General features: G+C 31.8%; 51 protein-coding genes and 1 tRNA gene (1 of these 52 running past the window's edge). 26 read left to right on the top strand and 26 right to left on the bottom strand.

The window, feature by feature from the left end; translation table 11 throughout:
• Nucleotides 1–95: 95 nt before the first annotated feature.
• From ABEB18_RS15075 to ABEB18_RS15105, 7 genes are all read right to left on the bottom strand, one after another.
• Nucleotides 96–2,369, bottom strand: a complete 2,274-nt coding sequence (locus ABEB18_RS15075; RefSeq protein ID WP_348800150.1) for a helix-turn-helix domain-containing protein — start codon at nt 2,367–2,369, stop codon at nt 96–98.
• Between the two features lie 97 nt (nt 2,370–2,466).
• Entirely contained in the window at nt 2,467–3,027 is a 561-nt protein-coding gene (locus tag ABEB18_RS15080) for an OmpH/Skp family outer membrane protein (protein ID WP_348800151.1), read from the bottom strand.
• A gap of 135 nt (nt 3,028–3,162) precedes the next feature.
• A complete protein-coding gene (locus tag ABEB18_RS15085) occupies nt 3,163–4,011 on the bottom strand; it encodes a class I SAM-dependent methyltransferase (protein WP_348800152.1) in 849 nt (282 codons plus the stop codon).
• Nucleotides 4,012–4,117: 106 nt separating this feature from the next.
• Nucleotides 4,118–4,585: a hypothetical protein gene (locus ABEB18_RS15090; RefSeq protein WP_348800153.1), complete on the bottom strand. Its 468-nt coding sequence runs from the start codon at nt 4,583–4,585 to the stop codon at nt 4,118–4,120.
• A gap of 95 nt (nt 4,586–4,680) precedes the next feature.
• Complete coding sequence (mnmG, locus tag ABEB18_RS15095) at nt 4,681–6,552, bottom strand: tRNA uridine-5-carboxymethylaminomethyl(34) synthesis enzyme MnmG (protein WP_348800155.1); 1,872 nt, start codon at nt 6,550–6,552, stop codon at nt 4,681–4,683.
• 171 nt (nt 6,553–6,723) lie between these two features.
• Nucleotides 6,724–7,143: an rRNA maturation RNase YbeY gene (gene ybeY / locus ABEB18_RS15100; RefSeq protein WP_348800156.1), complete on the bottom strand. Its 420-nt coding sequence runs from the start codon at nt 7,141–7,143 to the stop codon at nt 6,724–6,726.
• On the bottom strand, nt 7,140–10,439 hold the full coding sequence (locus tag ABEB18_RS15105; protein ID WP_348800157.1) for a coiled-coil domain-containing protein: 3,300 nt from the start codon (nt 10,437–10,439) through the stop codon (nt 7,140–7,142). The genes ybeY and ABEB18_RS15105 overlap by 4 nt, the downstream gene beginning before the upstream one ends.
• A 142-nt stretch (nt 10,440–10,581) precedes the next feature.
• Here ABEB18_RS15105 and gltX point away from each other — a divergent pair, with 142 nt between their 5' ends.
• Nucleotides 10,582–12,093, top strand: coding sequence for a glutamate--tRNA ligase (gene gltX / locus ABEB18_RS15110; RefSeq protein ID WP_348800158.1), 1,512 nt, complete (start codon nt 10,582–10,584; stop codon nt 12,091–12,093).
• A gap of 47 nt (nt 12,094–12,140) precedes the next feature.
• Here gltX and ABEB18_RS15115 read toward each other — a convergent pair whose 3' ends face one another.
• From ABEB18_RS15115 to ABEB18_RS15130, 4 genes are all read right to left on the bottom strand, one after another.
• On the bottom strand, nt 12,141–12,386 hold the full coding sequence (locus tag ABEB18_RS15115; RefSeq protein ID WP_348800159.1) for a DUF6327 family protein: 246 nt from the start codon (nt 12,384–12,386) through the stop codon (nt 12,141–12,143).
• 2 nt (nt 12,387–12,388) lie between these two features.
• The gene (locus ABEB18_RS15120; RefSeq protein ID WP_348800160.1) at nt 12,389–12,739 is read right to left on the bottom strand and encodes a competence protein; all 351 of its coding nucleotides are present in this window, start codon (nt 12,737–12,739) and stop codon (nt 12,389–12,391) included.
• A gap of 12 nt (nt 12,740–12,751) precedes the next feature.
• Nucleotides 12,752–13,081, bottom strand: a complete 330-nt coding sequence (locus tag ABEB18_RS15125; RefSeq protein ID WP_348800161.1) for a YtxH domain-containing protein — start codon at nt 13,079–13,081, stop codon at nt 12,752–12,754.
• Between the two features lie 529 nt (nt 13,082–13,610).
• Complete coding sequence (locus ABEB18_RS15130; protein ID WP_348800162.1) at nt 13,611–15,734, bottom strand: glutamine--tRNA ligase/YqeY domain fusion protein; 2,124 nt, start codon at nt 15,732–15,734, stop codon at nt 13,611–13,613.
• 106 nt (nt 15,735–15,840) lie between these two features.
• Here ABEB18_RS15130 and folB point away from each other — a divergent pair, with 106 nt between their 5' ends.
• Nucleotides 15,841–16,197, top strand: coding sequence for a dihydroneopterin aldolase (gene folB / locus ABEB18_RS15135; protein WP_348800163.1), 357 nt, complete (start codon nt 15,841–15,843; stop codon nt 16,195–16,197).
• A gap of 98 nt (nt 16,198–16,295) precedes the next feature.
• Nucleotides 16,296–16,366 (top strand) — tRNA-Cys (locus ABEB18_RS15140).
• A gap of 123 nt (nt 16,367–16,489) precedes the next feature.
• Here ABEB18_RS15140 and ABEB18_RS15145 read toward each other — a convergent pair.
• The 3 genes from ABEB18_RS15145 to rnr are packed head-to-tail and all read right to left on the bottom strand — an operon-like array spanning nt 16,490 to nt 20,086.
• Nucleotides 16,490–17,167 carry a LysE family translocator gene (locus ABEB18_RS15145; protein WP_348800165.1) on the bottom strand — a complete coding sequence of 226 codons (678 nt, stop codon included), beginning with the start codon at nt 17,165–17,167 and terminating at the stop codon, nt 16,490–16,492.
• A 31-nt stretch (nt 17,168–17,198) separates the two neighbouring features.
• On the bottom strand, nt 17,199–17,867 hold the full coding sequence (locus ABEB18_RS15150; RefSeq protein ID WP_348800166.1) for a head GIN domain-containing protein: 669 nt from the start codon (nt 17,865–17,867) through the stop codon (nt 17,199–17,201).
• Between the two features lie 38 nt (nt 17,868–17,905).
• Nucleotides 17,906–20,086: a ribonuclease R gene (gene rnr, locus ABEB18_RS15155; protein ID WP_348800167.1), complete on the bottom strand. Its 2,181-nt coding sequence runs from the start codon at nt 20,084–20,086 to the stop codon at nt 17,906–17,908.
• Nucleotides 20,087–20,190: 104 nt separating this feature from the next.
• Between rnr and ABEB18_RS15160 the strand changes: the two genes are divergently transcribed.
• The 3 genes from ABEB18_RS15160 (at nt 20,191) to ABEB18_RS15170 (ending at nt 22,503) form a co-directional block, all read left to right on the top strand.
• Nucleotides 20,191–20,424: a DUF2007 domain-containing protein gene (locus ABEB18_RS15160; RefSeq protein WP_348800168.1), complete on the top strand. Its 234-nt coding sequence runs from the start codon at nt 20,191–20,193 to the stop codon at nt 20,422–20,424.
• 729 nt (nt 20,425–21,153) lie between these two features.
• Nucleotides 21,154–21,585 (top strand): ribose 5-phosphate isomerase B, encoded by a 432-nt coding sequence (gene rpiB, locus ABEB18_RS15165; protein WP_348800169.1) that lies wholly within the window; start codon nt 21,154–21,156, stop codon nt 21,583–21,585.
• Nucleotides 21,586–22,503 carry a cation diffusion facilitator family transporter gene (locus tag ABEB18_RS15170; RefSeq protein WP_348800245.1) on the top strand — a complete coding sequence of 306 codons (918 nt, stop codon included), beginning with the start codon at nt 21,586–21,588 and terminating at the stop codon, nt 22,501–22,503.
• Between the two features lie 124 nt (nt 22,504–22,627).
• Here ABEB18_RS15170 and ABEB18_RS15175 read toward each other — a convergent pair whose 3' ends face one another.
• Nucleotides 22,628–22,891: a DUF1294 domain-containing protein gene (locus ABEB18_RS15175; protein WP_348800170.1), complete on the bottom strand. Its 264-nt coding sequence runs from the start codon at nt 22,889–22,891 to the stop codon at nt 22,628–22,630.
• A gap of 55 nt (nt 22,892–22,946) precedes the next feature.
• On the opposite strand from ABEB18_RS15175, the gene ABEB18_RS15180 reads away from it, so the two are divergent.
• Genes ABEB18_RS15180 through ABEB18_RS15190 form a run of 3 tightly spaced genes read left to right on the top strand, consistent with a single transcriptional unit; the run spans nt 22,947 to nt 27,066 of the window.
• Complete coding sequence (locus ABEB18_RS15180) at nt 22,947–25,070, top strand: Tex family protein (protein WP_348800171.1); 2,124 nt, start codon at nt 22,947–22,949, stop codon at nt 25,068–25,070.
• Between the two features lie 41 nt (nt 25,071–25,111).
• A complete protein-coding gene (locus ABEB18_RS15185; protein WP_348800172.1) occupies nt 25,112–26,383 on the top strand; it encodes an AAA family ATPase in 1,272 nt (423 codons plus the stop codon).
• Nucleotides 26,380–27,066, top strand: coding sequence for a retron system putative HNH endonuclease (locus ABEB18_RS15190; protein WP_348800173.1), 687 nt, complete (start codon nt 26,380–26,382; stop codon nt 27,064–27,066). The genes ABEB18_RS15185 and ABEB18_RS15190 overlap by 4 nt, the downstream gene beginning before the upstream one ends.
• Before the next feature lie 44 nt (nt 27,067–27,110).
• On the opposite strand, the gene ABEB18_RS15195 is transcribed toward ABEB18_RS15190, so the two are convergent.
• The 7 genes from ABEB18_RS15195 to ABEB18_RS15225 form a co-directional block, all read right to left on the bottom strand.
• Nucleotides 27,111–28,124: a hypothetical protein gene (locus ABEB18_RS15195; RefSeq protein ID WP_348800174.1), complete on the bottom strand. Its 1,014-nt coding sequence runs from the start codon at nt 28,122–28,124 to the stop codon at nt 27,111–27,113.
• The gene (locus ABEB18_RS15200; protein ID WP_348800175.1) at nt 28,102–29,730 is read right to left on the bottom strand and encodes an NAD(P)/FAD-dependent oxidoreductase; all 1,629 of its coding nucleotides are present in this window, start codon (nt 29,728–29,730) and stop codon (nt 28,102–28,104) included. The genes ABEB18_RS15195 and ABEB18_RS15200 overlap by 23 nt, the downstream gene beginning before the upstream one ends.
• Nucleotides 29,705–31,225 carry a polyamine aminopropyltransferase gene (locus tag ABEB18_RS15205; protein WP_348800177.1) on the bottom strand — a complete coding sequence of 507 codons (1,521 nt, stop codon included), beginning with the start codon at nt 31,223–31,225 and terminating at the stop codon, nt 29,705–29,707. The genes ABEB18_RS15200 and ABEB18_RS15205 overlap by 26 nt, the downstream gene beginning before the upstream one ends.
• A complete protein-coding gene (locus tag ABEB18_RS15210) occupies nt 31,218–31,433 on the bottom strand; it encodes a DUF350 domain-containing protein (protein WP_348800178.1) in 216 nt (71 codons plus the stop codon). The genes ABEB18_RS15205 and ABEB18_RS15210 overlap by 8 nt, the downstream gene beginning before the upstream one ends.
• Before the next feature lie 207 nt (nt 31,434–31,640).
• Nucleotides 31,641–32,843, bottom strand: coding sequence for a DUF4178 domain-containing protein (locus ABEB18_RS15215; protein WP_348800179.1), 1,203 nt, complete (start codon nt 32,841–32,843; stop codon nt 31,641–31,643).
• Nucleotides 32,844–32,846: 3 nt separating this feature from the next.
• Nucleotides 32,847–33,209: an S-adenosylmethionine decarboxylase family protein gene (locus tag ABEB18_RS15220; RefSeq protein WP_348800180.1), complete on the bottom strand. Its 363-nt coding sequence runs from the start codon at nt 33,207–33,209 to the stop codon at nt 32,847–32,849.
• A 120-nt stretch (nt 33,210–33,329) separates the two neighbouring features.
• A complete protein-coding gene (locus ABEB18_RS15225; protein ID WP_348800181.1) occupies nt 33,330–34,727 on the bottom strand; it encodes a glycosyl hydrolase family 8 in 1,398 nt (465 codons plus the stop codon).
• Nucleotides 34,728–35,216: 489 nt separating this feature from the next.
• Here ABEB18_RS15225 and ABEB18_RS15230 point away from each other — a divergent pair, with 489 nt between their 5' ends.
• The 5 genes from ABEB18_RS15230 (at nt 35,217) to ABEB18_RS15250 (ending at nt 40,984) form a co-directional block, all read left to right on the top strand.
• On the top strand, nt 35,217–35,921 hold the full coding sequence (locus ABEB18_RS15230) for a Crp/Fnr family transcriptional regulator (RefSeq protein WP_348800182.1): 705 nt from the start codon (nt 35,217–35,219) through the stop codon (nt 35,919–35,921).
• 305 nt (nt 35,922–36,226) lie between these two features.
• Nucleotides 36,227–37,672, top strand: a complete 1,446-nt coding sequence (locus ABEB18_RS15235; protein WP_348800183.1) for an alginate export family protein — start codon at nt 36,227–36,229, stop codon at nt 37,670–37,672.
• 27 nt (nt 37,673–37,699) lie between these two features.
• Nucleotides 37,700–38,938 carry a CmpA/NrtA family ABC transporter substrate-binding protein gene (locus tag ABEB18_RS15240; protein WP_348800184.1) on the top strand — a complete coding sequence of 413 codons (1,239 nt, stop codon included), beginning with the start codon at nt 37,700–37,702 and terminating at the stop codon, nt 38,936–38,938.
• Between the two features lie 169 nt (nt 38,939–39,107).
• The gene (gene ntrB, locus ABEB18_RS15245; protein WP_348800185.1) at nt 39,108–39,995 is read left to right on the top strand and encodes a nitrate ABC transporter permease; all 888 of its coding nucleotides are present in this window, start codon (nt 39,108–39,110) and stop codon (nt 39,993–39,995) included.
• Nucleotides 39,996–40,177: 182 nt separating this feature from the next.
• Nucleotides 40,178–40,984 (top strand): ABC transporter ATP-binding protein, encoded by an 807-nt coding sequence (locus tag ABEB18_RS15250; RefSeq protein WP_348800186.1) that lies wholly within the window; start codon nt 40,178–40,180, stop codon nt 40,982–40,984.
• A gap of 128 nt (nt 40,985–41,112) precedes the next feature.
• Here ABEB18_RS15250 and ABEB18_RS15255 read toward each other — a convergent pair whose 3' ends face one another.
• Nucleotides 41,113–41,286: a Sec-independent protein translocase subunit TatA/TatB gene (locus tag ABEB18_RS15255; RefSeq protein ID WP_348800187.1), complete on the bottom strand. Its 174-nt coding sequence runs from the start codon at nt 41,284–41,286 to the stop codon at nt 41,113–41,115.
• A 214-nt stretch (nt 41,287–41,500) separates the two neighbouring features.
• Here ABEB18_RS15255 and ABEB18_RS15260 point away from each other — a divergent pair, with 214 nt between their 5' ends.
• The 8 genes from ABEB18_RS15260 to ABEB18_RS15295 all read left to right on the top strand — a co-directional run bounded on the left by ABEB18_RS15260 (nt 41,501) and on the right by ABEB18_RS15295 (nt 50,638).
• Nucleotides 41,501–42,013, top strand: coding sequence for a peptidase (locus tag ABEB18_RS15260; protein WP_348800188.1), 513 nt, complete (start codon nt 41,501–41,503; stop codon nt 42,011–42,013).
• Nucleotides 42,014–42,102: 89 nt separating this feature from the next.
• Complete coding sequence (locus tag ABEB18_RS15265) at nt 42,103–43,599, top strand: GH3 family acyl-acid amido synthetase (protein ID WP_348800189.1); 1,497 nt, start codon at nt 42,103–42,105, stop codon at nt 43,597–43,599.
• Nucleotides 43,600–43,635: 36 nt separating this feature from the next.
• Nucleotides 43,636–44,046, top strand: a complete 411-nt coding sequence (locus ABEB18_RS15270; RefSeq protein ID WP_348800190.1) for a peptidase associated/transthyretin-like domain-containing protein — start codon at nt 43,636–43,638, stop codon at nt 44,044–44,046.
• A gap of 172 nt (nt 44,047–44,218) precedes the next feature.
• Nucleotides 44,219–45,898 carry a DUF6909 family protein gene (locus ABEB18_RS15275; RefSeq protein WP_348800191.1) on the top strand — a complete coding sequence of 560 codons (1,680 nt, stop codon included), beginning with the start codon at nt 44,219–44,221 and terminating at the stop codon, nt 45,896–45,898.
• 10 nt (nt 45,899–45,908) lie between these two features.
• On the top strand, nt 45,909–46,898 hold the full coding sequence (locus ABEB18_RS15280; protein ID WP_348800193.1) for a hypothetical protein: 990 nt from the start codon (nt 45,909–45,911) through the stop codon (nt 46,896–46,898).
• A gap of 54 nt (nt 46,899–46,952) precedes the next feature.
• Nucleotides 46,953–48,263, top strand: a complete 1,311-nt coding sequence (locus ABEB18_RS15285) for an MATE family efflux transporter (RefSeq protein ID WP_348800194.1) — start codon at nt 46,953–46,955, stop codon at nt 48,261–48,263.
• Nucleotides 48,264–48,297: 34 nt separating this feature from the next.
• Nucleotides 48,298–49,362, top strand: coding sequence for a hypothetical protein (locus tag ABEB18_RS15290; RefSeq protein ID WP_348800195.1), 1,065 nt, complete (start codon nt 48,298–48,300; stop codon nt 49,360–49,362).
• Complete coding sequence (locus ABEB18_RS15295) at nt 49,334–50,638, top strand: O-antigen ligase family protein (RefSeq protein WP_348800196.1); 1,305 nt, start codon at nt 49,334–49,336, stop codon at nt 50,636–50,638. Before ABEB18_RS15290 ends, ABEB18_RS15295 begins: the two co-directional genes overlap by 29 nt.
• On the opposite strand, the gene ABEB18_RS15300 is transcribed toward ABEB18_RS15295, so the two are convergent.
• Nucleotides 50,607–51,683, bottom strand: a complete 1,077-nt coding sequence (locus ABEB18_RS15300) for a glycosyltransferase (protein WP_348800197.1) — start codon at nt 51,681–51,683, stop codon at nt 50,607–50,609. The genes ABEB18_RS15295 and ABEB18_RS15300 overlap by 32 nt on opposite strands.
• A gap of 235 nt (nt 51,684–51,918) precedes the next feature.
• On the opposite strand from ABEB18_RS15300, the gene ABEB18_RS15305 reads away from it, so the two are divergent.
• The 3 genes from ABEB18_RS15305 to ABEB18_RS15315 are packed head-to-tail and all read left to right on the top strand — an operon-like array spanning nt 51,919 to nt 55,011.
• On the top strand, nt 51,919–52,902 hold the full coding sequence (locus tag ABEB18_RS15305; protein ID WP_348800198.1) for a UDP-glucuronic acid decarboxylase family protein: 984 nt from the start codon (nt 51,919–51,921) through the stop codon (nt 52,900–52,902).
• Nucleotides 52,902–54,254: an exopolysaccharide biosynthesis polyprenyl glycosylphosphotransferase gene (locus tag ABEB18_RS15310; protein ID WP_348800199.1), complete on the top strand. Its 1,353-nt coding sequence runs from the start codon at nt 52,902–52,904 to the stop codon at nt 54,252–54,254. Before ABEB18_RS15305 ends, ABEB18_RS15310 begins: the two co-directional genes overlap by 1 nt.
• Nucleotide 54,255: 1 nt before the next feature.
• Nucleotides 54,256–55,011: a glycosyltransferase family 2 protein gene (locus tag ABEB18_RS15315; RefSeq protein WP_348800200.1), complete on the top strand. Its 756-nt coding sequence runs from the start codon at nt 54,256–54,258 to the stop codon at nt 55,009–55,011.
• A 26-nt stretch (nt 55,012–55,037) separates the two neighbouring features.
• On the opposite strand, the gene ABEB18_RS15320 is transcribed toward ABEB18_RS15315, so the two are convergent.
• Nucleotides 55,038–55,562, bottom strand: a complete 525-nt coding sequence (locus tag ABEB18_RS15320; RefSeq protein WP_348800201.1) for an ORF6N domain-containing protein — start codon at nt 55,560–55,562, stop codon at nt 55,038–55,040.
• Between the two features lie 76 nt (nt 55,563–55,638).
• Nucleotides 55,639–56,949 (bottom strand): phenylacetate--CoA ligase family protein, encoded by a 1,311-nt coding sequence (locus ABEB18_RS15325; RefSeq protein WP_348800202.1) that lies wholly within the window; start codon nt 56,947–56,949, stop codon nt 55,639–55,641.
• 134 nt (nt 56,950–57,083) lie between these two features.
• On the opposite strand from ABEB18_RS15325, the gene purD reads away from it, so the two are divergent.
• Nucleotides 57,084–57,671 carry the 5' portion of a phosphoribosylamine--glycine ligase gene (purD, locus tag ABEB18_RS15330; RefSeq protein ID WP_348800203.1) on the top strand. Its footprint extends 687 nt past the window's final position, so only the first 588 of its 1,275 coding nucleotides appear in the window; its start codon is at nt 57,084–57,086; the stop codon falls past the right edge of the window.

Consider the following 57,671-nt stretch of genomic DNA (forward strand, 5'->3'; position numbering starts at 1 on the left):
CAGACGGTATTTTGGAGACAAACTCTTTGACAGACTAGTAATTGCGAATATAACAGGTGCATAAACGGATAATCAGAAAAAATAAACTATTTTTTTTAACGAAGATTAATGCTCGCTTTAAACATTCTAAGCTCTTCCCAGCTAAAAGTTTCTCCGTATTGATCTTTTAAACCAGAAACAGATTCTTCTTGATAACCAGCAAACGCATCAGACAGAGCAGCAATTTTATCTTCTGGCAAAACTTCTTCTATTTTGATAGCTCCTGATTGAATCAGTTTGGTAAGATGAGACATAATCGTTTCTTGATTGTATTTTCTCATCAAGGCAATTTCTTGAATAGAATGTTTGGCTAACCACAATTCATGAGTAATTTCGATAGTCGTTTTTTTAACTTCTTTACTAGCAGTTTTTTTATTAACGTAACGTTGCGAATCGCTATCATCTTCAATAAGTTTACTATTGGCTTTCTTAAAATCTTCGTAAACCCGTTCGATCTTATTGAATTTGTATTGCTTAATTTCGGTAGATGTTAATCCTTCTTTTGTAATAGGTTCATCATTTACCAAAGTGGCCATCATTAATTTGGCTTTCATCAATTGTAAAATAGCTTTGGTTTGCAAATCGTCAAGTTCTTGTAATTCGTCATGAAAAGCTTTGGTTTTTTTGAGTCGTTTTACTTCTTCTAATTTCCAAAGAATCTCATAAAGCAATTTATCCATTGGTTCAAAAAAATAAAAAAAAGCGGCATTGATACGATCAGAAATATGTTCTAATGGAAGTGTCTCATTTTGAAATAACTTGTCGAGTTGATGTAAAAACTTAGAAGAAGGTTCGACTAACTGCCAGATAATGGCGGCTTGACTTTTGGCCCAAATCGCATGTTTCGATTTAGTAGAATTTTCGGCTTCCTCATTGTAGCTAAACTCGTGATTCCGCCAATGTTGTGCCAATTCATTCCAATTAAAACAGTTTTTGAGATAGTTAAGTATAAATTTTTTTGTTTCCCTTTTCAAAGCATTCGATAACATTTCATCGGAAGCTTTGTTTTCGGCATAGTCCATTACATCCTGATCGTTCGAAATACCATTCATACGCAACGGAGAAAGCAAAATAAGGCCGTTTAACGAACGCAAACGAGATAAAGCTACATAGGCTTGCCCAGGCAGAAAAACTTGCGATACATCAAGCACAGCTTTGTCAAAAGTTAAGCCTTGACTTTTATGGACAGTAATTGCCCAGGCCAATTTTAATGGATAATGAACAAAAGAGCCTAAAATTTCCTCATCTATTTCCTTCGTCAGCTCGTTTACAGTATATCTGATATTCTGCCATTCGTATTTATCTACTTCTATCGTTTTATTTTCATCTGGGAAATGTACCCAAATTTCTTTGGAAGTCATTGTCTTAATGATTCCCATTTTTCCGTTAAAATAATTTTTATCTGCAGATAAATCATTTTTTACAAACATAACCTGAGCTCCAATCTTTAATTGCAAGCTTGGATCGATGGGATAAATTTTTTCAGGAAAATCACCCGTTATATCAGGCAAAAAAGTAGTTGATTTTCCCTCTAAATCTTCAAGAGATTGTGCATTTATAATATCAGCCTTAGCATTATGGGTAGTAAGGGTTATATAACCTTTGTTGACTTTTAGGTCAAAATTAGGTTGGACAAAATCGTTTAAAACTTGAATATCAGTTTGTGTGATCTCATTATTGCGTAAATTATTCAAAACCGAAATAAAACGATCATCGGTCTGACGATAAATTTTAGATAACTCAATATACAATGGCGGATATAATTGCATAACATGCGAATGGAAAAAAAATTTACCACGATAATACGATCGTAGTGTTTTCCATTCTTCATCACGAATAATGGGAGGTAATTGTAATAAATCTCCTATAAATAATACTTGTACTCCTCCAAAGGGTAAAGACTTTTTTCGAACTGTTTGCATCATAAAATCCATCGCATCGAGCAAATCGGCACGTAACATACTGACTTCATCAATAATAAGCAATTCCATATTTTGAATTACGGCGCGTTTTTGACCGCTCATCTTAAAATGTCTTCTCAATGTTGCTTTGGTTTCAAACTTTGTTGTATCTGAAAATTGTGGTGCAGAATTATCAGGGATGAAACCTCCAAATGGCAATTGAAACATAGAATGAATTGTGACACCTCCAGCATTTAGAGCTGCAATGCCTGTTGGAGCAACAACTACTGTTTTTTTATGAGTTGTTGCAATAATTTCTTTTAAAAGCGTAGTTTTTCCAGTACCAGCTTTACCAGTTAAAAAAACAGATTGTTGCGTTTGATTGATAAAACGAAGTGCATACGAAGCGGCTTCAGAAATAGATTGCATGACCAATGGAGTTTACAACGAAATTAGAAAAAGATAAGAAATAAAAAAACCTCCATTCTTTTTCAAGATGAAGGTTTTACATTATTTTTTTTAAAGACTATTTTTTTTCTTCCTCTGTTTTAGCAGCAGATTTGTATTTTTCATTCAACAGCTTAATTACTTCTTTAGTAATGTCATAACTATCTTTTGCGTACAAAACAGAAGCAGCATCACCAGTACCATAGATATAATCATATCCTTTTTCTTTACCGTAATCTTTAATGAATTTTTTTACTCCTTTTACAAGTGAATCCATTTCTTTACCGCTTTCTTGTTGCAATTGCATTTGCAAACTTTGTTGAGCTTGAGCTAATTGTTGTTCTCTACGTTGCAATTCAGCCCCTTTTTTCTGAGCCCATTCTTGACCGTTTGCTTGAGCATTAGTCTGAAAATTAGCAGCTTCTTGTTTAAATCTGTTTATTTCGGCTTCTAATTGTCTTCCTTTTTCAGCAGCTTGTCCTTTGTATTTAGCTTCTAAATCTTTCGTTTCTGTATATTCTTTCATTAATTCAGCTGTATCGATATAAGCTGTTTTAAATTGATTGGTTTTCACTTCGGCTTTTTTATCACAAGAAACAAGTGATACTGAAATTGCGATAAATAATAATACTCTCTTCATGATTAATTTTAATTCAATTTTAATGTACGGATGACAAAAATATAAAAAAATAGATAGGATTGACAAAAAGATTAAAAATTGGCAGATTTAATTATTATCAATAAAAACTATTATTTTTATATTAATTAATAATTTTTATTTATTTTTAAGAATATAGATATGTGATGAATATTCCTTTGAACTTTTGGCTTTCCAATTAGATTGCAAGCCAACAAAAAAAGCCTTTATGTAATTCATTTTACCATTTTTATACTTTTCTGAAAGCAAACTGACATAAAAAGAATCAAATTTCATCGGTAAAACCTTCACTAATACCATATTTTCATTACTGAAAAGCATTTGAATAGCTTGTTTAGAAAAATGCCAAAAATGAATTGGAACATCAAAAGCAGCCCAAAATTTTCCATAATAATTGGCATCAAAAGATTTAAAATTAGGAACAGCCACAATTAAAGTACCTGTAGGCTTCAATAAACGCTTTAATTCTTTGATTTGAACCTCTAAATTTGGTACGTGTTCTAAAACATGCCACATTGAAATTACATCAAATGAATGTGATTCCAATTCCGAAGTATGCTCTACAAAGGCAACACCTTTACCTTTGGCAATAGTTTTGGCTTTATCACTTGGCTCTACACCTACTGTTTTCCATCCGTCATTTTGTGCAACTGATAAAAAATCACCAGTTCCTGCACCAATGTCCAAAATTGAACCTTTCGAAGTTTGGTAAGAATTAATTAAATCTAATTTGTTTTTTAATGCAATGTTTTTTACAAAATGGTACGCTTTTTCAAACAATGAACGTTTAGAATCAGTATGCGATATATAATCTGCACTTTCGTAGTATTTTCCTAAAACATCCAAACTGGGTTGTGGATGTGTGATTAACATGTCTAAATTTTCATCTAAATAAAGATCAAAAATCTCTTGGGAAACAGAATGATCTTTGACTTGTAAAAAAAGCTTATGCTGTGAAATATCCATTATTTAATTTAGTGCTAGTTTCAGTCCTCTTTCAAACTGAATATAAATTCATTTAATTAATAGTAATTTTATTTTAATTATTGTGATCAAATTAATTGTGATCAAATTAATTGTGCTCAAATCTAATTTTTACCGCTGATATTTTATCGTTTTCTAATCGAATGTCCTCTATTACTTGAAAACCATTTTTAATATAAAATGCTAAAGGAGACCTATACGGTTCTCCATTTAATTTCACATTTTTATCATGGTCTATAACCCATCCATTCAAAGCTGAATTATTCTTTTTTAATTGATTCAACAAAATTCGGCCAAACCCTTTTCCTTTGATTTCAGAGCGTATTAGAATTACAAACCAATTATCTAAATCTCGGGTAAAAGTAAAAGTCCATCCTAAAACTTGTTTTTGATCATCTAGTAACAAATAATGAAATTTATTTGGAAGTTCATTTAAATAATTTTCGAATTCTGAAATATGACTGTATGTAACTTTTACAGGATACTCAAAATTCCAAAGTTCAAATAAAACTTGTTTTTGTTCAAGAGATAAAATTGCAGTTTGAATTATTTTCATTTTATTACTTTCTATTCAATCCAACATTTATACTCCAAAAAAGTTTCACGTGGAACAATTCAAAATTTAACCACTTTAAAATTCCAATCTAACCGTTATCTGCCCATATAGATCAAAAGTACCGAAATGTCACTTGGTGAAACACCACTAATTCTAGAGGCCTGTGAAATGGTAACAGGACGTATTTTACTTAATTTTTGTTTTGCTTCAATAGACATAGACTTGATTTTGTTGTAATCAAAATTTTCAGGAATTTTTACTTCTTCTAGCCTACTCAACTTATCAGCATTATTACGTTCTTTTTCTATATAACCTGAATATTTAACTTGAATTTCGGCTTGCTCCAAAATCTCTTGATCTAAATCATTTTGATTGATATATTCTTTTACCTTTTCAAATTTTAAAATGTCCTCAAGATCAATTTGAGGTCTCGAAAAAATTTTAAACATTTTATCACCTTGATTAATCAAAGCAGAATCTTTAGCTTCAAGAATAGGATTAGTTTCAGCAACTGTTACGCTTGTTTCTTTAAAAAAAGTAACCATTTTTTCAGATTCATTAAATTTATGCTCCATTCTTCGTAAACGAGATTCTGAAGCCAAACCAATTTCATACGAAAGTGGAGTTAATCTAAAATCTGCATTATCTTGACGCAATAAAGTTCTATACTCAGCACGAGAAGTAAACATACGATAAGGTTCTTCGGTTCCTTTTGTAATAAGATCATCAATCAAAACTCCGATATAAGCTTCATCTCTTTTTAAAATTAGTGGTGATTTTTCATGAACTTTTAAATGTGCATTGATACCAGCCATTAAACCTTGAGAAGCAGCTTCTTCATAACCCGTAGTTCCGTTAATTTGACCAGCAAAATATAAACCTTCGACTAATTTGGTTTCTAAAGTATGTTTTAATTGTGTTGGTGGAAAATAATCATATTCAATTGCATAACCTGGACGAAAAAATTTAACCTTTTCAAAACCTGCAACAGTACGTAAAGCTTTAAACTGAATATCTTCAGGTAAAGAAGTAGAAAACCCATTTACATAAACTTCACAAGTATTCCATCCTTCAGGTTCAACAAATAATTGATGACGCTCTTTATCAGCAAATCGATTAATTTTATCTTCAATAGAAGGGCAATAACGCGGTCCTAAACTTTTTATTCTTCCATTAAACATTGGTGAACGATCAAAACCTTCTCTCAAAATATTATGAACATCATTAGAAGTATAAGTCATATAACACGACTTTTGAAACTCTAAAGGTTTCGTTAAATCAGAATAAGAAAATTTATCTGGATGTGCATCCCCCTTTTCTTCATTCATTTTTGAATAATCTAATGAGCGACCATCTACACGAGGTGGAGTTCCAGTTTTCATTCTTCCAGCTTCAAAGCCCGCACGAACTAAATCCTCAGTAATTCCAAAAGCAGCACTTTCACCTGCACGACCTCCTCCAAATTGTTTTTCTCCAATATGTATTAAACCGTTCAAAAAAGTACCATTTGTCAACACGACCGATTTAGAACGAATTTCTACTCCTAAAGAAGTTTTAATACCTTTTATTTTTCCATTCTCAATAATCAAACCTTTTACCATTTCTTGGTAAAAATCAAGATTAGGAGTTCCTTCCAACATCATTCTCCATTCTTCAGCAAAACGCATACGATCACTTTGCACTCTAGGAGACCACATTGCAGGACCTTTTGATTTATTCAACATTTTAAATTGAATTGCAGTTCTATCTGAAACAATTCCAGAATACCCACCTAGCGCATCAATTTCACGAACTATCTGTCCTTTTGCAATACCACCCATAGCAGGATTACAAGACATTTGTGCAATGTTTTGCAAACTCATTGTAACCAATAGTGTCTTGGATCCTAAATTTGCAGCCGCTGCCGCGGCCTCTGATCCTGCATGACCTGCACCTACTACAATTACATCATACTCTTCTAAAAACATTTTTTTTTATATATTAATCCTCATTGAGGAATTGTAAACTTAAAACGTTCCACGTGGAACTCTAAAAAAACAATAAGAAAAAAAACGTTCCACGTGGAACTTTAAATTTTTCGAAAAAATAAAATTTATATAAAACATAAAAGTTTTTTATATAATTTTATAAGTTATATTTTATTGTTTCACGTGAAACATAGCGATTTTTTCGTCTTCTTTGCTACGCATTAATACTTCATCTGTATCAGATTTATCTTTATATCCGCAATAATGCAGTATACCATGAACTAAAACACGTTTTAATTCTTGATCAAAACTAGTTTTGTAATCTTTAGCATTATCTATAACTCTTTCAATTGATATAAAAACATCACCGCTAATTTCATTACCAATAGTATAATCAAAACTAATAATATCTGTTAGAGTATCATGATCTAAATATTCAACGTTGATTTTATGAAGATATTCATCATCACAGAAAATATAATTAATTTCACCTTCATTCTTATTCTCAGATTTGATAACAGCACTTAACCATAAACTAATAGATTCTTCGTTATCTAAAGTAAAATCTGATTCGTAATTAAAATTTATCATTTTGTATTAAAATAGGTTTGCACCTTTTGATTAAAATTCGAGCGCAAAGGTAACGATTGTCTATTTAATATTTCTACACTATTTAAATATTCAATTAGTTCTTTAGGTAGTGGACCAACTTGGTTATTAAAATTAGAAGTATTGGTTTGAGATTCCCGTTTTGAATCTTCTCCTTGTAAACGAATTGCAGTATCTAGTTTTAATAATTCCTGCTTAATAGCGTTGGTGCGTTGAATACTTTCGTTAGTAAAACCACGATTTAATAATTGCTTTTCTAACTGTTTCATTTGTTCTATAGCATTATTTCCACTTTTACCTATACCTTTTTTTTCTAATTCTTCTTGTAAAGCTTCACGTAATTGTTTTTGTTCTTTATAAATTTCTATCGTTGCTTTTGCATCACCTTCATCATCACCTTCACTATTATGATTAGATACTTTTACAGATTGTGAACCTTTATTTTGATTTTTATCAGAATTAGTTCCAGGTCTCATACCCTCCTTCATTTTATCAGAAAGCTCACCTTGCTTTTTAATAATATCTTGAAGTTGCTTACCAGAACCTTGACCTGGCTTTGGTTTACCTCCACTACTACTACCAGCCATTTGCATTTGCATACTATTTAAAGAATCACTTAATAAATCAGCTAGTTTATTAGCTGAAGAAATAGCATACTGTTGTTGTGCTAATCCTCGTCCTAAATGAGATTCAGAGAGACTTACTAAAGATTTATCAATATTGTATTGAACATTGGCTACTTCCTTAGTAATAGATTCAGCAATTTTTGGTTGGCGTAATGACAAGGCAAATAAGCTATCGTCAATATGCTTAAATTGTAACTTTAGATTTTGTTGATTACGAATATATTTACTGTAAGACGGAGATTTAATTTTAGATGATTTAAATTGATTCATGACATCTTCTTGAGAAAAAGAATAAGCTAAAAGGTTATCTAAAATTTGGCGCAACATTTTGACATCCTCCTCTATTTGATTTTTATTAGAATCTTCTATAGCTTGATCCATGGCTTTAGAAAGTTCTTTCATTTTTTTGGAAGCATTTTTTTGATTAGATTTTGCTTTTGCTTTATCATTTTTTTGCAAATTTGAAGTAGCTTTATTTAAATCATCTTTAATAGATTCTTCTTTATTTAGATCTGATGGTATGTCCATAGGCGATTTTAAATCTTCATTATCTCTATTGAGTTGCTTTAATTCTTCACGAATAGTATTGAATTCTTGATTTAATTTTTGTTGTTCGTCTGCAGAGTTTTCTTTTTCATTCTGAGATAATTTATCTTCCTTTTGGGATAATTTATCTAATTTATCAGCTAACTGTTCAGCTTTTTTCTCTACATAATATCGTTTGGTTAACTCAACCAATTGTGACAAATTCTTATTTTGATTCTTGGTGTTTTGTTTTAATTTATCAAGTCTTTCAACAAACTCTTCGTCTTTAATTTTTTTATTTAAGTCATTAAGTTCATCTAGTAATTTTTTGTTTTTATCAAGTTCAGAACTAGTGTTTTCTAAACGTTTTTGAAGTAATTCTTTTTTCTCATCTGAATTATGATTATCATTATTATCTAAATTCTCTTTCATCTTATTAGCAAAAGAATTCATTTTTTCATTCTGAGATATTTGTTCTTTTATAAAATCATTGTTTTTTTGACGATCCTTGAAATCCAATTCATTCTTTTCTTTATTCATTTGTTGAATTTTATCCAAGTCAGAAAATTGTTTTTCTTGTTTAGCTAGTGTTTTTGCTAAGCTATTAATTGTATTATTTTGCTCTTGAATAGCAGCATTTTCTTTCTCTTCTTGCGATAAAATATGGTTTGAAAAAACAGAAGAACGAGAACTTTTAAAGTTATGAATAGCATCGTTATCAAAAATTTCAAAATAAAATTCATAATTTAAACCTTTTACGACATCAAGATTCGAAGGAAAATTAAAAACAAATTGGTCAAAAATATCATGCTTAATACTAATTGTTCCACGTTTAGCTTTATTGGGATTACCAGCTTCATAATAAACAATTTGCAACTTAGATAATCCATAATCATCAGCCAATTGACCTACAAAATAAGCACTATCTGAACCTAAATTATCTGGAACTTTAGTAATAGTAATTGATGGAAACTGATCTTTTACAACTTGCAACTGATAATTTAGTTTTTCAAAATTTTTTAACTGATTATTAGACGTAAATATTTGATATTCTGTATTTTGCAATATTTTCTTAGATAAAATAAATACATTTTCAGATTTTGAAAATGACGATTCTCGAATCTGGTCTTTATAAACAACCGATTGAGTTGTCTTAGTATTCATAATCCAAGTTACTTGAGTTCCCTCAGGTATCATTCCGTTACCAGAACCTTTCACAATAGATGGTTTTAAATTCAAATAAGAAGGGTAAACAAACTTCATTTGGAAATTAGAAATCGTAGGCACTTCAATTATTTTAAGTTTGTAATCAGGAGAGCTAACATTATTAGCTTCTAAATGAAAATTAATAGAAGAAAACGGCTTCGAAATTTTAAAACTAAAAAAACCAGGTTTAACAGATTCTAAAAAATAACTTTCATTACCTATAAAAATCATTGCTGTTTCAGGAATAACTTTACCTTCGATCTTAACATTTAAAGAAAAATCTTTGCCTTGTTCAGTAACCAAATCAGAATTTAAAACAACAAATTTAAAAGGAGCTGGTGGCAAAAAAGAAGCATTAAAATGCACTACCCTATTCAAACTTTGAGAAATAATACTGCTATTACCACTAACAAAAAAGAAAATTAAAAAAAGGATAGGCACTACAGCAAGTGGTAAAAAACGTTTATTAGTTGAAAAATCGATGGCTTTACTAAAAGGGATTGGACGCAAAGCATTCGCTTTTTGTTCAATAGAAGCCAATAATAATTCAGAACTAACGTCAGATTTATTAGAATTAGATAATTGCAAATAATTGAGTAAAGTATCTTTTACTTCCGAAAAATGTCTGCCAATTATCATTGATGCTTGATTATAATCAATGCCTTGTTTTAGTTTAAAAATTTTAAATATTGGAAATAAAATGAATCTAACTAAAAGGATAATTTCTACACTGACAAAAAACCAAAATAAAAGCGTACGGCCTTGAGGTTTTAACCAAAGAAAATATTCAATAAAAAGCGTAATCAAAAAATAAATTAAACCAAGACCTATAAAAAAAATAATGCCACGAATTAACTCATTGGTATAGTACTTTTTTATAAAAGCTTCTAATTTTTGATGTATTGATTGAGATCTTTCCAAAATTCAAATAGTATTATAATAACCAATAAAAGTAATAATTTTAATGATTCCTATTAGGTAAATAAAGCATAATATTAAACAGTTAAGGAACAACAATAACATAGATAAATTGAAATCGTATATTTGCAAAAAATCTACAATAATGTCAAAACCAGTTCGTGTGCGATTTGCACCAAGTCCAACAGGACCTTTACATATTGGCGGAGTTCGTACCGCTTTATTCAATTATTTGTTTGCCAAAAAAAATGGAGGAACTTTTTATTTACGTATAGAAGATACCGATCAAACTAGATTTGTTCCTGGTGCTGAAGAATATATTCAAGAAGCTTTAGAATGGTTAGGAATTGCTCCAGAAGAAACAGTTGGAAAAAATGAAAAATTTGGACCTTATAGACAAAGTGAAAGAAAACATATCTACAAACAATATGCAGATCAATTAATTGCTTCTGGAAATGCCTATTATGCTTTTGATACACCTGAAACATTAGATGCGCATAGAAAACAACATGAAGCTGAAGGCAAAACATTCATTTATAATTATCATAATCGTGAAAAATTAGATACTTCATTAGTAATTTCTTCTGAAGAAACTGCTAAAAGAATTGCTAATAAGGAAGACTATGTTATTCGATTTAAAACTCCAGTAAATGAAACATTGCATTTGCAAGATATCATTCGTGGAGAAGTAAAATTTGAAACAAACTTATTGGATGATAAAGTATTATTCAAAAGTGATGGAATGCCTACTTATCATTTAGCTAATATTATAGATGATCATTTGATGGAAACATCTCACGTAATTCGTGGTGAAGAATGGTTACCTTCTATGCCACTACACGTAATGTTATACAGAGCTTTTGGTTGGGAAGCACCAGAATTTGCACACTTGCCTTTGATTTTAAAACCAATAGGAAACGGAAAACTGTCCAAAAGAGATGGCGATAAAATGGGATTTCCTGTATTTCCTTTAGAATGGAAAACAAAAGAAGGGATATCATCAGGCTATAGAGAAAAAGGGTTTTTCCCAGAAACAGTGGTTAACTTTTTGGCCTTATTAGGTTGGAATGATGGAACAGAACAAGAATTATTTTCTTTAGAAGAATTAATTTCAAAATTTGATTTGAATCGTGTTCACAAATCAGGAGCAAAATTTGATCCAGAAAAGAACAAATGGTTTAATCACCAATATTTAATGAAAAAAGAAGATAAATTGTTGGCTGAAGAATTCTCTAAAGTAATCGAAGCCAAAAAATTAAATATTGAATATTCTCTAGATCAAATAACTAAAATTGTTTCTTTAATCAAAGACAGAGCCAATTTTGTAACCGATTTTTGGGAAATGAGTGACTTCTTTTTTGAAGCACCAACTACTTATGATGAAAAGGCAACTAAAAATTGGAAAGATGAAACACCTACTTTGATGCAGGAATTAATAACAGTTTTAGATCCAATAACAGATTTTAGTTCGCAAAATATCGAAACAATTGTAAAAAATTGGATGACCGAAAATGAAATTGGAATGGGAAAAATAATGCAACCTTTTAGATTAAGTTTAGTAGGAGCATTAAAAGGTCCACATTTATTTGATATTGTTGAAGTTATTGGAAAAAAAGAAACAATAACAAGAATACAAAAAGCAATAACCTCATTATAAAAACAAAAAAGTCCCAAAAATGGGACTTTTTTTATGTTCTAAACGCTTTACCTCCTATTCATAAAATAACTAATGACAAAAGGTGTTACGGTCTTTAAAATTGATCTAAATGGATTAGGAATCGCCTCTTTGTAAGGTGCTAAAAAGCCTTTAACTATGTTTTGAGGTGTAACAGAATCTTTAGTTTTTTGAAAACTTAAAACCAATTTTTGATAACTAATTTCTTTCTCCAATTTTAAGATCTCTAAATCTCTATCAATATCAGCATAGGATGAATATTTTTTTACTTCCATAATTAATCATTAAAAAAGATTTCTGAGAATTTTTCTAAAATTGGTCCTTCTATCACTTTTTGTTTAATAAAAGATAAAAGTATTGTTGCAATTAAATACATACCACCAACGGCAAGGAAACCAATAGCGTAACTATCGTAATAAGTTCCTATAGCCAAAGCAAGTGCAACAGAACCAAATAATAATACCATACTGACACATAATAAAATCAAAGTAAACTTTAAAATCATGGTAGTAGATTTCATAGCCACCTTGAAACCCCATAATTTATAATATGAGATTGATTTTTCTAAATAAGCATGTGCTTGATTTTGAATATCCTCTGTATTTTCTCTGATTTCATCAAATGCCATAATGACTAAATTTTATTTCTGTAATTTAGCATTTTTTACTTTAAGTTCTGCTAATTTATTTTCTAAAAATGAAATTACGTCTTCTGTTTTATGACTAAGGTTTGAAACAATTTTTTCATAATTATGATCGATATCATCTTTACTCAAAATTCCATTGTGCTTAATTTTATCGGTCACTTCATGTAATTTATCACCAAGATTATGTTTTAAATCATCAAAACCATCTTTAATTTTTTCTCTAGTTTTTGAACCTTTATCTGGAGCAAATAAAATTCCAAGCCCTGCTCCTATTGTTGCACCAACTAAAATAGCAATAATTGTATTTCCTGTGTTATTTGACATTTTATTTAAGTTTTAAAAGTTACTATATCTAAATTTACAACTTTATCAACAAACTTATGTTAACAAGCAGTTAAACTAATAAAAATTGAATAAAAAACTAATTAAAAGACTTCTAATAAACTAAAATAATAAAACAAATATTAGACATCAAAACAAAAAAAAACTCTCTTAAATCTAAAGTATGAAGTTCCTTTTTAATAAAAAATTTTGATTAAAATTAATTTAATTATAATAAAAATAAATAATTATTTAATACAATTAATATGTAAATTACAATAAATAAAATTTATTTAAATTAAAAGAGTAGAATTAATAGGAATAAAAAAAGTCCTTTTTTAAAGCAAAAACTTAAATAAAGACTTTAAATGAATGTTATTTTAAAAAATAATAATTTATATAAACAAAAAATAAAAACGTCTTAAAATTGATTTATGAAAGCTGTTTTTAATAAATATAATTGATGTAAAATTTAAAAATTATTATTAAAATATATAATAAAAAAAATCACTCAAAAGAGTGATTTTAATAATTATAATTTATTTAAAAATTGTTCTATAAATTCAACTTCTCGCTCGGTTGTACTCTTCGTTGGATTTGTTTTTAATTTTAAAACTTCATCTTTGAAAGAATTTACAAAATCTAAATCGTATTTTAAATTAGTTAAATTCAAAATTGCTCTCGAACGAACAAAAGACGATTCACTACGAAGAGACATTAAATACAATTTGGTTAAATCCTCTTTATCAAAATCTGATGTTTTTAAACTAGTGTATTTCAAAATAAAATTAGCAAACAGTAATGAACTCTTATTATTATTAATATTCTTTCTGAAAGAATTTTGTAATAAACTATAATTAGAAATTCCTGCTAAAGTCTCCCCTATTGCTTCTCTAATGGCAATACGTTCGTCTCTTGTAGCTACTTTAAAATATTTGTTGATGTCTTTTAAAGAATTATTAATGCTGTTTTCCTCTTTTTTTCCTTTTTCTTCCCATGCATCTTTTAGTCCAACAGTTTTATTAAAAACTAATTTTGAACTAGTTGCATCATTATCTGCAACAAAATAACCCAATCTTTGAAATTGGAAATGATTTCCAGAAACAGCTGTAACTAAACTTGGCTCAACATAACCTTTTACAACTGTTAAAGAATTTGGGTTAATAAAATCTAAGAAACTTTTTTCTTTGTAACTATCAGGAGCTTCATCTATAAACAACCGATCATATAAACGAACTTCCGCTTCTAAAGCATGTTGAATTGAAACCCAATGCAAAGTCCCAGCAACTTTACGTTTACTTGCTTCTGTCCCACTTCCACTTAAAGAATCAGTATCGTAAGTAACCTCGATTTCAGTAATTATTCCGTTTGAATCTTTAGTAACACTCTCTCCTTTAATAATATAACCATTTTTAAGGCGTACTTCATTTCCTATACTTAAACGGAAAAATTTTGCAGGTGCAACCTCAAGGAAATCGTCTCTTTCTATATAAATTTCACGAGAAAAAGGAACTTTTCTATAACCAGCTGATTCATCTTCTTGATTGTTTTCAGCATCCAATAATTCTTCTTTCCCTTCAGGATAATTGGTAATTACCACCTTTACTGGATCTAAAACAGCCATTACACGAGGAGCAGTTTTATTCAAATCTTCTCTTAAACAAAAATCTAAAAGAGAAATGTTTATAATATTTTCACGTTTTGCTACACCGATAGCATCACAAAATTTTCTAATGGATGATGCTGTGTAACCTCTTCTTCTTAAACCTGATATGGTAGGCATACGAGGATCATCCCAACCGTTAACTATATTTTCTTGAACCAATTGCAAGAGCTTACGCTTACTCATAACTGTATAATTCAGATTCAAACGAGCAAATTCATATTGATGAGGACGTACTCTATTTTCATCATAAATTTGATCTAGAAACCAATTGTATAATTCACGATGCATCACAAATTCTAAAGTACAAATCGAATGCGAAATTCCTTCAATATAATCACTTTCACCATGAGCATAATCATACATTGGATAAATGTGCCATTGATTTCCTGTACGATGATGATGCTTATTTAAAATTCTATACATCAATGGGTCACGCATCAACATATTGCTAGAAGACATATCAATTTTCGCTCTCAAAACATGAGTTCCTTTTTTGAAATCTCCATTTTTCATTCCCTCAAAAAGAGTCAAATTTTCTTCTATAGAACGATTTCTATATGGGCTATCAACTCCAGGTTGAGTTGGAGTTCCTTTTTGAGCTGCCATCTCCTCAGAAGACTGGCTATCTACATAAGCTTTTCCCTTTTGAATCAATACAATAGCCCAATCATACAATTGCTGGAAATAATCTGAAGCATATACTTCTTCAGCCCATTTAAAACCTAACCATTGTAAATCTTCTTTAATAGCATCTACATATTCCTGTTCTTCTTTAGCTGGATTTGTATCATCAAATCTCAAATTTACAGGTGCATTATACTTTAAACCTAAACCAAAATTTAAACAAATTGATTTAGCATGACCAATGTGTAAATAACCATTAGGTTCTGGTGGAAAACGAAAACGTAATTTATTTTGTGGAAAACCGTTTGTTAAATTTTCTTCAATGATTTGTTCAATAAAATGAAGTGATTTCTCTTCTGATGCCATTTTTTATAGTAATTTTAGCAAAGATAAAAAAAAGGTTTAAGGTTTGAGGTTTAAAGTTATTTAAGTCGCATAAAACCTGAAATTTTAAACTTTAAATTAAATTAAAATGGGGACAATAAAACTAAAAAACATCCGTACTTTTTCATATCATGGATGTCTAATTGAAGAAGGAAAAATAGGTTCAGATTACAGTATAGATTTAGAAATTAAAGCCAATTTTAGAAAACCATCAGAAACCGATAATCTTATTGATACAGTTGATTATGTTCATTTGAATAAAATTGTAGTCGAAGAAATGGCTATTCGATCCAAATTACTAGAACATGTTACCAAAAGAATTATCGATAGAGCATTAGCTGAATTAGAAATGATTAGCAAAATAAAAGTAGCAGTTTCAAAATTAAATCCTCCTATTGGCGGTGATGTTGAGTCAGTTACACTAGAAATGGAAGAAGAACGATAAGACTATAAGTTACAAATCAGTATAAAAAAATAAAAAAATTAAGTTTATACTTTTAAACTTTAAAATTTTGAATTACTTTTGCCAACCGTTCAAGTAATGGCGTCGTGGCCGAGCGGCTAGGCTGGGCTCTGCAAAAGCTCCTACTCCGGTTCGAATCCGGACGATGCCTCAAGAAACCTCTAAAGCAATTTAGAGGTTTTTTTTATGGTAAATTTTTTTCTTTTTTAAATGAAAATTTAAAATAAAAGCCCTGAAATTCAGAGCTTTTATTTTATACTAATTGTTAAAAAAATTACTTTTCTATCTTTTCAAATGTATTTTTTATCATTTGTTTTTCTTCTGGAAACCAACCTTGAAAAATTAATGCAAGCCCAAAAATCATTAAAACTACACTAATGCCACGTTTAATTTTATATATGTTAGTAGGAGTCATTTTATGCTTTAATTGTTTGGCTAAGACAATTTTTATACAATCAATAGCTAAATAAGTGATGATAACCGATATAAAAAAAGTTAAAACTCTTGATGTTTCCATATTCAATTTTGGTCCAACCGAAATGATTACTGCCAACCAAAAACCTAAAACACCAATGTTGATAATATTTAGAAAAAAACCTTTAAAAAAAAGTCCGAAATAATTCTTTTTTATAATCTCATTATCGATTGTTTTGGTATCCACTTTCTTTTCTTTTTTTAAACCTAAAAAAGAAATAAACCCATAAACCATCATAATAATTCCCCCAAAAATAAACAAAGCAGAATTATCATTTAAGCTTTGTATTAATCTATAACTACCTAAGTAAGCAATAGTTATAAAAAAAACATCTCCAAGAACTACTCCTAAATCAAAAACTAAAGCTGCTCTAAATCCTTTAATTATACTAGTTTCTATTAAAATAAAAAATACAGGACCTATCATGAAACTTAATAAAACTCCCCATGGAATGCCTGTTAAAATATCGTTTATCATTAAAAAATGACTTTAAAAATTATTTGCAAATTTAATCTTTCTGGACAATACTTCCTCCTGCAAAGGTTTCCTGTCTTAATTCTTTTGGTTTTCCATAAACATTAATTGTACCGCCAGCTTTTACTTTTGCATCTACTAGCGAAATCGCTTTTACATCTGCACTACCTCCTGCTGATAGACTTACAGTAGTTTGATCGGTTTCAAACTCACTCGCTTTCACAACTCCTCCAGAATTAATCAAAATATCTTGAGTGACTGATTTACCTTTCACATTGATAACTCCTCCAGAATAAGCCTTAAATCGAACATTATCCACATCTAATGCAACAGACACACTTGCGCCTTCTTGCACACCTACCATAAATGATGTTTGCTTAAAAGTATCTTCACAAGTAACTTTACTTCCTTCATTAGCATCAATGCTTTGTATTTTTTTAAAATATATAGTCACTTTTGCTTCATCACCAGTCATCATTTTGGTAAGTGGCATCCTTATTTTTAGAAGTCCATTTTTATTAACAACTTCTACTTTACTTTCGTTTGGACCCGTAATTACAGCTTTATTTTCATTAGAAGCAATTAAAGTAACTTGTAATTTATCAAATGTTTTAACATCATCAAAATCATCCAGTTTTATGGTGATTTGACCAAAAGTTACTTGAAAAAGTAACACTAAACCAACTAAAAATATTTTTCTCATCATTAATAAATTAAATTGTTAGTAATCTATTTTAAAACTCATTCATTTCTTCTTATAAAATTAAAATCCAATTGTTTTTTGACTAAATCGGCATTTTTTACAGTAACAAAAATTTCGTCTCCCAATTGTAATAATCGATTAGAATTAGATCCTACTAATGCATATTGTCTTTCGTCGAAAGTATAATAATCCTCTTTTATATCGCGAGTTCTCACCATTCCTTCGCATTTATTATCGACAATCTCTACATAAATTCCCCATTCGGTCACTCCAGAAATAACCCCTAAGAATTCCTCATTATTATGATTTTGCATGTATTTTACCTGCATGTATTTAATCGAATCTCTTTCGGCATTTGTAGCCAATGCTTCCATATTAGAAGAATGCAAACATTTAGTTTCAAAAGTTTCTTCATCTACCGATTTTCCACCATCTAAATAATATTGCAATAATCGATGTACCATGACATCAGGATAACGACGAATTGGTGAAGTAAAATGACTATAATAATCAAAAGCTAAACCGTAATGACCAATATTATCAGTAGAATATTTCGCTTTACTCATCGAGCGAATAGCTAAAGTATCAATTAAATTTTGTTCTTTTTTTCCATTAACTTCTGCCATTAAATTGTTCAACGATTTTGAAATATCACCTTTATTTCTAAAATCTATTTTATAACCAAACTTAGCAATAACCGTTTGCATGGCTATTAATTTATCTTCATTTGGCTCATCGTGAATACGATACACAAAGGTTTTCTTTTGTTTACCAATATATTCAGCTACTTTTCTATTAGCTAAAAGCATAAATTCCTCAATCAAATGATTGGCATCTTTTGATATTTTGAAATAAACTCCTTCTGGTTCACCTTCTTGATCTAAATTGAATTTAACTTCAACTTTATCAAAAGAAATTGCTCCATTATTCATTCGGTCACGTCTTAAAATTTTGGCTAATTCATCCATTTTAAGCGTCGCTGAGACAATTTCATCCGAAACCACGTAAGAACTACCTGTAATAGACGTTTCAACTGGAATCGTGTTATCCTTCGTTTCGATAATATATTGCGCTTCTTCGTAAGCAAAACGCTGATCCGAATAGATTACAGTTCGCCCAAACCATTGATTCACTACTTTGGCTTTATCAGTTATTTCAAAAACAGCCGAAAATGTATATTTTTCTTCCTGAGGACGCAATGAACAAGCAAAATTTGATAGTACTTCAGGTAACATAGGTACTACTCTATCCACCAAATACACTGAAGTCGCTCTTTGATACGCTTCATCATCCAGAATTGTTCCTTCTTCTAAATAATGTGAAACATCGGCAATGTGGATTCCGATTTCATAATTTCCGTTTTCTAATTTTTTGAAAGACAATGCATCATCAAAATCTTTAGCATCTTTTGGATCAATAGTAAACGTCAATGTATCACGCATATCACGACGTTTGGCTATTTCACTAGCTTCTATAGAAGTATCTATTTTTTGAGCATACGTTTCGACCTCAATAGGAAAATCGGATGGTAAACCATATTCAGCCAAAATTGCATGAATTTCGGTATCATGATCTCCAGGTTTACCGAGTACTTTTATAACTTTACCAAAAGGGCTGTCTGCTCTTTTAGGCCAATCTTCAATATGAACCAAAACGACATCTCCATGTTCGGCCTCCCCTATTTTATCTTTTGGAATAAAAATATCAGTGTACATTTTGGGATTTGCAGTCGATACAAAAGCAAAATTCTTTTGAATATCTATAACTCCAACAAAGTCAATTTTGGCTCTTTCTAAAATTTCAATTACCTCACCTTCAACTCTTCTACCGCTTCTTTTGTTGTAAACATAAACTTTTACAGTATCTTTATCCAAAGCATGGTTCAAATTATTTGAAGGAATAAAAATATCTTCTTCAAATTCAGAACAAATGAAATAAGCCGTTTTTCGACTCGTCATATCAATTGTTCCTTCATAATATTCTTTGCTAGTTGCTTTTATTAAATATTTACCAGGTTCAGTTTCAATAATTTTTTTGGTAGCAGCTAATATTTTTAAATCTTTTATGATCTGATTACGACTTTGAGTGTCATCTAAATCTAATTTGGCTGCTATTTGCTTATAATTAAAGGCTTTATTGCTACTTTGTGATAATATTTTTATAATTTTATCTGAGAAATCCTTCTCTTTTTTGTTTGGCTTTCTTAATCTTTTACCCATGTTCTTTTCTTAAAAGTCTAAAATTACAAAATTGTATTCAGTTAACCTTGTTATTAATAGCTATATACCCAGAATAACTTTATTCCTTTTAAAAAAAATTGAATATGAAAAACTTTAAAACAATAGCTGTTTTTAATTATTCACATGAAATTGTGATACTTAAACATATCCTCGATCAAGAAGAAATTCATTATTTTTTCGAAAATGAGTACATTGTTTCAATTGATCCTTTAGCGAGTTTTGCTTACGGCGGTATTCTTCTAAAAGTGCATCCAAACGATTTTGATCAAGTTCAAGAAATACTAGACAATTTAAATCCAAAACTTAAAATCGTTTAAAAACATAAAACTTATTTTTTTTGTTTTCAAATTTCAAAGTTGTCAACATATATTAAATACAACAAAAAAGAATTTTAAAAAATTTAAAAAAAATATTGGTTATTATTGTGTGTTAATAATGGCTATAATTTTTTTTAAAAAGGTTTTTAAATGAAGTTTTAGTTTTTTATTTCGATTTATTAACATAGTTATTTACTTATAAAATCTTGAAAATTAAGTTTTTTTTAAGTTTAGTTAACAACTGTTAACAATTATAAAAAAGGTAAAATTGTAAATAAATCGTTTTTTTTTTTTTGTTAAAAAAGCACTTTTAAGTATTGATAACTTTTCTAAAAATTACTGAAACTTTATTTGGATTTTAAATATCAGTTTTGGATTACTTATTTTTTCTATATAAACTAAAAAAACTTCTAAAATTCTTTTCAAAGTTATAAACATTTTATGTTAACTTAATATTAGCTGAATATCAATTAGTTAAGTTTTGGTATTAACATATCAAAAAATTAACATTATAATTACATTCTGTTTACTGATAAACAGCCTTTTATAAATCATTAAAATTGTTAATAAACCTTAAATTTTCTTATAATCAATACGTTATAGATACTTTACAAATTCTAGACAAGTTTACATTTTTAATACTCTGATAACTTAAAGTGTAAATGATTTTTTATAGGGTATCTAAAATAGAATAGCTAAATTTGCAAATACAACTTAATCAAATTACTAATGAAAATTTCAATCGGAAACGACCACGCAGGACCAGATTACAAAAAAGCTATTGTTCAGTATTTAGAATCAAAAGGACACGAAGTAACCAATTATGGAACAGATACTGGGGCATCTGTAGATTATCCAGATTTCGGACATCCTGTGGCGAATGATGTTGAAACTAAAAAAGCTGATTTTGGAATTGTAATATGCGGTTCAGGAAACGGAATTGCCATGACTGTTAACAAACATGCAGGAGTTAGAGCTGGATTATGTTGGACCAAAGAAATTGCCTATTTAACTCGTTTGCATAACGATGCGAATATTGTAAGTATTCCAGCAAGATATACTTCTATTGAGCAAGCAATAGAAATTGTAGATATTTTTTTAACTACCGAATTTGAAGGAGGAAGACATCAAAATAGAGTCGATAAAATAAGCTGTTACTAAATTTTGCATAACCATCACGATCATAATCACAATCATAATCATGTAAAAGGTAAAAACCTGTTGCTTTCGATTGTTTTAAATATTGTGATTACCGTGGCACAAATCGTTGGTGGAATTGTTTCGGGAAGTTTGGCTTTATTATCAGATGCCTTGCATAATTTCTCTGATGTACTTTCGCTAGTTTTTAGTTATGTAGCCCATAAATTATCTCGAAAAAAAGCTTCAGTAAACCAAACATTTGGTTATAAAAGAGCCGAACTCATAGCTGCTTTTGTTAATGCATTGACATTAATAATTGTGGCTTTATTTTTGGTTTATGAAGGAATAGAACGTTTTTTTAATCCACAAACTATAAAGTTTGGATTGGTAATTTGGCTTTCCATTTTAGGAATTGTAACCAATGGTTTATCAGTAGTAATGTTAAAAAGTGATGCTGATAAAAACCTGAATATGAAATCGGCCTATTTGCATTTGTTTACCGATATGTTGGCTTCGATTGCCGTTTTGGTAGGTGGTTTGTTGATGAAATATTTTCAATGGTTTTGGGTAGATAGTTTATTGACTTTAATAATTGCTATTTATTTAATTGTTGTTGGTTATGATTTACTCAAAGATTCTACTCAAATATTAATGCTTTTTACTCCAAAGCATTTGGATATCAATGAGATTATTAATGAAGTGCATCAAATACCTGGAGTAAAAAAATTGCATCACATTCATGTTTGGTATTTAAACGAAGATGAATTGCATCTTGAAGCACATTTGGATTGTTCTGAAGATATTAAAATGTCCGAGTTTAATTTACTTTTGGCAAAGATAGAACATCTTTTATTCGAAAAATTCCACATTAATCATATTAACATTCAGCCTGAGTACAAGAAAGAAGAAGATTCTAAGGATTTTATTGTTCAAGATTAGAAAAAAAATCGCTGGCGCTACGCGCAAAAATCAATATAACTTATTAATAAAACCAGGCTTTTTTTAGGTTATATTGACTGAATTTACATTAATTCAGTCTGTCAACTGACGCAATTAACTTTTTTCACCTATTTAAATAGAACCAACCTATCAAAATCTGGATAACCACAATTCCCCAATATTTCAATAGAAAATTCGTTTTGGCAGTTTTATGGCTAAAAACTAACATTCCTAATCCAGAACCAATTGTTCCGCCCAAAAAAACACATCCTAACAAAGTCCGCTCTGAAATTCTTTGTTTTTGGTTTTTTGCTAAATGTTTGTCATAGCCCATTAACATAAAAGCGATTCCATTCAAAATCAAAAAATAGTAGAATAAAATATCCATTTGGTTAAAAAATAAGTTTCAAAGATATTATTTTAGCTATCCAAAAAATAAAAAAATGACCAATATACAATTCATCTCTAAGTTTGTTTCAACTGCAGCAATCAATATTCAAAATACGGTTCAACTATTACAGGAAGACTGCACAATTCCCTTTATTTCCCGTTACCGAAAAGATAAAACCGGGAATCTAGATGAAATGATTATTGAACAAATTGCCAAATTGCAAAAGGAATACGAAACTATCGTAAAACGAAAAGAAGCCATTTTAAAATCGATAGAAGAGCAAAATGTTCTGACGCCTGAATTGGATAAAAAAATCAAAGAAAGTTTCGATTTACAAGAATTAGAGGACTTTTATCTGCCTTTTAAAAAGAAGAAAAAAACCAAAGCCGATGTCGCCCGCGAAAATGGGTTAGAACCTTTGGCGAAAATCATCATGGCTCAAAAAAATGATGATGTCGATTTTATTTCGACTAAATATCTTAATGAAAATGTCATCAATGAAGAGGCCGCTTTGCAAGGAGCCAGAGATATTATAGCCGAATGGATTAATGAAAATATCTTTGTTCGTAAACAATTGCGAAGACTTTTTCAGCGAAAAGCAACGATTACGACTAAAGTTGTAAAAACCAAAAAAGACGAAGAAGAAGCCCAAAAATTCAATCAGTATTTTGATTGGTCCGAGCCATTAACCAAAGCACCTGCACACCGATTATTAGCTATGCTTCGTGCCGAAAATGAAGGTTTTATTAAGTTTAAAGTCGAAGTTGATATTGATGAGGTTTATGATGTTATTGACGAATTGGTTTTGAAAGAACAATGCCCTTCAACTTCACACGTACAATTGGCCATTGAAGATAGTTACAAACGATTATTGAATCCTGCAATTTCTAATGAGGTTCTGCAGGAAGCCAAAGCTAAGGCGGATGCCAATTCGATTCAGGTTTTTGCCAATAATTTAAGTCAGTTGTTGCTGGCGCCGCCTTTGGGAGAAAAGCGAATATTGGCTATCGATCCGGGTTATCGAAGCGGTTGTAAAGTCGTTTGTTTAGACGAAAAAGGCGATTTGTTGTATAACGAAACGATTTACCCACACGCACCTCAGAACGAAACGGCAATGGCGATGAAAAAGATAAAATCGATGGTGAATGCGTATAATATCGAAGCCATTTCTATCGGAAACGGAACCGCTTCAAGAGAAACGGAATTCTTCATCAAGAAAATTGCTTTCGATAAGCCTGTGCAGGTTTTTGTAGTTTCAGAGGCTGGAGCTTCGGTATATTCAGCTTCGAAAACGGCCAGAGAAGAATTCCCCAATTATGACGTTACCGTTCGTGGTTCGGTTTCTATTGGAAGACGACTTTCAGATCCGTTGGCGGAATTGGTGAAAATCGATCCGAAAGCGATAGGAGTGGGGCAGTACCAACACGATGTAGATCAAACCAAATTGAAAGAGGAATTAGATACCACGGTAATTCGTTGCGTAAACTCGGTGGGTATAAACATCAATACCGCAAGTAAACATTTGTTGAGTTATGTGAGTGGAATAGGAGAGAAGCTCGCCGAAAATATTGTGAATTATCGTTCTGAAAACGGTCCTTTTGAAGATAGAAAACAGTTGAAAAAAGTGCCTCGTTTGGGCGAAAAAGCCTATCAGCAAGGAGTAGCTTTTATCCGAATTTCGAATGCTAAAAATCCGTTGGATAATTCGGCGGTACATCCTGAAGCCTATCCGATTGTAGAGAAAATGGCTAAAGATTTAAAGTTAAAAGTGACTGATTTGATTGCCAATAAAGAAAAAACAGCTTTGATTAAAGCCGAAAATTATATCACACCCGAAATAGGTTTATTAACATTAAAAGACATCATCAAAGAGCTTGAAAAGCCAGGATTGGATCCAAGAAAATCTGCCAAAGTTTTTGAATTTGACCCCAATGTAAAATCAATAAAAGATTTGAAAACGGGAATGATTCTGCCTGGAATTGTCAATAACATTACCAATTTTGGCTGTTTTGTTGATATCGGAATCAAAGAAAGTGGATTGGTTCATATTTCGCAATTGAAAGCCGGATTTGTGAGCGATGTAAACGAAGTGGTGAAATTGCATCAACACGTTGAGGTAAAAGTTACCGAAGTCGATGAAGATAGAAAGAGAATTCAGTTGACGATGGTTTTGTAAATGAAAATCTTCGTATTTTTGTTAATAATTGGAAAGAAAAAATGGAAAAGAAAAAAGTAGTTGAGCAGGAAAGCAAAGAGCATTCTTATTTCTATTCTTTAGAATTAGAAGGAATTAATTGTTTTAAAGACAAACAGACTTTAGATTTATCCGATGGAAATGGTAATTATTCGCCTTGGACAATTATTTTGGGAGATAATGGTACTGGAAAAACAACTTTACTTAAAGTTTTGGATAGAATGCAGCCCAGTGAAATTAAAACCGATTATTATACTCCAGTGATTTGGTCGTTTAATTCTATATTAATGTCCAAAAAGACAAGTGTTAATTTAAAAGTGAATGAAGATATTAAAGTTTTTTATGTAGAGGAAAATGAAAATAGAGAAAATAATTCTTCTTTTATTACTAGTGGAAATTTAAACTTCCCTTTCTTACTTTCTTATGGTGCATCAAGAAGAATGAGTAAGAATGAAAATTTATCTTCTAATAAGGAAGGTAATTTAAAAGTCACGTCACTTTTTAATGATTCTATAGAATTAATAAATGCAGAAGAATGGTTTTTACAAAAAGAATGGGCATCTATTAAATCAGAAGGATTTACAAAACAAAAATTCGAAAATGAATTTAATAAAGTAAAATCAATTTTGATTGATATTTTACCTGATGTTTCAAATATTCAATCGAAGCCTATTAATGAAAATAATTCGAAACCAATTTTAGAAGTAGAAACTTCTTATGGTTGGGTTAGTTTGAGAGATTTAAGCTTTGGTTATCAAACATTAACCGCCTTGATTGTTGATATTGCTTCTAAAATGATGGAACAATATTCAAACAGCAATAATCCATTAGAAGAACCTGCAATTATTTTGATCGATGAAATCGATTTGCATTTACATCCTAAATGGCAACGAACTGTAATTGATAAATTATCACAGCATTTTCCTAAAGCACAATTTATTGCTACTTCACACAGTCCGTTGATTGTACAAGCTGCTTTAGACAAAAAAGCAAATATTGTGGTTTGTAGAAAAGAGGGAGATAAAGTAGTTATTGATAATGATCCAGACCAAGTAAAAGGTTGGAGAATAGATCAAATTTTGACTTCGGATTTGTTTGAAGTTGAAAGTCCAAGATCTAAAACTACACAAGAAATGCTGGATGAATATATGATTTTGAAAGGGAAGTCAAAACTTACTAAAAAGGACAAAGAAAAAATAGAAGAATTAGTTCCAAATATTGAAAAAGCATATCCAAAAACTACATCTGATTTAGACGAAAAATTATCCAAGTTTGCTGAAAAATATTTGAAATGATACAGGTAACTAGAAGAAATAAACCTCCTGTTTTAGATGAAAATGCTGAAAATTGGACTATTGATTATTTGAAGGCTAAACAAGTTTACGACATATCAAAAACACCAGAAAACAAGAAAGCCTTTCAAAATATAGAAAAGCGCTATAATCATATTGAAGTAAAAACTTCTTTAAAAGAGATGTTTAAGAAGAAATGTGCTTTCTGTGAAAGCCATATTACTCATGTAGATTATGGACAAATAGAGCATTTTAAACCAAAATCGAAATATCCAAACTTATGTTTTGAATGGAATAATTTTTTGCTTTCATGCTCAATTTGTAATGGTAAATCAAATAAGGGTGACAAATTTCCTTTAGAGGATGAAAGAGGGCCATTTATTAATCCAATTGATGAAAATCCAGATGAATTTTTAAAGTTTGAGTTTGATGAGATTACAAAGACTTTTTTAATTTTTCCTAAAAACGATAGAGCTATTACTACAATAAAAGAACTTGGTCTAAACAGAGATGATTTGGTAGAAAATAGAACAATCGAATTGTCCAAAATAATACACATGCTTGATTTAGTTTTAGGTAAAAATCAAGACGTAGTTTTAGAAGAATTTATTAATGTGTTTTCAGAAAAAGATCAGTATTATGCTTTTATTAAAGCAATATTTAGAAAAGTAAAAAAAGAGAATTAGTTAAATAATAAAAAGCATTGAATGTATATAATACTTTTATAGATTCATTTATTATTTTTCCAAATAAAGCCATCTAACAGATAATGAGTAAATTGTGGTACCGTTAACAGCGGTACCACTAAAAAATACCAGTTAGAAAAGTCTTTGCTTGTACCTGAAAATTGTTCATTCCAAACTAGGATCTCCCAAAGATACTCTTCGGAAAAGGCGATGAATAATAGTATGACAATGAATAGTAAAAGCCCTTTAAATTGCTTAAAATAGTGTAACCAATGAAGTTCTTCGGGTGATTTTTTATCAATTTCTTTTAAATAAATCAAAGCCATATAAGGGATTCCGTGTGAAACGACATTGAGTAATGTAAAAATTAAATCGTTGTTGAAATAGACAATTCCGAAATACCAGGACAATATTGTTCCTATAATTATGGCATTTTTAGGAATGTTGAAAGAATTGTTTTTTATAGCTAAATAAATCGTTCGGATGATGTAAAAAGCGAGAATGAAACCATAAATCCAGCTTAAAATTGTAATTAAAAGCGGATTTTTGAAATGGAAAAATTCATTTTCGACAAACCAGTTAAATTTTTTGGGAGCCGATAAAAACCAATACAACATTGGATAAATGGTAGCTGTATAAATCACCAAATTATCAATCCAAGCCCATTTTTTAGATTCGTTTCGAGCGTACAAACGCATAAAACCATATTGCTGACGGATGAAGTGAAAAACGGCGATATAAGCCAAAACCGACCAAAAAACGGCACTTCCGAAAGAGAATAACACAATTCCGATTAGAAAGCATAAAACTGGTAATCCAATCAACAACTTTTTCCTTTTCTGAAATTCATCAGTTACAAAATAGGTTTTGAATAAAGTAGCATAAACGTGGGCTACATCAATAAAAACAATCAGAAAAAGCCAAGTATAAAATGAATATTTATCTTCAATTTCTTGGAGCTGACTTTGGAATAAAAACACAACAGCAACCACCAAAAAAGAAGGTGCTAAAATAAAAATACTGTCGGTTTTTGCTTTATGAATCCAAGGCTGTTCCATCGATCATGGTATTTACTGCGTTAATTCCTTGGTGAAAAGCTTCTTCAAAAACGGAGATTCCTGATAAATCACTGTGGGCAAAATAGATTTTATTAGCAATGGGCTGAGAGGCTTCTTTTTTGGCTTTGCCAAAAATAAAATTAGGAACAGGGCTAACCATTCCGTGACCCAAGAGATGAATTTCGATGCTTTCAGTTGCTGATTCAATTGCAGGATGCGCTATTTTTAAATCATCAAAAACCATTTGCTTCCAATATTCTTTAGGTTTTTTATACAGTTCTCTACGTGTTTTTTTCAAATCGGCTGATGAAAAACTATAGTAATACGTAATTACTTTTTTATCGTGAATTTGCTGTAACGATTGCTGTTGATCATACACATAACCCAATCCTTTGGAACCATAAATTACATTATCCCAACACAATGGAAAACTACCATTATCCCCCAAATCCGAAACCACCAAAGTTGCCAATAACCAAGGGGTATAGTGAAAATTGGAAGCTAAATATTTTCTGTTTTCTAAAAGATATTGGTTTACAAACTGTGGGGTTGCCAGTAAAATTTTATCAGCGGTTATGGAAATAGAGGTTTTTGTTTTGTTATCAAAAACCTTAGCGACAGCTTTATTGTTGCTGATTTCAATTTGGTAAACCAAGTGATTTTTTAAGGATTTATCGCTTACATATTTTTGTAAATGATGTGCCAATCGAGCATTTCCTTCGGGCCAAGTGAGGACTGTATCTTGTTTGTCTTCGGATGCATTTTGTTTTCTTCCCGCAAAATAATGAATACCGGCATAAGCCGAAACATACTCAATTCCCAAGCCAAAATCATCTTTGCAACAATAATCGATATAATTGTAAAGGGGTTTTGATGTAAAATGATTCTGCTCAAACCATTGCTTCATAGTGATAGAATCGAGTTGTTTAGTTTCTTGATTTTGCGAAGATTCTACAAGCGGAATCATAAACCAAAACTTTCCCTGTTCATCTTTTTTGGTTCGAAATTCATCCATTAATTTTAAAAAGCGGACCAATTCCTGATCTTCTGACAGGGTATTTCCTTCCTTTGGAACCACACCTTCCTGCCAATTATTTTTGTAAAACAGGCGTTCATCGGGAGCAAAAGTGAGTTGGGTTTCATCAAACTTCGGAAAACCGTTGGAGTCGTAACCCAATATGATTTTTTCTTCTTCTAAAAATTGCAATAAAGCTTTGTCTTCCATATTTGGCAAAGGCAAATAATGAGCGCCTAAAGGATATTTAGAATATTGATTTTCTCCGTTGGAGGAGTTGCCGCCCAAATGATCTTCTAATTCGACCATCAAAAAATCGGTAATTCCTCTTTTGGTTAATTGTCTGGCAGCACTTAATCCTGTAATTCCGCCACCAACAATTAAGTACGGAATAGAAATGTCCCGTGTTGGTTTAGGAAAATTTTGAACACGAAGCCTATGACCTAAAATGTGATTTGTTCCTGATAATCGGATTAAAAGGGTAATTGCTTTTTCTTTACAAGCATCCAAAAAAGGAATCACGAGTAAAGATGTGGCAATTATTTTGAAGAAGTTTCTTCTTGAATTATTGTAATTTTCCCCATTCTTCATCGAAATAGCGTACTAAAATTTGATTATCTAATCGATTGATTTCAATATCTTTTGAAATCATATCCTGAGAAAAATAATTGAAAGTATCGAACCTATAATTGTAAAAACGCAGGCCATTTACTTTTCGGTTTACAGTATTAAAAGTAGTTCCAAAACCATTAATGGCAATGGTATAACCCCATTCGCCAAACGATGGCACATACGCATGATATGCATCCACCTGCGGAAAAACCTGTGCAACGGTTTTATTAATGCACCAAAACGATTTTGGCGCAAAATATGGCGAAGTAGTCTGAATAACCGCCACAGCATCTGGATTCATTAGTTTTTGAACGGTAGCATAAAAGTTAAGCGAATACAATTTTCCCAAACTGTAATTGGATGGATCCGGAAAATCGATAATCACTACATCAAATTTTTCGGTACAGTTTTTTGCCCAAATGTAAGCGTCTTTGTTGTAAACAGTAACTTTTGGATTGTTGAGCGAATTTTTATTAAAACCAGTCAAGATGGAATTGGTTTTGAACATCTTGGTCATGCCTTCGTCCAAATCGACTAGAGTTATTTTTTTAACGGCTGGGTATTTCAATATTTCTCTAACGGCCAATCCATCTCCTCCACCCAAAACTAAAACATTGGAAACTTTTTTTGCCATAGAAAGAGCAGGATGTACCAAGGCTTCGTGATAGCGGTATTCATCGGCCGAACTGAACTGTAAATTGTTGTTGAGGTACAGGCGATAATCGCTTTTATTATGGGTTAAAACGATTCTTTGATACGGAGTAGTGTTGGTATAAATGATATTCTCGCCGTACAGTTTTCCTTCGGAAAAAGACAAAATTCTATCAGAAAAAATAAAAGTGGCAAGCAATATTAAAAATGAGGCGATCGCTTTGGTTTTTAAAAAGTGTACTTTTTTTAATTCTTTTTTGAGCAAATAGCACAAAGCAATGGCGATGGAAACATTAATCATTCCGAAGAATAATGAAGTGCCCATAATGCCCAATTTTGGCACTAAAATAAGTGGAAATAGGATGGAGGCTAATAAGGCTCCGATGTAATCAAAAGTAAAAACGTTGGAAACTAAATCTCTAAATTCGACTTTATCTTTGAGGATATTCATCAAGAGCGGAATTTCCAATCCCACCAGACAACCCGTTACAAAAACGAGGAAGTATAATATAAATTGAAAAGAATATACGCTTTCGAACAGTAGAAATAGAATAACCGAACTTAATCCGCCAATTAATCCAACCAAAATTTCAATTTCAACAAACGTATTGAGCATGTTTTTGGTCAGAAATTTTGAAAAATAAGAGCCAATTCCCATCGAAAACAAATAAACACCAATGATGAAAGAGAATTGTTTTACCGAATCGCCCAATAAATAACTTGCCAATGTTCCTGCAACGAGTTCGTAAACTAAGCCACAGGTAGCAATTGTAAATACGGCAAAAAGCAGTAGGTATTCAAATTTTAAAAAATTTTTACCCATGAATTGCGGCACTAATAATCATCGATATTCCAATGATGAAGGCTCCAAAAACAATTGCTAAAGCCACATTGTTGTTTTTTGAAATTTGTTGCCAAGTATTTTCGGGAGTCAATTTTTCGATGATAAAATAAGTTATCAAAAGAATAGCAATTCCAATTATTGAAAACACAATTGAAGCTAAAATGGGTCTCATAGTTATAAATTCCATAGTATTTTGGTTTTAATTATTTGTGATAAAAATGGTTTACACTTCTGCCATTTGAAGTAGGTTTATAATTTTCGGTCGATTCGCAATCACAGATTTGGTTTCCCGACGTATTGTAATAAACAAAAAGGCCATAGAAAAAAAGTCCTATCAGTATAGCGAGATAATTTGTTTTTATAAAAGGTATAATTTTTTCCATATAATTAATTGTTATTCAGCCCATCTTCTTTCTTCAAAATTTTTCTCTAGATAAAACATTCCAAGGACAAATACAGCCATAAATATAAAGACCAGCCAAACATTTCTTGTGGAAGGTTCTGACCATGTAGCTTGAATTTGAACCGATTGATTTAGTAAATCTTCAATGGCTTTCATAGGCGTGATGGCCAAATGGTATTTACCAGCAGCCACACCACATATATTAAACTCTTCGGTTGGACCACCTTCTGTCCAGTTTTCGCCATCCGTGTAACCGTGATAGTATTCGATGTCTTTGTTGGCGTAAATTTCCTCGCCTGTCGTTTCATTTATCAAGGCAACTTGCACATTAGCCCAAGAATTATCAACATTTGTATTAACCCTTATTGACAGAGGAGCAGAACTTCCTTTTAAATTAAAAGAAGGAGTTACATAATCTTTAGTCGTAAATTGGTCAAAAGCAATTTCGGTATTCAGAACATTTTGTTGAACTCTGTCTTTGTTCAAGTACCAATTAGTAATCAAAATTAATACCGCAACAAAACAGAATGTCAATGCTAAATTCCGAATATTGAATATAAAAGGCTGTACTTGCCCGATTCCTTTTTTGGATGGCAGGTTAGAGGTTCCAAAGGCTTTTTTGATATCATTCTTGGAAATGTGTTTTCCTAAAAAAGCGGTTTGCTCGTGACTAAATTTTTCAAAAGAAAGCATTAAAGGAGGGTTGATATATTCAATAAGTTCAATTTTATTGTAAATGTCAAAATCAAAAAAACCTTTTGCAGTCACTAATGTTGGATAATAATAATCGAATCGATCATAAGTTATATCTTCATGCTCAATAGTTAAAGGATGATTGCCTACTTTTTTATCAAATTCAATTTCGGTTAAAATAATCCAATGTCCAGCGGCTTCGGATAAATACAAATAGTCGTTTTGTTTTCCTTCTAAAATATATTCCGTCCATTCAAATCCTCTGTTTTCTTTGATAAGAATTCCAGTTACAGTGTATTCTTTATCATCAAAAGTAGCGGATTTTCCAACATCAAATTTATTAACAAAAGAATGATATTGCTTTAGTTTGTTGTAAAATTTGAGCCCAACATCACGAGTATTTTTATAAATATAATTGCAGTTTGGACAGGCAAAGGTTTCCACTTCAAAATTAACTTCAAGTGTGGTTGTTGTATTACAATTAAAACAAGGGACGGTCATATACTATCGGTTAATTTCGAAATCTTTTAGAATTGTTGCTTCAAAATAGCTAATGTATGCGTTGGTAATCGCTTTTACTTTATCGGTATTGTCTTGGAGATAATTACACAGGTAAACATCCAAAGTTAATTGTTGAAATTCGGGCCAAGTATGGATACAGATATGGGATTCTTTTAAACAAATAGCAATGGTAAAGCTATTATTATCAAAATCATGCTGACTTATGCCTACTTTTTCCAAACCAAATTTTGAAATTAACTCATTTGAAAAGTCAATAAAGTTCTCACTAGAGATGAGTTTTTCAATATTTTGAACTTCAAGGGTAACTAATTTATGTAAACCTGGGGAATAGGCGTTTTGAATCATTCAGCAATTACTTTTTTTTACTAAAGTAGTATTTTTAATCACAATTGCTAATTATTTATTTAAATGTGCTAAAAATATTTTAAGATGGTTTTATTAGGAATTTATATAATAGAAATTGACTTATTCCAAAATCACTTTTCTCGTAATAGTCTTAAATTCCTCAGTATCTATCTGAATGAAATATACTCCAGAAGAATATTTTGAAAGATTGATTTCAGTAGTTTCGGAGGCAGTTTTTTGCTGTTTTATTAGACTTCCTGATAAGGTATAAATCGAAATTATTGATGTTGGAGGTGCATTTATTGTGAAATAATCAGCAGTAGGATTTGGATAAATTTTTACTAATGATTGCTCAATTTCAAAAGAATCTTTTGCCAAAGTTACAGTAGGAGGTAAGTAAAAATTACCTGTTAGAGCCAATAAATACAGTGTTTTTAAGGTGTGATTAAAATAGCTGTTGGGTTCGTTGAGGTTTTTTAAATCAGTGTAAGAAGCATCTAAATGGGTTTGGTTATCACCAGCCATTGCTGCGCAAGCAAAAGCTCCAACGAATGTGGCATTATGCCATTGTCCTTTCAAGGTTCCGTCTTGGTTATAGCCATCTTTGATATTAGCAGTGCCCCCCAGAGTTACCCTTACAAAATCGGATGATTTTTTGGAGTAATTTTTCGCATCAGCTGTGCCATACCATACATAATCAAGGGCAATTCGCCAAGGAGTTCTGGCAGCATCATAGGTATAAGCTTTACCCTGATTGGCATAGCCACTTGCTGCACTAGAGTAATTTCCAGAAGCCTCACACCAGTCCGAAACCAGTCCGCCCACAGCATTATTTACCGTTAGATTATTGTTGATAATCGTATAGGTTTTTGCAGCAACTTGATTCCAAAACGTAGTATCATTGGTAAATTCTCCAAAAGCTCTAAAATAAGCTGGGGCAAAATATGAAGGATTTGTAATTGATGATCCGCCAAAGGCATCTCCAGGTTTTAGGACAAAAGTATCGGTTTCGACTTCGTGGTTTTTGATAATCGAGATTAAGTTTTTGGCTTCATTTTTATAATGGATAGCACCGGTACTTTCCCATTGATAATCAGCTACAATTAAGGCAAAAGCAACATCCAGTTCGGCATCGGTGGCGCCATTGAAACCAATAATTTCAGAGCAACCATTAATTTTCCAATTCATCACCCCATTGGCATTTATATGGTCTTTATAGTAAAGCCAAAGTCCATCAAACAATGTTTGATCAGCCATATAGACCGATAGCAGCATACCATAACCAATTCCCTCCGAAACTGTATGTGAAGGTGTGTCAAATTTGATTCGGTATCGATTATTGGAACAAGTTTCGACAAAATTAGTTTTCCATGTATTGTAACTTTCCGTTACATCTTGACTGTTTTTGGTATTAGGCAGCAAACCATTTGCATATGTTGTATTGGCTGGAAAAGGTTTTGTTTGCGCATTTATAAATGCAGCAGAACACAAAGTTAGCAATAGTAGTATTTTTTTCATTTATAACGATTTGGAATAGTAAAAGTAAGATTTTATTCATAAATATTTAACTATTGTTTTATTAAAAAATTATTTTTTTGAATCCTGAATTAAAATAGAAGCCATTTTATAAATTGTATAGGTATTTTAGAAAAGCAATTTATATTTTGTAAATATAAAGTTACAAAACATAAAAACTACGTATTTTTACTTAAAATTAAAAAAATTACGAATATCTAAATAAAACTATATCTAAGTATTTAAAGCAGTATTTGGAGTTCATTTTTTGGATTCATTTCTAAAAAATACTTAAAAAAACGCTTTTTTTTTGAACTGATTTGTGGTTTTAGACATTTTACAAAACTATTTTTATTGCAAAAAACCTATATATTTACTTAAAAAATAGGTAGTTAATGAAGAGTTTGTTTTGAATTTGGTTATTTGATTCGGATTTTTTAAGGAATAAAATGTAGTAGAAATTTCTGATGTGAAGAAAATACGTAGTTACAAATGAAAGAAAATCAAGCTATTTGCAGTAGTTGTCTTAATGAAAATTGTTTCATCAAAAAACATCTTCATTTGCCAAGTATGCAAAAATTTATAGAGAAGAAACACAGCTTTACTTGTAAAAAGGGACAGCAATTTATTATTGAAGGAGCACCAATTCAAGGACTTTATTTTGTTTATAAAGGTAAAGTTAAAACTGTAAAGACAGGTATTAACGGTCGTGAACAGATTGTAAGATTGACGACAAATGGAGATACAGTTGGGTTTAGAGGATTTGGTACAACCAAAAGATATTTGATAGGTGCTTATGCCTTAGAGGACACCATTTTATGCAATTATGGTAATGATGTGATGTTAGAAATTCTTCAAACTGTTCCAGAATTTACTTTTGATATGATGCTTTTTTACGCAGAAGAATTAAATAAAAGTGAGAACAACATCCGTAAAATTGCACAAATGAATGTAAGAGAAAGAATCATCGATACCTTATTATACATTCACCGAAAGTTTGGGCAAACCAACGAACTTATTAATTTGGATTTGTCCCGAAAAGAAATTGCCGACTTCGCTGGAACTACAGAGGAACAAGTTACTCGAGTGATTTCGAGTTTGAAAAGAGATGCTATGATTAAAACTGTTGGGAAAAAAATTGGACTTCAGCAAATCAATAAAATGAAAAATGAGATTTTAGAACACAAGTACATCTAAGTAGTATATATAATATTTAGAATACCAATTAGCCCTTTAGGGGCTTTTTTTATGGAAATGAATTACAATTAATCTATTTTTTTTCAATAGAGAATTAAAAGATAAGTAGTTTATTTAGAAAACTAAGTATCTGTTTTGTTCAGTAAACATAGGGTTTTATTTTAATTCCTTGCGAAAACGCAATTAATTATTTGATATTTTACTCTGTTTTTCTGCGTTAAAAACTTGTTTTAGGCTGTTAAAAGTAAATACGTAAGTATAAATACGTATATATATTTGCTTCATACTAATTAAAACAAATAACCATGCGAAATAATACAAACAGAATTAAAAAAGTAAATAAAGAAAAAGCAATACAGAATTCAAAGTCTATTGTTTTGGGATTAGCCTTTAGTTTATTAGGTTATTCTTCTGCCAAAGCACAGTTAACGGCTTCAGGACAATTTAGACCCAGAACAGAATTCAGAGATGGTTATAGCACTTTACAAGCCAAAGATGCCAAGACAGCTGCTTTTACATCTCAAAGAACAAGATTAAATGTTGGGTATTCAGGATATCGATACAAATTTTTTGTAGCTGTGCAAGATGTTCGAGTTTGGGGACAAGACGCTTCTACAATTAACAAAAATACTACAGCCGAAAACAACGGGGTGCAATTGCATGAGGCTTGGGGCGAAATCATGTTGGTAGATACCACCAGTGCCATTCAAAATTTATCTTTAAAAGCGGGACGCCAAGAGATTTCTTATGATGACCAAAAGGTTTTAGGCGGACTAGATTGGTTGCAACAAGCACGTTACCATGATGCTGTTGTTTTGAAATTTGCCCACAAAGGATGGACAGCCGATTTTGGTGCGGCATTCAATCAAAACAAAGAATTATTAGCTGGAACAATTTATAATGGTGTTCCTGCTACAACGGCTGGTTATACAGCTGGAACCAATGGTATAGGAACCAATTACAAATCGATGGAGTATTTATATGTAGCTAAGAAATTTTTCTTTGGTGATGTTTCCTATTTGTTCTTTAGTGATAATTTTAACCAATACACCAATGTTACCGAAGGAACGCCGCCAGTAACAACCAAAGTAAACGAACAAGGAATTTGGACTCGAAATACTACTGGATTTTACTATAACGTAAATGCAACTCGTAAATTAAAATTCGAAGGAAGTTTTTACTACCAATTCGGGCATGATAAAAACGGTCGTAGCTTAAATAGTACCCTGGCCTCTATTACATCAACTTTGCAATTAGGCAGAAAATTATTTATAGGTCCTGGTGTTGACTATTTATCGGGAACCGATGGGACAAAAGCAGTTACAGCAACCTCTACCAGCAATCAATTTGATCCTTTATACGGTACGCCACACAAATTTTGGGGATACATGGATTATTTCTACGCTTCAAGTGGATTTGGCGCACAAGGTTTGTTAAACTACTTTATGAAAGCCAAGTATAACCTAAAAGACAATCTAACGCTTTTTGCTGATTTGCACGGATTTCAATCTGCCAATACTTTATCCAACGGAGCTGGAGGAGAACAAACCAGTTATTTAGGAACCGAACTGGATCTAAAAGTATCCTATAACTTAACCAAAATGATCAATATCGAAGGAGGTTATTCTTTCATGAAAGCTACCAATTCAATGGCTTCGGCTCAAGTAAAAAATGTTGCCAATGCTAATCTATCTCCTCAATGGGCATACGTGATGGTAAACATTAAACCTAATTTCTTAAACAAAAAATAATTGACGAACCCTCTTAAAACGATAAAAATGATACAGACTAAAAAATATCCAAATACACTTTTAAGCTATTTAGCACTTGCAGTATGTGTGGTTTTGTTCTCTTCTTTCAAAACCAATCCAAATCCCCCAATCGCTGCCGAACCAGTTAAACTAGGGTTTATTCCACTAACCGATTGTTCTCCAATTGTTATGGCCAAAGAACTAGGGCTATTCAAAAAATATGGTGTTGAGGTAGTAGTTACCAAAGAAACCTCTTGGGCAAATGTACGTGACAAAATCTTGACAGGAGAGCTAGACGGTGCCCACTGTTTGTACAGTATGCCATTTTCGGTTTACACAGGAGTTGGCGGAAAAGCAGGATCTGAAATGAAAATTGCTATGATGCTTAACGTAAACGGACAAGCGATTTCCTTATCTAATGATTTTTGCGGAAAAGTAGCTTTCAAACAAATGAATAAAGTAGCTCCTATTGTTGCGGCCAAATTAAAAGCCGAAAAAGAAGTAACCTTTGCTATGACTTTTCCAGGAGGAACACATGATTTATGGTTACGAAACTGGATGTCATTGGCAGGACTTAATCAAAAAGCCGTAAAAATTATTACCATTCCACCACCACAAATGGTAGCTAATATGAAAGTGGGTAATATGGACGGATTTTGCGTAGGCGAACCTTGGGGTGGAGTAGCCGTAAAACAAGGTATTGGTTTTACACAAATCGCTTCGCAAGACATCTGGAAAGACCACCCAGAAAAAGCATTGGTTGTCAACAAAGACTTTAGTGCAAAACGTCGTGAAGATCTTAAAAAAGTAATGAAAGCCGTTATGGAAGCCTGTATCTGGCTTGACAATCCAGCCAATCGCAAAAAAGCCGCAACCATCATCGGTAAAGCACCTTATGTAAACGCACCAGCCGATGTTATCGAAGGAAGATTAATGGGAGATTATAACCTAGGTTGCAATCAAGGTACCGAGGTTTACAGCAATAATTATATGTTGTTTCACAAAGGCGGAACCGTAAATTACCCTCGTAAATCACACGCAATTTGGGCTATGGCACAGTTTGTACGTTTCGGATATTTGAAAGAAGAGCCTAATTATAAAGCCATTGCCGATAAGCTAATCATGCAAGATCTATACGAAGAAGTAGCCAAAAGCATGAAGGTAAAAATTCCAACAGACGACATGAAACCGTTTTCACTTACCATGGACAAAACCGTTTTCAACCCAACCAATCCATCAGCTTATTTAAAAGTAGTAAAACATTAAAAAGTATTTGGGCGTGACCCTGTCTAGTAAAGGGGCTTATCAATAGCAACTTTTATACAGCCCCTTTACTAGCCACGGTCGGGCTATACGCGCTACTTCGGTAGCCTGCTGCTATCCCTCACGCGCTCTCAGAACTTAAAAACAAAAAATAATTTTAAAATCTATAATTATGTCAAGTTCAAACACAGTAACAATCGAAACAGAATTAGCCCCAAATAGTAGTTCTCTTTCCAATACTTTTGGAGGAGTAATCAAGAAAAAAAGACTCAAAAAAGCAACACGCTTTTTGGTAGAAAAAGCAAAATCTATTGGGTTTGCAACTATCGGACTAGCCGTTTTTTGTGGATTTTGGAGCCTGTTAAGCCAATATACCAAAGAGGCTCTACCAGGACCATTGGCGACATGGACAGTTTTGAAAGAAATGCTAAGCGACCCATTTTATGATTATGGCCCCAATGATAAAGGAATTGGTTTGCAATTATTTGTATCAATCAAAACTGTTTTAACAGGATTTGTGTTAGGTTCATTGGTGGCCATCCCTTTTGGAATATTAATCGGAGCAAGTTCTTTTTTCAAAAAGATATTTTATCCAATAGTACAATTCCTAAAACCAGTTTCGCCATTGGCATGGTTTCCAATTGGGTTGGTAGTCTTTAAGGATACCGGAATTGCAACCATTTTTATTGTGTTTATAACTTCGTTATGGTCCACCTTAATCAATACTTCGTTTGGGGTAGGAACTATTCCGCAAGATCATAAAAACGTTGCCAAAGCTTTTGGATTTTCAAAATGGCGTTATTTATCTAAAATTGTTTTTCCTTACACATTACCTCATATCATAACGGGTTTACGATTGAGTATCAGCGTAGCTTGGTTGGTAATTGTAGCTGGCGAAATGCTATCGGGCGGTGCAGGAATCGGATTTTTTGTATGGGATAGTTGGAATGCCCTGAGTTTAGAAAAAGTAATTTCGGCCATCATTATCATTGGGTTTGTGGGAATTATTTTTGATGGATTTTTTACAATGATTGAGAAAAAAGTGTCTTATAAAGGATAGAATTTTTTAAAAATCAGAATGTTGAATTTTAGCCCCGATAGAAGCGGAAATCCTTTTTATTTTTTCTTTAAAAATAAAAAGATTGTAGCGGATAGCGGGAGAACATTTTCTGAAAACAACAAATGTTCTGCTCCAAAAAAAATTAGAAACATAGCATCTTAAAAACTTTAAAACTTGAAAAAATGAGTTATTTAGAAATAAAAAATTTAGAGATTTCTTTCCCAACTCCAAAAGGGAAATATACAGCAGTACGAGATATTAATTTATCTATAAAAAAAGGAGAAATTATATCGATAATAGGGCATTCGGGTTGCGGAAAATCGACTATTTTGAATGCAATAGGGGGGATGCTAACCCCAACAAGCGGATCAGTAGAATTAGACAATAAAAACATCAAAGGTCCTGGACCGGATCGTGGAATTGTTTTTCAAAATTATTCGCTATTGCCTTGGTTAACCGTTGAGCAAAATATATTTCAAGCGGTAGATTCGGTAATGAATTGCTCTAAAGAAGAAAAACTGATGATCGTGGCTCAAAACCTAAAAATGGTGAATTTATTGCAACACAAAGATAAATTACCCGGACAACTCTCTGGTGGAATGAAACAAAGAGTGGCTATTGCAAGGGCTTTTGCCATCAATCCAGGTGTTTTGTTGATGGATGAACCTTTTGGGGCATTAGATGCATTGACCAAAGGGTCTATGCAACTCGAAGTGTTGAAATTATGGAACTTGAACAACCGTGAGAAAACCATCATAATGATTACCCACGATATCGAAGAAGCACTTTTTTTATCGGACAGAATTGTGGTTTTGCACAACGGTCCTGCATCTACCATTCGTGAAATTGTTGAGGTAGATTTGCCAAGGCCTCGCAACAAAATTGAAATTGTAAAAACACCAGAATATATCCAGCTTAGAGATCATTTGTTGCATTTGCTAACCGATCATTTCTCTATAGAAGATATGGGAGTTGCTTATAGAAATTAATATATTTTGTCCCCTCAAAAAAAAGGTCTTCGCGGATGAACGCGAAGACCTTTTTTGATATAAAAAATTCCAAACTTCTTTAAAAATAAAGATGCTTGGAATTTTGTATAAGATTTTCTGTAGAAAAACTATTCTTTAGTCTCTTCTTTTTTATCAGCTGGCTGATCGTCTTTGGCAGCGTTTTTAAATTCTTTGATACCGCTTCCTAAACCTTTCATTAATTCTGGAATTTTTTTACCTCCAAAAAGTAATAAAACAACTGCAATTATAACAAGGATTTCTGGTAAACCTAATCTTCCCATGATTGAATATTTAATGCCTTAGCAAATTTGTAATAGAATCTAAGGTGCAAATGTATATAGAATAACTGTATAAGCATTCATTTTGACCGATTTATTTGTTTGTGGTAGCGTTAAATATTTTATAAAATTCCAAAGATTCTAACTGTTACAGTTCTTAAAGACTAGTGTTGACAGCACTTTTTTAATCATTATATTTGTGAAATAAATGAACCTCATGTCTGCAAATCGATCAAATAAGAAACAGTTTTGGAATAGATTATTAATCAAAAACCGATTGGTAATTTTGAATGAAGATACTTTTGAAGAAATTTTTTCTTTTAAATTGAATATTATGAGTGTTTTTGTGAGTTTGACTTTAGGAGCTATTTTGGTCATTTCGTTTACCACTATTTTGATTGCATTTACTCCTTTGCGTGAATTTATTCCGGGTTACTCATCTTCTCAGCTAAAAAAAGACGCTACTATTTTAGCCTTAAAATCCGATTCGCTTTCGAAAGCATTAAAGAAAAACGAAATCTATATTCAATCGATCCAAAAAGTATTGAATGGCGAATTAGAATATGCCAAATTTAATAAAGACTCCATTCTTTCCAGCCCCGATGAGATTCCTGAACAAGTTGATTTGACCGCTTCTAAAAATGAAATGGAATTGAGAGCAAAAATCGAACAGGAAGAAAAAGAGGCATCAAATTCTCAAAATACAACTTCTAAAAAGAAAACAAAATAATAATCGAATTCGACAAATAAAATTAGCGGCATAGATTTATGTAAATTTGTAACATTCGTATTAACTTTTTAAAAATTAAGCCCAAAATAATGTCATTAAAATCAGTTGCTGCAAAACTATTTGCAAAAAGAATATATAAAAAGACACAAGCCTGGGTTACTACTCCTATTGAAACTCAAAAAGCAGTATTTTTAGATTTGATTAAAACCGCCAAAGAAACTCAATTTGGGAAAGATCATCATTTTAATCAAATCAAAACTTACGACGATTTTACTAAATATGTTCCTATTCGGGATTATGAAGCATTGAAACCTTATGTTGATAAGGTTGTAAAAGGGGAAGAAAACGTACTTTGGAAAGGAAAACCCTTGTATTTTGCCAAAACTTCGGGAACCACTTCGGGAGCCAAATATATTCCGCTTACCAAAGAGTCAATGCCTTATCATATAGAAGCAGCACGCAACGCTATTTTAAGCTACATACACGAAACTCAAAAAGCCAATTTTGTAAACGGGAAAATGATTTTCTTGCAAGGAAGCCCTATTCTGGATGAGAAAAACGGAATAAAATTGGGTAGATTGTCTGGAATTGTAGCTCATTTTGTTCCGAGATATTTGCAAAAAAACCGATTACCATCGTGGAAAACCAATTGTATCGAGGATTGGGAAACCAAAGTAAATGCTATTGTCGAAGAAACTTTTTACGAGGACATGACCGTTATTTCGGGAATTCCGTCCTGGGTACAAATGTATTTTGAAAAATTGCAGCAAAAAGGAAGAAAACCTGTTGGTGATATCTTTAAAAACTTCAATTTATTTATTTACGGAGGTGTCAATTATGAACCTTATCGAGCCAAATTTGAAAATTTAATTGGAAGAAAAGTTGACAGTATCGAATTATTTCCTGCTTCCGAAGGTTTTTTTGCCTATCAGGATTCTCAAAAAGAAAAAGGAATGTTGTTGCTTTTAAACTCGGGTATTTTTTATGAATTTATCAAAGCCGATGAATTTTATACTCAAAATCCTAAACGATATACCATTGGCGAAGTAGCATTGGGTATAAATTATGTTTTGATCATTTCGACCAATGCAGGTCTTTGGGGCTATAATATTGGGGATACGATTCAGTTTACTTCATTAAAGCCATATCGTATCATTGTTTCTGGAAGAATCAAACATTATATTTCGGCTTTTGGAGAACATGTCATTGGTAAAGAAGTCGAATATGCTTTGCAAGAAGCTATGCAAGGAACATCAATTCGAGTAAACGAATTTACGGTGGCGCCACAAATCACACCACAAGAAGGATTGCCTTATCATGAGTGGTTCATAGAGTTTGAAAACGAACCAGAAGACTTTAGCCTATTTGTAGAAACTCTAGACAATGCTATGCGCAAACAAAACATTTATTATGACGATTTGATTGTGGGGCATGTATTAAGAAAATTAGTTGTGACCAAAGTGGTCAAAAACGGTTTTCAGGAGTATATGAAATCTATCGGGAAATTAGGCGGACAAAATAAAGTGCCAAGATTGTCTAATGATCGAAAAATAGCATCGGTCTTGAGTCAAGAACAAAATCCTTAGAGTTGAAGGTATGAGAAATGTTAAAAAGTAGTCAATATGAAAATTCAACTACCTTTATTTTATTTATTTCTCTTTTTAATTTTGTTTGGTTGTAGAACAAAATACCATTATCCATTATCTCAATTTAAATTGAATGGGAAAATTAAAAATAATTACATTCAAGAAAGAAAGCCAGAATACGGAGATGGGAATCGGGATGGTTGTATAATATTGTCTGAAATTTCACTAAATTTAAATATATCCAATGATTCTATTATTGGTAAAGTTTTAGATACCAAAAGCGGTGAAGGATTGATTAGCGCATCCGTTTATCTTCAATTTGAAAATAATGAAGAAACTTCAATTATCACAAATCAAAATGGGGATTTCTCGGCCAAGACTTCTAAGAAGTTATTATCAATAAAAATTCAATATCTTGGATTTAGACAAATATATGTAAAGTTATAAATATTTGTAAAAATCGATTAAGAGAGAAAGAATTATGTGCAGAATACGTATTTATCTTTCGTAATAAATTTTATCTTAGCCTAAAGAATTTTTACGGAGTTTGTAAAATTACCAAAGGTTGTACAGAAATAATAAATGCTAATTATTTGAAATAGCATAAATAAATTAGAAAATGAAAGACGCTAAAAATACATCCAGATCTAGAGCACATGAATCATCGGCGGCCATTGAGAAAATGTACATCACAATGCGCCATCTTTTTAATAGAGGTTTTTATAAACCAATGGGAATTTCGGGAGATACTTTAAGAGAAGCTTTATTGTCTTTACGACCTGAGATTTATGGAAATATTGCCGAAGAAAAAGTAGAACTCAACGGTCTTTTATATGTTATAGAACGTCTCCCGATAGGAATTGAGGAATGCCGTTTTATCAATTTGACATCGACAGAAGGCTATTCTAAATCACATTTTCAAGCTATAGTTCCGCCCAAAAGACGTCGTAATTGCTACCGAATAGATGAGGAGCAAATGAATGTTGAAATTACCAGAGGACGATCTGATATTTACGATATTTTGACTCACTTGACTTTTATTTTCATAGAATCTCATAAAATTAAAAACAGAGTTTTATTAGATGATGGAGGTGAAGTTTCTCGCGATTGGATTAAACTGGAAATGGCGGTATTGCAAAGCAAGAAATTGAATTTGGTAGAAAAAGAAAAAGCCATTTCGCATACAGCCAATATTTTGGCAAGAACCTTCGATGAAGTTTTAGATATATATGATGCCTTTAGTACAGAGACGGCTCCAGATCGTTTTTTACACGTTATTTATTGGTTAGGAAAACTCGCTATAGAGGAAGACGTAGAGAACAACAAAAGAACCATTTCTTTCAGTCCTGTTTTGAGAGAGCGTTTAGGACACCATATTCATGGAGAAATTTGGGCCAATAATATCAAAGAAGTTTTGAAATCTAAGAATTTATTGGATCGACCTATTCATGTGATTAGTGCCAATATGCATTCGGTAATGAATTCTATTTTTGCTACACCTCTTTTAAAATTAAAATTCAAAGACAAATCGGATTTTGTTATTTACGAAGAGTTAAGTAAGTCTGGTGCAAATGAGGTTCGCAACCAAGTAGAAGCATTGGCACTGAAACAAGGAATGATTTTTTTACCCGATACGTCGGGAACCAACATAGACGTTCAAATTTTTGATACCGCCAGTATTGATTGGACTAAAACAGCTTTTCCTAAAGCCAATTTTAGTGACAAAAGCCCAGTACTTATTGTCATGGATTATGCCTTTGGTGAGCAAGCCTACGAAACCATAGACGAATTATTAAGGCCTTACAAAAAAGACACTCTTTTGCAGGTAGAATCGGTTTCTATTATGGGAAAAGCTGGAATTCTAGAAGGAGGCAAAGGCGATATTATGATTCCAAATGCCCACATCAACGAAGGAACAGCCGATAATTATTTCTTCGAAAACGAATTAACTCCCGAAATGTTCGAAGGCAATGATATTGCGGTTTATGCAGGACCAATGGTTACGGTATTGGGAACATCGTTGCAAAATAAAGATTTGCTAAAATTCTTTCACGAATCGACTTGGGCAGTTATTGGGCTCGAAATGGAAGGTTCATATTATCAAAAAGCAATTCAAGCAGCATCCAAAATCAGAAAAAGTGTTCCGCACGATATAAAAGTTCGTTACGCCTATTACGCTTCAGATAATCCTTTGGAAACAGGAAGTACATTGGCTTCTGGAGGTTTGGGAACTACTGGGGTAAAACCTACTTATCTCATTACCATTAAGATTTTGGAACAAATTTTTAATATAAAATAATAACGACTACATGGGTGCGTCTAAAGAAAATAAAACTGAGAATCCTGAAATTGATTTGCTGACTGTTTTTAGTAAAATTGGGGAAGGATTTGAATGGATCAATACGTTGTTGTTTAAATCGATTCGTTTTTTTGTCAAAAACATAGTAATAGTACTGGTATTAGCAGGACTAGGGATAGCAGCAGGTTATTTTTTGGATAAAGCCAATCCACGTTTTGAACAAAAGGTATTGGTGGCTCCTAATTTTAAATCAACAGATTATTTATATTCCAAAATTGATTATCTGACTTCTAGAATAGCTCTAAAAGATAGTGTGTTTTTTAAATCAATTGGAATTCAAAAACCGCTTGGTGTACTTTCTATAACAGTTGAACCGATTGTTGATATTTATAATTTGATGAATCGTGAAGATCGAAATTTCGAATTACTAGAGTTGATGGCACAAAACGGTGATATCAAATCGATTTTAAAAGAAACCACTACCAGCAAAAATTATGCGCTTCATCTCATAACCATAAAGACCAATAATGTGGTTACGGCTCAAAATTGTATCGATCCAATTTTAAACTATTTGAATTCAAGCGAGTATTATGAAGCACTCAAGAAAATTAATTCGACGAATATTCAAAATGAAATAAAAATAAAAGAAGCTACAATTGTTCAGATCGATGCCATTTTAAGTCAATATTCGGCTAGCAATGGCAACCAATTTAAAAATGAAAAATTGGTTTACTACAACGAAAACCTCAATTTGGGCGGAATTATAAAAATAAAAGATTCATTGTCTAATTTAATCGGACATTTAAAAATTGAACAGTACAACGCCAATAAGACTATTAAAGAAAAAGGAATGGTCTTAAATCTAAAAAACAATAAAACGATCAAAGCTAAGTTGATTTTTATTTTGCCGTTTCTTTTCATAGGGCTTTTTGTTTTCTGGAGTCTGTTTAGGGCTTTTTATAAAAAACAAGCGTTGAAAGCGAGTGCAAATGTAGAATAGTAGTATAATTTCATTGCCAAGTATTGAAATAGATTATGGTCTAGAACAATAAATATGTTAGAAAAAATCAGAAATCAACTATTTCAATTCAGTAGAAGCCCTTTTCTGCAACAAAGTTTTTTTACCTTATTTTTTAGATTTTTCGGAGTGATATTGTTGTTTGGGTTTACCTTATTTTTGACCAAAAACTATTCTCCAAAAATTATCGGTCAGTACGATTTTGTGCGTTCCTTTATTTTGGCAATCGGTAGTATTTGCCTGTTGGGTTTTGATCATTCTATTTTATATTTCAAAGGTTGGTTGGCTAGCCAAAATGCGATCGAAAAGCTAAAAAACATTTATGTCAAAATGGTTGTGATGCTTTTTATAACTTCGATGATGGCTTTGTTAATCATTTTATTGATTGACGAAAAAACAATCAACGACTATTTTTCGGATCAAGAAGTATATTCGATGATTTTTAAAGCGACCGGGGTTTTGTTTTTCTACAGTATCTCTACTTTAAATACCGAAGTTTTTAGAGCCTTAGATCGGTTGTTTGTAGCCGAACTGTTTAGAAATGTACTTAAGTTTACACCACTTATTGTTGGAGCAATAGTGTTGTTTTATTGCGGAAAAGAAAAGTATTTGGTAGATGTTTTTTTGATTGGATTTGTCCTATTATCACTGATAAGTACTCTTTTGGTATTTAAATATTTTAGCAATATAACCCAAAATACAGTTGCAGAAAATGTTTCGCATAAAGAATTATTTTTAAAATCATACCCAATTGCCATCAGTGGTATGGCCATGTTTTTATTACTGTGTTTTGATGTTATGTTTTTAAAAAAATACCGAAATGACGAAACAGTTGCATTTTATTCTATCGGGGTTAAATTGATGACCATTGTTTCGGTAATTGTTCTCACGATAAACGTAACAGTTTCGGCCAAAATTGCGGAGTTTTTTACAAGTAATAAAAAAGAAGAGCTTAAAAAAGTAGTTAGAAACAGTGCTCGATTAATTTTTGGAATCACATTACCAGCAATAGTAATTCTGTGTGTTTTTTCGGAATATGTTTTATCCTTTTTTGGAAGCCAATATGTTGTTGCCAAAGATGCTTTTTTGATTTTAATTATTGGCCAAGGAATTTGTTCGGCATTTGGTTCGGCACCCGTTTATTTAAACATGACAGGGAGACAACATATTTTTCAAATCATACTGATAGCAGCAGTTATAATCAATTTTGCTTTAAATAGAATTTTAATCCCAAGTTACGGAATGATAGGTGCGGCCCTAGCATTTGTGGTAAGTACCTTTTTTTGGAATGGTTTTTCGGCAATTGTGATTTACACCAAGGACAAAGTGAATGTTTTTCTGCATTAATTTTCTCTAACAATCTAAAAAGCTCAGTTAACTAATGCATAGATTTATAAAAAGAAATACGGCATTTTTTATTCTATTATTTGTTATCAATTTATTGGTATCAGTAGTAGCTTTTTATATTTTGCCCAAAAAATTCTTTTACGACGCAACGATTATTGCACTCGATAAAGGCAACGAAATTGGTTTTATAGGGAGTTATCCGCTTACGATTTTGTTCTACAAAATTACAGGTTTGCGGTATTTGCCTTATCCTATAATTGCTTTAATTCAATTTCCAATTTTGATGTTTGTGTTATATAAGATTGGTGTTCCCAATCAGTTTGAAAAACTCAATGTCAAAAACGGAATCATTTATTTGGGAATACTCATGATGGCTATTTTTATGTCGATGCCCTCTAAAGAGTTTATTACCTTTCTATTTATTTCGAGTATCGTTTTTTTGTTTATCAATGAGAAAGAATTTTCAAAATGGATGGTAATCAAAGCACTTTTGTTACTGTCGATATTTGGTGTTTTTTACCGCCCATATTTTCTATTGATTGCTATTATTGCGTTGGTAATGTATGGGGCTATTTTGATAAATTTCAAGAACAAAACTTTTGCGGCTATTTTTTATGGAATATTAGTAGCCGTATTTTTGTCATTGAGTTACGGGCTTGTAACGGGTGAATATTTTTCGGAAATTAGTAGAGAAGTAGTCAATAGCGGACGAATAGGCTCGGTCGATGCCAATTCGAGCATAATTTCTCCTATAAAACCGGATACTTGGTATGGGGAAACGGTTGGGATATTATATGGTTTTTTCTCGGTAAATATTCCTGTCAACGGATTTAAGCATATTTTTTCGCCTCAAATTTTAGTTTTTGTTATTTGGCAATTGATGTTGTTTTACATCCTGTTGGTACGTTTTTCAAAATGTATTGCAGCTCGGGATGAACATAAAAAAGAACTTTGGATTCTACTTATTTTATTTGGATTTTTTATTGTTCAAGGTGTTTTCGAACCCGATTTAGGCTCGGCAGTTCGGCATAAAATTGGCGTTTTTCCTTTAATTTATTATACTCTATACTATGAGCATTTCAGAAAAAAACTTCAATAAAACGATTACCGTTTTTTTGACAATCTTGGCTGTTTGTATGATTTTTAGAAAGCCTTGTTCAGTATTGATTTTCGGATTTGCAGTTTTTAATTTGTTTTTTCTTAAAAAAATCCAGTTCTCTAAAAACGCATTGGTTGTAATGGCATTGATTTCTTTACCATTACTTTTGGAAATCCTAATGTTCTGGAACAATGACTCGTTTGCAAAAGGACTAAAATCGGTGGAAAAGTACAGTTCGCTTTTGGTTTTTTCTTTGTTTATTTTAGGGAATTATCAGCGTATTAAATTCCTAAAAATTCTGAGATATTATTCTATTCTCACTACTGCTGTTGTGTTTTTCTTCTTTTTTAGATTTATCATCTGTTATCCTGATTTGATAGCAAAATACAGCGACGGAAATGATTTATGGGAAATGGGTTATGCGTTTTCTAATAGTATCGGAATACATGCACCAGCACTCAACATGCATTTGGCATTTGTATCGATAGCGAACCTTTTTTTTGTTTTGAAAGATTTTAGAAGAAATGGGAAAGTGTTGCAAAAAATAAATAGTATAATCGTTTTTGTTTTGTCCTTTTTTTTGGTGCTATTTGTCAATACCCGAATGGCCTTATTCAATGCATTGGTAGGTTTTGTTTTGGTTTTTCTGGCTGAGGTCTTGAAAACAACAAACGCCAGAAAAATAATGGGAACTTTTGCTGTTTTGTTATTGATATTGGGAGGAGTGCTTTTTGCTTTTGTTCAAAACAATCCCTATATGAAGGAGAAGTACTCAACAGTAACTTTTGCTTATATGGATAAAGTTGGGAAACTGGATGAGATTGAAAATCCAGAATCCAAAGTCTTTAATGCTTTGGTAACTCGTGTATCTATTTGGAAATCGGCTTGGGAATTATCGGTGAAAAACCTTCCTTTTGGAGTGGGAGCTTCAGATGGAAAACTAGAATTAATTAAATATTATAAACAAACGAATCAGCAATTTTTGGCAAAATATGAATTTCCAACGCACAATCAGTTTCTGGATTATTTACTCAAATTTGGAATACTAGGCCCCATTGTTGTTTTATTTTACATTGGAACAATAGCCTATTTAGGGATCAAATTGAAAGATGCTATTGTTCTTTCGTTCTTTTTTCTATTTTTTACCTCCAACCTTACTGATGATTTTTTGTTGCGTTTTGATGGTATTGCCTTTAGCGGATTTTGGATGGCCATCTTTGGGAGCTATTGGTTGCAAAAGAAAACTATTGTCGATACAGATCTGAAAGCGTTTTAAAATTTTTGTGAACATCAAATAAATCATTGCATCTGGCTAGAGCATTTTTACCAAATTCAGTTCTGATTTTTTCGTCTTTTAATAATTCAAAATAAGGATCCAGTTCTTCAATATCTTCAAAAAGGAATCCAGTTATATTGTGTAAAACAGCATCTTTATTGCCAATAATATTGGTAGCGATTACAGGTTTTTGCATGGCCATGGCTTCTAGAACAGCAATAGGCAATCCTTCCCAAACCGACGTTTGGAGATAAATATCAATGTTGTTGAGCTCATGTAAGGCCATTTTTCGCTCAAAAAGCCAACCAGTGATTCGAATATTTGGGGCAGTTATGGCTGATATTAATTCGCCATTGCCAATCCATACAAAATTGTAATCTGGAAACCGAAGCGCAATTTGGTTGAATAGAATGGGATTTCTTGCCGCAGTAATTCTAGCCATAATCCCTATAGTTAATTTGTCATTTTTATTACTCGAAAAGGATTCTCGAACCGTTTCGCTGTCAATACCGTTTCGAACCAAGGTAGATTTTCCTATTTTTTGAGCAATTTCTAATTCGGTATCACCACAAGCAATGGTGGTTCCTCCAAATAGTTTTTGAAAGCTTTTTTCAATAAACCAATAAAGTTTACGAGCCGTTTTTGAGGCATCTTTTCTTAAAAAAGAATAACCATGAGGGGTATAAAACAGTTTTTTTTGGCTGAATAAAAAAAAGTAGGCAACACGACCCAAAACACCCGCTTTTGATGAATGTAGATGAATTACATCGGGGTTGAGTCGTTTTAATTCCTTAGTAAGCTTGATAACTGATTTAAAATCTTGATACGGAGATAATTCACGAACCATTTTGATTTCGATTAAATTGACTCCGCTAGAGAATTCGGATTTTATTTTATGAGGATCAATTTCTTTTCGGTTTCCGCTATAAATAATGGTTGTAGAGATTTCTTTTCTTACTTCTTCTTCTCCAAAATAATTGGACAAATCTTTAAAATAAGTATAAACACCTCCACCAAGGGCTTCAATTACATGGACAACTTTCAAATTTAGTATATTTTAATAGGGCAAAAATAGGTTAAAGTCTAAGATATCACTATTTTTTAGACAAATGTTCGTTGGTAAACTAAAAGTTATTTCAGATGACAAAAAATCCAACCGATTGCGTTACAAAAAACCCAAGATTTGATACTTATTCATTTCGTCATAAAATTGAAAGGTAAAATATTTTAGTACATTTGCTCCTACTACAATTGTTAAGTTAAGTAGAATAAATCAATTTATGAAAAGAGTACTTATTACTGGAGCAGCAGGTTTTTTGGGATCTCATTTGTGCGATCGTTTTATCAAAGAAGGTTATTATGTAATAGGTATGGATAATCTTATTACGGGCGATTTAAAGAACATCGAACATTTATTCAAATTAGAAAATTTTGAATTTTACCATCACGATATTACTAAGTTTGTGCATGTACCAGGTAATTTAGATTATATACTTCATTTTGCATCACCAGCAAGTCCAATCGATTATTTGAAAATTCCAATTCAGACCTTAAAGGTGGGTTCTCTAGGAACACATAACTTATTAGGTTTGGCAAGAGTCAAAAAAGCAAGAATACTTATAGCGTCAACATCTGAGGTTTATGGTGACCCTTTGGTTCATCCGCAAACCGAGGAATATTATGGCAATGTAAATACTATTGGGCCTCGTGGAGTGTATGACGAGGCAAAACGTTTTCAAGAGTCTATCACGATGGCTTACCATACTTTTCATAAAGTAGAAACCCGAATTGTTCGTATTTTTAACACTTACGGCCCAAGAATGCGTTTGAATGATGGCCGAGTAATTCCAGCCTTTATAGGACAAGCCATTCGTGGCGAAGATTTAACCATTTTTGGAGATGGTTTGCAGACTCGTTCGTTTTGTTATGTTGACGATCAGGTAGAAGGAATTTTTAGATTATTGCATTCTGATTATGTTTATCCTGTAAATATTGGAAATCCAGACGAGATCACGATCAAAGATTTTGCCGAGGAAATTATAAAATTAACGGGGACAAAACAAAAAGTGGTGTACCATCCGCTACCTATAAACGATCCATTGCAGCGCCAACCTGATACTACCAAAGCCAAAGAACTATTAGGTTGGGAAGCCAAAGTAAGTAGATCCGAAGGAATGAAAATTACCTATGATTATTTTAAATCGTTGTCTAAAGAAGAATTATCTAAGGAAGAGCACAAAGATTTTTCTAAGTATATTTTTTAGTGAAGACAAAAACTGGAAGATATTCGGGGTACATAAGACCTTTTTCGCGTGTATTAGATTTGATTATTATCAATTTTTTTGCAGCGTATTTTTCGGGTATTCCTATTTTCCAGGATTATTATTCTCTTTTTATTAGTTGTATTTGGTTGCTAATTGCTACAAATTTGGGTTTCTATGAAGTCTATCGTTATACAAAAGTAATTAGTATTTTGAGTTGTACTTTGAAGCAAACCATAGCTTTTGCTATTTGTTGTTTGGCGTTAAATTACTTTTATCCAGATCGATATCAATTGGTTGATTTGTTTTTGTTTGTATCAACTGCAGGAATATGTGTTCTTGGATTCAAATTGTTTATTTATTTTTTCTTACGGAAATATAGAATTTTATTTGGAGGAAATTTTAGAATGGTTGTATTGGTAGGAAAAGAGAATAGCATACAACCATTGCAACATTTTTTTGAAGAAAATCCCGATTATGGATACAAACTGATTAAGACTTTCGATTTAAGTCATCAAAATGTAGATTCTTTGACAGGCATTTTTTCTTTTATTCTAACGCAAAAAATAGACGAGATTTATTGTGCTATGACGGATTTGAACAGCAAGCAAGTAGAAGAGTTTATTTTCTTTGCCGATAATAATTTGAAAACTCTCAAATTTATCCCCGATGAAAAGCAGTTACTTTCTTTAAATATAGCATTCGAATATTATGATTATATTCCTGTAATACCCCAACGAACAATTTCGTTAGATGAGGCTTCTCACAAAATAATCAAACGAGTTTTTGATATTTTTTTTTCATCGCTCATTATAGTGGGAATATTATCTTGGTTAACACCAATATTGGCGGTTATTATTCGGTTTGATTCGAAAGGCCCTTTGTTTTTTGTACAAAAACGAAACGGTTTGAATAACAAAGAATTTAATTGTTTTAAATTTAGGTCAATGGAAATCAATTCATTGGCCGATATAGAACAAGTTACCAAAAACGATACTAGAATTACAAAAGTTGGTAAATTTATCCGCAAAACCAGTATAGACGAATTACCGCAATTTTTTAATGTCTTGATGGGCGATATGTCCGTTGTTGGGCCAAGGCCTCACATGGTGAGCCACACCAATATGTATGCGGAGCGAATCGATAAATTTATGGTACGTCATTTTATAAAACCTGGAATCACAGGACTAGCTCAGACCAAAGGATTTCGAGGCGAAGTAGAATCAGACAAAGATATTATCAACAGGGTGCGGTATGATATTTTTTATATCGAAAAATGGTCTTTACTTTTAGATTTTAAAATTATTTTGAATACGATTTTTAATACCCTAAAAGGAGACAGCAAAGCCTATTAAAATGGAAAAACCTTTAGTATCTATAATAACACCATCGTTCAATTCTGAGAAATTTATCGAACAAACGATACAATCTGTTCAAAATCAAACCTATCAAAATTGGGAAATGATTATTGTGGATGATTGTTCTACGGATCAAACAGCAACGGTTGTTAATGTGATCTCAAGAGCCGATTCTCGAATTAAATTTTTTCCACTTAGCCAAAATATCGGCCCTGCCAAAGCCAGAAATATTGCAATTGAAAATGCAAAAGGAAAGTATATGACTTTTCTAGATGCAGATGATATTTGGTTTCCAGATTTTATAAAAAACAGTATCGATACCATAAAAAATACGGGTTATTCTTTTGTTTTTTCATCTTATAGACGTTCTAATGAGCATTTAGAATTCGTTTATTCTGATTTTATAGTTCCCGAAAAAGTTACTTATACCGATATTTTAAAAACCAACTCAATTAGTTGTCTAACGGCTTTTATCGACATTGAAACATTAGGAAAAAAAACAATGCCCGAAATTAGAAAGCGTCAAGATATGGGTTTGTGGTTAAAATACTTAAAAGAAATTCCGTTTGCATACGGGATTCAAGAGCCTAAAGCAATTTACCGTATTCGAAAGGGTTCTTTATCCAGAAATAAAAAAAATCTTTTAAAATACCAGTGGCAATTTTATCGTGAAGTAGAAGGGTTGAGTGTTTTTCAATCGGTTTATTATATGACACACTGGATGTATCGTGGATTTATGAAATATAATAATTAATTGGTATAAAATTATTTTGCTTTATTTTATTTATACCCAATTTTTGTTCTTGGTTTTTCATTTTCTTTTTTCTCTGATAATTCATCCAAATAGGAAAAAACCAACTCGATATTTTTATCATGGTTTTCCAATTTTTTCTGAATTTGAGCAATATCCAATTTCATTTCGGTAGTATCCAAAAGCATTTGTCTCACTTTGGCAAAAATACGCATGATTTGAATGTTAGTCTGAATGGCTTTGTCGCTTTTCAAGACACTTGATAACATTAGAACGCCGTGTTCAGTAAAAACAATGGGTAAATGACGCAAACCCATTTTGTCTGAATTGGAGGTCGCAAATTGCGACCTCCAATTTTCAAATTCTATTTTGGTAAGTTCAAACATAAAATCTTCTGGGAAACGAGAAATATTACGTTTAACCTGCTCTTTTAATCTTTTAGTTTCAATTCCATAAAGTAGTGCCAAATCTCTATCAAGCATCACTTTTTGGTTTCTAATAAAGTAAATTTTATTAGAAATTAATTCTTCGGAAAGTAATATTTTGTTTTCCATACATTTATTGTTTGATTTCTTAAAGGGCACAAATTATGATCTTTAAATAAAAAATAAATATACGATTTTATTTACATTATAAAAGAGAAGAAAATTGCTTCAGTTTTCCTCGATTGCTTCTTTCCAAAGAATTTTTTCGATTAAAAATGAAGTATAAATTAGGTTCTAAATATAAAGAAATAGCCTCTTTAATTTTTTGAATTTGAGCCAAATCCAATTCTTTTTCCGAAACATAATCAATTTCAAAAGAATCAATATGGGTTTGTTTGATGACAAATTCTTTTACATTTCCATCGTCTTCGATGATGCTTTTGGTAACATAATAAAAGGTTAATCCGGGAGATTTTTTGCCGCTGGGTAAGACTGCAATATCATTGGTACGACCAATTAATTTTTTGAGAATTGGTTTTTTAGGGGTGCTTTTTTCGTCCAGAATTCCAATGTCACCAAGGTCATATCTGATGAACGGATGCGCTTTGTTGTAAAGAGAAGTAATCACAATACGCCCCGAAGTTCCGTTTGGAACGGGTTGATTATTTTCGTCCAAAATCTCCACAAATAGTGTTTCCGAATTGACTTGCCATTCGCCTTTGGAGTTTTGAAAAGCAATCAAATCTAGTTCTGAAGCTCCGTATTCATTGACAATTGGAATTCCAAATTGTTTTTCTAAAAGGATTTTGTCTTCTTCAAAGAGCATTTCGGAGGTAACCATACAAACTTTTAAAGTAGGACAAATCTCTTTTAAAATAAGATTTTTTTGCTGTAAAAATTTGGCAAACAAAACAATTGTTGAGGTATAACCATTGATATAATCGAATTTCTTGGTTTTAAATGTCTCTAAAAATCTTTCTAAAACTACATTTGATAAATCGAAAATTGAAAACCGATAACGATGGCTCAAAATATCTTTGAGTCTCTCTTTTTTGTTACCAATAAAATCTAGAGGAATTCCATAAAACCGAGCTTGATAAGAAGTATTGAAATCTATTCCGTACCAACCAAAACGGTAAATAGTTGAAGCCCAAGTCAAAGCATGGCAAAATTTGTCTTTAGCAAAAATAAACGGATGTCCGCTTGAACCAGAAGTTTTGTTGAGGTAAACTGTTTTTTCGGTATAGCCCGAAGAAAGCCTTTGTTTCAGAGGCTTTTGAAGATTATGTTTGTTTAAAATGGGAAGATCGTTCCAATTCTTCAGAGATTCTATCTTTGCTAATTCCTTATAAAAACCATTATTGGCAAAATGAAAATTGACGATTTCTATTTTTTTCTGTTCAATAAAATCTTCGAAATTTTCTTCCCGAATGGCAATAATCTTTTGCAACTCAGCTTTGGCTTCCTTCATTGGGAAACCGTTAATTTGAAGCGTTAAATCAAATAGTTTGAACATGTGCAAAAGTAAATTTTGTCAAAAATACTATTTAGGTAACACTATCGAGGGGTAATCGTTAACTTTTTGAAATATAATTATTATTTCCGTTCAAAACGAATTATTTTTGCACCACAACTTTTTAAAACAAGACCATGAATATTTTACTATTAGGATCAGGAGGAAGAGAGCATGCCTTTGCATGGAAAATGATTCAAAGTCCACTTTGTGACACACTTTTTGTAGCACCAGGAAATGCAGGTACTGCGCAAATTGCAAAAAACGTTGACATCAGTGCTACCGATTTTGAGGCTATAAAAGCATTGGTTATCACAGAAAATATTGAAATGGTAGTGGTTGGACCCGAAGATCCGTTGGTAAAAGGGGTTTATGATTTTTTTAAAAATGATGCAGTATTAAAAAGTATTCCTGTAATTGGCCCTTCAAAAGTGGGTGCTACATTGGAAGGAAGTAAAGAATTTGCCAAAGAATTTTTGATGCGACACAGCATCCCAACTGCGGCTTATGATAGTTTTACAGCTGAAACAGTTGAAAATGGATGTGCATTCCTCGAAACGCTACAACCTCCTTATGTTTTAAAAGCTGATGGTTTAGCCGCTGGAAAAGGAGTTTTGATTATTCAGGATTTAGAAGAAGCTAAAACGGAATTGAGAAATATGTTGGTGAACCAAAAATTTGGTGCCGCAAGTTCAAAAGTGGTTATTGAGGAATTTTTAGATGGA

Source organism: Flavobacterium adhaerens, assembly GCF_040045115.1.
Classification (GTDB): Bacteria; Bacteroidota; Bacteroidia; order Flavobacteriales; family Flavobacteriaceae; genus Flavobacterium; species Flavobacterium adhaerens.

What these genes read in the sequence shown, in the direction of transcription:
- ABEB18_RS15255 (WP_348800187.1), bottom strand. Translation starts at nt 41,286, where the DNA reads ATGGGAAGATTAGGTTTACCAGAAATCCTTGTTATAATTGCAGTTGTT.
- ABEB18_RS15195 (WP_348800174.1), bottom strand. Translation starts at nt 28,124, where the DNA reads ATGGAACAGCCTTGGATTCATAAAGCAAAAACCGACAGTATTTTTATT.
- ABEB18_RS15130 (WP_348800162.1), bottom strand. Translation starts at nt 15,734, where the DNA reads ATGGCATCAGAAGAGAAATCACTTCATTTTATTGAACAAATCATTGAA.
- ABEB18_RS15225 (WP_348800181.1), bottom strand. Translation starts at nt 34,727, where the DNA reads ATGAAAAAAATACTACTATTGCTAACTTTGTGTTCTGCTGCATTTATA.
- ABEB18_RS15280 (WP_348800193.1), top strand. Translation starts at nt 45,909, where the DNA reads ATGGGTGCGTCTAAAGAAAATAAAACTGAGAATCCTGAAATTGATTTG.
- ABEB18_RS15190 (WP_348800173.1), top strand. Translation starts at nt 26,380, where the DNA reads ATGATACAGGTAACTAGAAGAAATAAACCTCCTGTTTTAGATGAAAAT.
- ABEB18_RS15200 (WP_348800175.1), bottom strand. Translation starts at nt 29,730, where the DNA reads ATGAAGAATGGGGAAAATTACAATAATTCAAGAAGAAACTTCTTCAAA.
- ABEB18_RS15125 (WP_348800161.1), bottom strand. Translation starts at nt 13,081, where the DNA reads ATGTCAAATAACACAGGAAATACAATTATTGCTATTTTAGTTGGTGCA.
- ABEB18_RS15260 (WP_348800188.1), top strand. Translation starts at nt 41,501, where the DNA reads ATGTCTGCAAATCGATCAAATAAGAAACAGTTTTGGAATAGATTATTA.
- ABEB18_RS15250 (WP_348800186.1), top strand. Translation starts at nt 40,178, where the DNA reads ATGAGTTATTTAGAAATAAAAAATTTAGAGATTTCTTTCCCAACTCCA.
- ABEB18_RS15085 (WP_348800152.1), bottom strand. Translation starts at nt 4,011, where the DNA reads ATGGATATTTCACAGCATAAGCTTTTTTTACAAGTCAAAGATCATTCT.
- ABEB18_RS15220 (WP_348800180.1), bottom strand. Translation starts at nt 33,209, where the DNA reads ATGATTCAAAACGCCTATTCCCCAGGTTTACATAAATTAGTTACCCTT.
- ybeY (WP_348800156.1), bottom strand. Translation starts at nt 7,143, where the DNA reads ATGATAAATTTTAATTACGAATCAGATTTTACTTTAGATAACGAAGAA.
- ABEB18_RS15285 (WP_348800194.1), top strand. Translation starts at nt 46,953, where the DNA reads ATGTTAGAAAAAATCAGAAATCAACTATTTCAATTCAGTAGAAGCCCT.
- ABEB18_RS15080 (WP_348800151.1), bottom strand. Translation starts at nt 3,027, where the DNA reads ATGAAGAGAGTATTATTATTTATCGCAATTTCAGTATCACTTGTTTCT.
- ABEB18_RS15320 (WP_348800201.1), bottom strand. Translation starts at nt 55,562, where the DNA reads ATGGAAAACAAAATATTACTTTCCGAAGAATTAATTTCTAATAAAATT.
- ABEB18_RS15290 (WP_348800195.1), top strand. Translation starts at nt 48,298, where the DNA reads ATGCATAGATTTATAAAAAGAAATACGGCATTTTTTATTCTATTATTT.
- ABEB18_RS15185 (WP_348800172.1), top strand. Translation starts at nt 25,112, where the DNA reads ATGGAAAAGAAAAAAGTAGTTGAGCAGGAAAGCAAAGAGCATTCTTAT.
- rpiB (WP_348800169.1), top strand. Translation starts at nt 21,154, where the DNA reads ATGAAAATTTCAATCGGAAACGACCACGCAGGACCAGATTACAAAAAA.
- ntrB (WP_348800185.1), top strand. Translation starts at nt 39,108, where the DNA reads ATGTCAAGTTCAAACACAGTAACAATCGAAACAGAATTAGCCCCAAAT.
- ABEB18_RS15115 (WP_348800159.1), bottom strand. Translation starts at nt 12,386, where the DNA reads ATGGAAGTAAAAAAATATTCATCCTATGCTGATATTGATAGAGATTTA.
- ABEB18_RS15275 (WP_348800191.1), top strand. Translation starts at nt 44,219, where the DNA reads ATGAAAGACGCTAAAAATACATCCAGATCTAGAGCACATGAATCATCG.
- ABEB18_RS15175 (WP_348800170.1), bottom strand. Translation starts at nt 22,891, where the DNA reads ATGGATATTTTATTCTACTATTTTTTGATTTTGAATGGAATCGCTTTT.
- ABEB18_RS15295 (WP_348800196.1), top strand. Translation starts at nt 49,334, where the DNA reads ATGAGCATTTCAGAAAAAAACTTCAATAAAACGATTACCGTTTTTTTG.
- ABEB18_RS15230 (WP_348800182.1), top strand. Translation starts at nt 35,217, where the DNA reads ATGAAAGAAAATCAAGCTATTTGCAGTAGTTGTCTTAATGAAAATTGT.
- ABEB18_RS15235 (WP_348800183.1), top strand. Translation starts at nt 36,227, where the DNA reads ATGCGAAATAATACAAACAGAATTAAAAAAGTAAATAAAGAAAAAGCA.
- ABEB18_RS15315 (WP_348800200.1), top strand. Translation starts at nt 54,256, where the DNA reads ATGGAAAAACCTTTAGTATCTATAATAACACCATCGTTCAATTCTGAG.
- mnmG (WP_348800155.1), bottom strand. Translation starts at nt 6,552, where the DNA reads ATGTTTTTAGAAGAGTATGATGTAATTGTAGTAGGTGCAGGTCATGCA.
- ABEB18_RS15180 (WP_348800171.1), top strand. Translation starts at nt 22,947, where the DNA reads ATGACCAATATACAATTCATCTCTAAGTTTGTTTCAACTGCAGCAATC.
- ABEB18_RS15215 (WP_348800179.1), bottom strand. Translation starts at nt 32,843, where the DNA reads ATGACCGTCCCTTGTTTTAATTGTAATACAACAACCACACTTGAAGTT.
- ABEB18_RS15265 (WP_348800189.1), top strand. Translation starts at nt 42,103, where the DNA reads ATGTCATTAAAATCAGTTGCTGCAAAACTATTTGCAAAAAGAATATAT.
- ABEB18_RS15205 (WP_348800177.1), bottom strand. Translation starts at nt 31,225, where the DNA reads ATGGGTAAAAATTTTTTAAAATTTGAATACCTACTGCTTTTTGCCGTA.
- ABEB18_RS15305 (WP_348800198.1), top strand. Translation starts at nt 51,919, where the DNA reads ATGAAAAGAGTACTTATTACTGGAGCAGCAGGTTTTTTGGGATCTCAT.
- gltX (WP_348800158.1), top strand. Translation starts at nt 10,582, where the DNA reads ATGTCAAAACCAGTTCGTGTGCGATTTGCACCAAGTCCAACAGGACCT.
- ABEB18_RS15270 (WP_348800190.1), top strand. Translation starts at nt 43,636, where the DNA reads ATGAAAATTCAACTACCTTTATTTTATTTATTTCTCTTTTTAATTTTG.
- ABEB18_RS15325 (WP_348800202.1), bottom strand. Translation starts at nt 56,949, where the DNA reads ATGTTCAAACTATTTGATTTAACGCTTCAAATTAACGGTTTCCCAATG.
- folB (WP_348800163.1), top strand. Translation starts at nt 15,841, where the DNA reads ATGGGGACAATAAAACTAAAAAACATCCGTACTTTTTCATATCATGGA.
- ABEB18_RS15240 (WP_348800184.1), top strand. Translation starts at nt 37,700, where the DNA reads ATGATACAGACTAAAAAATATCCAAATACACTTTTAAGCTATTTAGCA.
- ABEB18_RS15145 (WP_348800165.1), bottom strand. Translation starts at nt 17,167, where the DNA reads ATGATAAACGATATTTTAACAGGCATTCCATGGGGAGTTTTATTAAGT.
- ABEB18_RS15160 (WP_348800168.1), top strand. Translation starts at nt 20,191, where the DNA reads ATGAAAAACTTTAAAACAATAGCTGTTTTTAATTATTCACATGAAATT.
- ABEB18_RS15075 (WP_348800150.1), bottom strand. Translation starts at nt 2,369, where the DNA reads ATGCAATCTATTTCTGAAGCCGCTTCGTATGCACTTCGTTTTATCAAT.
- ABEB18_RS15210 (WP_348800178.1), bottom strand. Translation starts at nt 31,433, where the DNA reads ATGGAATTTATAACTATGAGACCCATTTTAGCTTCAATTGTGTTTTCA.
- rnr (WP_348800167.1), bottom strand. Translation starts at nt 20,086, where the DNA reads ATGGGTAAAAGATTAAGAAAGCCAAACAAAAAAGAGAAGGATTTCTCA.
- ABEB18_RS15090 (WP_348800153.1), bottom strand. Translation starts at nt 4,585, where the DNA reads ATGAAAATAATTCAAACTGCAATTTTATCTCTTGAACAAAAACAAGTT.
- ABEB18_RS15120 (WP_348800160.1), bottom strand. Translation starts at nt 12,739, where the DNA reads ATGGCATTTGATGAAATCAGAGAAAATACAGAGGATATTCAAAATCAA.
- ABEB18_RS15150 (WP_348800166.1), bottom strand. Translation starts at nt 17,867, where the DNA reads ATGAGAAAAATATTTTTAGTTGGTTTAGTGTTACTTTTTCAAGTAACT.